57 protein-coding genes and 4 tRNA genes (1 of these 61 only partly in view) are annotated in these 54,889 nt (G+C 67.1%); 27 read left to right on the forward strand and 34 right to left on the reverse strand.

The window, feature by feature from the left end:
• The 4 genes from AC07O3_RS21710 to hrcA all read right to left on the reverse strand — a co-directional run bounded on the left by AC07O3_RS21710 (position 1) and on the right by hrcA (position 1,448).
• A tRNA-Arg gene (locus tag AC07O3_RS21710) sits at positions 1–77 on the reverse strand.
• 117 nt (positions 78–194) lie between these two features.
• A tRNA-Arg gene (locus AC07O3_RS21715) sits at positions 195–271 on the reverse strand.
• 61 nt (positions 272–332) lie between these two features.
• A tRNA-Ile gene (locus AC07O3_RS21720) sits at positions 333–409 on the reverse strand.
• 31 nt (positions 410–440) lie between these two features.
• Positions 441–1,448 (reverse strand): heat-inducible transcriptional repressor HrcA, encoded by a 1,008-nt coding sequence (gene hrcA / locus AC07O3_RS21725; protein ID WP_093059694.1) that lies wholly within the window; start codon positions 1,446–1,448, stop codon positions 441–443.
• 31 nt (positions 1,449–1,479) lie between these two features.
• On the opposite strand from hrcA, the gene AC07O3_RS21730 reads away from it, so the two are divergent.
• Genes AC07O3_RS21730 through rapZ form a run of 3 tightly spaced genes read left to right on the forward strand, consistent with a single transcriptional unit; the run spans position 1,480 to position 4,950 of the window.
• The gene (locus tag AC07O3_RS21730; protein ID WP_093059696.1) at positions 1,480–2,391 is read left to right on the forward strand and encodes an NAD kinase; all 912 of its coding nucleotides are present in this window, start codon (positions 1,480–1,482) and stop codon (positions 2,389–2,391) included.
• A 1-nt stretch (position 2,392) separates the two neighbouring features.
• Positions 2,393–4,075, forward strand: a complete 1,683-nt coding sequence (recN, locus tag AC07O3_RS21735) for a DNA repair protein RecN (protein ID WP_495340324.1) — start codon at positions 2,393–2,395, stop codon at positions 4,073–4,075.
• A complete protein-coding gene (gene rapZ, locus AC07O3_RS21740; RefSeq protein WP_093059700.1) occupies positions 4,072–4,950 on the forward strand; it encodes an RNase adapter RapZ in 879 nt (292 codons plus the stop codon). The genes recN and rapZ overlap by 4 nt, the downstream gene beginning before the upstream one ends.
• Positions 4,951–4,982: 32 nt before the next feature.
• Here rapZ and mutY read toward each other — a convergent pair whose 3' ends face one another.
• The 3 genes from mutY to mutM all read right to left on the reverse strand — a co-directional run bounded on the left by mutY (position 4,983) and on the right by mutM (position 8,938).
• Positions 4,983–6,017, reverse strand: coding sequence for an A/G-specific adenine glycosylase (mutY, locus tag AC07O3_RS21745; RefSeq protein WP_093081834.1), 1,035 nt, complete (start codon positions 6,015–6,017; stop codon positions 4,983–4,985).
• Between the two features lie 34 nt (positions 6,018–6,051).
• The gene (locus AC07O3_RS21750) at positions 6,052–8,013 is read right to left on the reverse strand and encodes a dynamin family protein (RefSeq protein ID WP_093059704.1); all 1,962 of its coding nucleotides are present in this window, start codon (positions 8,011–8,013) and stop codon (positions 6,052–6,054) included.
• A gap of 112 nt (positions 8,014–8,125) precedes the next feature.
• Entirely contained in the window at positions 8,126–8,938 is an 813-nt protein-coding gene (gene mutM, locus AC07O3_RS21755) for a bifunctional DNA-formamidopyrimidine glycosylase/DNA-(apurinic or apyrimidinic site) lyase (RefSeq protein WP_093059706.1), read from the reverse strand.
• Positions 8,939–9,018: 80 nt separating this feature from the next.
• Between mutM and AC07O3_RS21760 the strand changes: the two genes are divergently transcribed.
• The 8 genes from AC07O3_RS21760 to AC07O3_RS21795 all read left to right on the forward strand — a co-directional run bounded on the left by AC07O3_RS21760 (position 9,019) and on the right by AC07O3_RS21795 (position 15,580).
• Entirely contained in the window at positions 9,019–10,884 is a 1,866-nt protein-coding gene (locus tag AC07O3_RS21760; protein WP_093059708.1) for a tetratricopeptide repeat protein, read from the forward strand.
• Between the two features lie 88 nt (positions 10,885–10,972).
• Positions 10,973–11,419 (forward strand): lipoprotein insertase outer membrane protein LolB, encoded by a 447-nt coding sequence (locus tag AC07O3_RS21765; RefSeq protein ID WP_256331015.1) that lies wholly within the window; start codon positions 10,973–10,975, stop codon positions 11,417–11,419.
• On the forward strand, positions 11,416–12,297 hold the full coding sequence (gene ispE, locus AC07O3_RS21770; protein ID WP_495340325.1) for a 4-(cytidine 5'-diphospho)-2-C-methyl-D-erythritol kinase: 882 nt from the start codon (positions 11,416–11,418) through the stop codon (positions 12,295–12,297). Before AC07O3_RS21765 ends, ispE begins: the two co-directional genes overlap by 4 nt.
• Before the next feature lie 70 nt (positions 12,298–12,367).
• Positions 12,368–12,444 (forward strand) — tRNA-Gln (locus tag AC07O3_RS21775).
• 140 nt (positions 12,445–12,584) lie between these two features.
• The gene (locus AC07O3_RS21780; protein WP_081269883.1) at positions 12,585–13,559 is read left to right on the forward strand and encodes a ribose-phosphate pyrophosphokinase; all 975 of its coding nucleotides are present in this window, start codon (positions 12,585–12,587) and stop codon (positions 13,557–13,559) included.
• Between the two features lie 85 nt (positions 13,560–13,644).
• A complete protein-coding gene (locus tag AC07O3_RS21785; RefSeq protein ID WP_093059712.1) occupies positions 13,645–14,331 on the forward strand; it encodes a 50S ribosomal protein L25/general stress protein Ctc in 687 nt (228 codons plus the stop codon).
• An 82-nt stretch (positions 14,332–14,413) separates the two neighbouring features.
• Positions 14,414–15,046 (forward strand): aminoacyl-tRNA hydrolase, encoded by a 633-nt coding sequence (gene pth, locus AC07O3_RS21790; protein ID WP_093059713.1) that lies wholly within the window; start codon positions 14,414–14,416, stop codon positions 15,044–15,046.
• Positions 15,047–15,082: 36 nt separating this feature from the next.
• Positions 15,083–15,580 (forward strand): hypothetical protein, encoded by a 498-nt coding sequence (locus tag AC07O3_RS21795; RefSeq protein ID WP_495340326.1) that lies wholly within the window; start codon positions 15,083–15,085, stop codon positions 15,578–15,580.
• Here AC07O3_RS21795 and AC07O3_RS21800 read toward each other — a convergent pair.
• Complete coding sequence (locus AC07O3_RS21800; RefSeq protein WP_093059717.1) at positions 15,577–15,852, reverse strand: YfhL family 4Fe-4S dicluster ferredoxin; 276 nt, start codon at positions 15,850–15,852, stop codon at positions 15,577–15,579. The genes AC07O3_RS21795 and AC07O3_RS21800 overlap by 4 nt on opposite strands.
• A gap of 103 nt (positions 15,853–15,955) precedes the next feature.
• On the opposite strand from AC07O3_RS21800, the gene AC07O3_RS21805 reads away from it, so the two are divergent.
• The 7 genes from AC07O3_RS21805 (at position 15,956) to AC07O3_RS21835 (ending at position 24,291) form a co-directional block, all read left to right on the forward strand.
• Positions 15,956–16,906: an ABC transporter permease gene (locus tag AC07O3_RS21805; RefSeq protein ID WP_495340327.1), complete on the forward strand. Its 951-nt coding sequence runs from the start codon at positions 15,956–15,958 to the stop codon at positions 16,904–16,906.
• On the forward strand, positions 16,903–17,778 hold the full coding sequence (locus AC07O3_RS21810; RefSeq protein WP_093079464.1) for an ABC transporter permease: 876 nt from the start codon (positions 16,903–16,905) through the stop codon (positions 17,776–17,778). Before AC07O3_RS21805 ends, AC07O3_RS21810 begins: the two co-directional genes overlap by 4 nt.
• A 5-nt stretch (positions 17,779–17,783) precedes the next feature.
• On the forward strand, positions 17,784–18,773 hold the full coding sequence (locus AC07O3_RS21815; protein ID WP_495340328.1) for an ABC transporter ATP-binding protein: 990 nt from the start codon (positions 17,784–17,786) through the stop codon (positions 18,771–18,773).
• The gene (locus AC07O3_RS21820) at positions 18,770–19,597 is read left to right on the forward strand and encodes an ATP-binding cassette domain-containing protein (protein WP_093059882.1); all 828 of its coding nucleotides are present in this window, start codon (positions 18,770–18,772) and stop codon (positions 19,595–19,597) included. Before AC07O3_RS21815 ends, AC07O3_RS21820 begins: the two co-directional genes overlap by 4 nt.
• A gap of 111 nt (positions 19,598–19,708) precedes the next feature.
• Positions 19,709–21,202: an ABC transporter substrate-binding protein gene (locus AC07O3_RS21825; RefSeq protein WP_093059884.1), complete on the forward strand. Its 1,494-nt coding sequence runs from the start codon at positions 19,709–19,711 to the stop codon at positions 21,200–21,202.
• Positions 21,203–21,418: 216 nt separating this feature from the next.
• Positions 21,419–22,906 carry an ABC transporter substrate-binding protein gene (locus AC07O3_RS21830; RefSeq protein ID WP_354338065.1) on the forward strand — a complete coding sequence of 496 codons (1,488 nt, stop codon included), beginning with the start codon at positions 21,419–21,421 and terminating at the stop codon, positions 22,904–22,906.
• Positions 22,897–24,291: an amidase gene (locus tag AC07O3_RS21835; protein WP_495340329.1), complete on the forward strand. Its 1,395-nt coding sequence runs from the start codon at positions 22,897–22,899 to the stop codon at positions 24,289–24,291. Before AC07O3_RS21830 ends, AC07O3_RS21835 begins: the two co-directional genes overlap by 10 nt.
• A 100-nt stretch (positions 24,292–24,391) precedes the next feature.
• Here the strand turns inward: AC07O3_RS21835 and AC07O3_RS21840 are convergent, their stop codons facing one another.
• Together AC07O3_RS21840 and AC07O3_RS21845 are read right to left on the reverse strand one after the other, a co-directional pair.
• Positions 24,392–25,018: a YitT family protein gene (locus AC07O3_RS21840; protein ID WP_495340461.1), complete on the reverse strand. Its 627-nt coding sequence runs from the start codon at positions 25,016–25,018 to the stop codon at positions 24,392–24,394.
• A 41-nt stretch (positions 25,019–25,059) separates the two neighbouring features.
• Entirely contained in the window at positions 25,060–25,920 is an 861-nt protein-coding gene (locus AC07O3_RS21845) for a LysR family transcriptional regulator (RefSeq protein ID WP_354338062.1), read from the reverse strand.
• A gap of 111 nt (positions 25,921–26,031) precedes the next feature.
• On the opposite strand from AC07O3_RS21845, the gene AC07O3_RS21850 reads away from it, so the two are divergent.
• The 3 genes from AC07O3_RS21850 (at position 26,032) to AC07O3_RS21860 (ending at position 29,562) form a co-directional block, all read left to right on the forward strand.
• Positions 26,032–26,430, forward strand: a complete 399-nt coding sequence (locus AC07O3_RS21850; RefSeq protein ID WP_093059894.1) for a tautomerase family protein — start codon at positions 26,032–26,034, stop codon at positions 26,428–26,430.
• A gap of 39 nt (positions 26,431–26,469) precedes the next feature.
• A complete protein-coding gene (locus tag AC07O3_RS21855) occupies positions 26,470–27,828 on the forward strand; it encodes a tetratricopeptide repeat protein (RefSeq protein WP_495340330.1) in 1,359 nt (452 codons plus the stop codon).
• 138 nt (positions 27,829–27,966) lie between these two features.
• Positions 27,967–29,562: an N-acyl-D-amino-acid deacylase family protein gene (locus AC07O3_RS21860; RefSeq protein WP_093079476.1), complete on the forward strand. Its 1,596-nt coding sequence runs from the start codon at positions 27,967–27,969 to the stop codon at positions 29,560–29,562.
• A gap of 16 nt (positions 29,563–29,578) precedes the next feature.
• On the opposite strand, the gene AC07O3_RS21865 is transcribed toward AC07O3_RS21860, so the two are convergent.
• The gene (locus AC07O3_RS21865; RefSeq protein ID WP_093059900.1) at positions 29,579–30,277 is read right to left on the reverse strand and encodes a histidine phosphatase family protein; all 699 of its coding nucleotides are present in this window, start codon (positions 30,275–30,277) and stop codon (positions 29,579–29,581) included.
• A gap of 76 nt (positions 30,278–30,353) precedes the next feature.
• Positions 30,354–30,935 (reverse strand): Yip1 family protein, encoded by a 582-nt coding sequence (locus tag AC07O3_RS21870; protein WP_495340331.1) that lies wholly within the window; start codon positions 30,933–30,935, stop codon positions 30,354–30,356.
• Between the two features lie 125 nt (positions 30,936–31,060).
• Between AC07O3_RS21870 and AC07O3_RS21875 the strand changes: the two genes are divergently transcribed.
• Entirely contained in the window at positions 31,061–31,774 is a 714-nt protein-coding gene (locus AC07O3_RS21875) for an alpha/beta fold hydrolase (protein WP_426390295.1), read from the forward strand.
• An 18-nt stretch (positions 31,775–31,792) separates the two neighbouring features.
• Here AC07O3_RS21875 and pcp read toward each other — a convergent pair whose 3' ends face one another.
• The 7 genes from pcp to AC07O3_RS21910 are packed head-to-tail and all read right to left on the reverse strand — an operon-like array spanning position 31,793 to position 36,802.
• Complete coding sequence (gene pcp / locus AC07O3_RS21880; RefSeq protein ID WP_495340332.1) at positions 31,793–32,455, reverse strand: pyroglutamyl-peptidase I; 663 nt, start codon at positions 32,453–32,455, stop codon at positions 31,793–31,795.
• Positions 32,456–32,486: 31 nt separating this feature from the next.
• Positions 32,487–33,227: a 5-oxoprolinase subunit PxpA gene (gene pxpA / locus AC07O3_RS21885; protein WP_093059908.1), complete on the reverse strand. Its 741-nt coding sequence runs from the start codon at positions 33,225–33,227 to the stop codon at positions 32,487–32,489.
• 34 nt (positions 33,228–33,261) lie between these two features.
• Positions 33,262–34,260 carry a 5-oxoprolinase subunit C family protein gene (locus tag AC07O3_RS21890; RefSeq protein WP_495340333.1) on the reverse strand — a complete coding sequence of 333 codons (999 nt, stop codon included), beginning with the start codon at positions 34,258–34,260 and terminating at the stop codon, positions 33,262–33,264.
• Positions 34,257–34,919, reverse strand: a complete 663-nt coding sequence (gene pxpB / locus AC07O3_RS21895) for a 5-oxoprolinase subunit PxpB (protein ID WP_495340334.1) — start codon at positions 34,917–34,919, stop codon at positions 34,257–34,259. The genes AC07O3_RS21890 and pxpB overlap by 4 nt, the downstream gene beginning before the upstream one ends.
• Positions 34,920–34,925: 6 nt before the next feature.
• Positions 34,926–35,429, reverse strand: coding sequence for a pantetheine-phosphate adenylyltransferase (gene coaD, locus AC07O3_RS21900; protein WP_081269908.1), 504 nt, complete (start codon positions 35,427–35,429; stop codon positions 34,926–34,928).
• A gap of 43 nt (positions 35,430–35,472) precedes the next feature.
• Positions 35,473–36,123, reverse strand: coding sequence for an RsmD family RNA methyltransferase (locus AC07O3_RS21905; protein WP_495340335.1), 651 nt, complete (start codon positions 36,121–36,123; stop codon positions 35,473–35,475).
• Between the two features lie 43 nt (positions 36,124–36,166).
• Positions 36,167–36,802, reverse strand: a complete 636-nt coding sequence (locus AC07O3_RS21910; protein ID WP_093059916.1) for a LysE/ArgO family amino acid transporter — start codon at positions 36,800–36,802, stop codon at positions 36,167–36,169.
• 75 nt (positions 36,803–36,877) lie between these two features.
• Here AC07O3_RS21910 and AC07O3_RS21915 point away from each other — a divergent pair, with 75 nt between their 5' ends.
• The gene (locus tag AC07O3_RS21915; protein ID WP_495340336.1) at positions 36,878–37,795 is read left to right on the forward strand and encodes a LysR family transcriptional regulator ArgP; all 918 of its coding nucleotides are present in this window, start codon (positions 36,878–36,880) and stop codon (positions 37,793–37,795) included.
• Positions 37,796–37,802: 7 nt separating this feature from the next.
• On the opposite strand, the gene AC07O3_RS21920 is transcribed toward AC07O3_RS21915, so the two are convergent.
• Positions 37,803–39,179: a M16 family metallopeptidase gene (locus AC07O3_RS21920; RefSeq protein WP_495340337.1), complete on the reverse strand. Its 1,377-nt coding sequence runs from the start codon at positions 39,177–39,179 to the stop codon at positions 37,803–37,805.
• Positions 39,180–39,196: 17 nt separating this feature from the next.
• Positions 39,197–40,636: a M16 family metallopeptidase gene (locus AC07O3_RS21925; RefSeq protein ID WP_495340338.1), complete on the reverse strand. Its 1,440-nt coding sequence runs from the start codon at positions 40,634–40,636 to the stop codon at positions 39,197–39,199.
• Positions 40,637–40,665: 29 nt separating this feature from the next.
• On the opposite strand from AC07O3_RS21925, the gene ftsY reads away from it, so the two are divergent.
• Positions 40,666–41,889 carry a signal recognition particle-docking protein FtsY gene (ftsY, locus tag AC07O3_RS21930; protein ID WP_495340339.1) on the forward strand — a complete coding sequence of 408 codons (1,224 nt, stop codon included), beginning with the start codon at positions 40,666–40,668 and terminating at the stop codon, positions 41,887–41,889.
• A gap of 133 nt (positions 41,890–42,022) precedes the next feature.
• On the opposite strand, the gene AC07O3_RS21935 is transcribed toward ftsY, so the two are convergent.
• Together AC07O3_RS21935 and AC07O3_RS21940 are read right to left on the reverse strand one after the other, a co-directional pair.
• On the reverse strand, positions 42,023–43,825 hold the full coding sequence (locus tag AC07O3_RS21935; protein ID WP_256216916.1) for an ATP-binding response regulator: 1,803 nt from the start codon (positions 43,823–43,825) through the stop codon (positions 42,023–42,025).
• A gap of 2 nt (positions 43,826–43,827) precedes the next feature.
• Positions 43,828–44,538: a response regulator transcription factor gene (locus AC07O3_RS21940; protein WP_495340340.1), complete on the reverse strand. Its 711-nt coding sequence runs from the start codon at positions 44,536–44,538 to the stop codon at positions 43,828–43,830.
• A gap of 185 nt (positions 44,539–44,723) precedes the next feature.
• Between AC07O3_RS21940 and AC07O3_RS21945 the strand changes: the two genes are divergently transcribed.
• Both AC07O3_RS21945 and rpoH read left to right on the forward strand, forming a co-directional pair.
• On the forward strand, positions 44,724–45,188 hold the full coding sequence (locus AC07O3_RS21945; RefSeq protein WP_426390305.1) for an Mpo1 family 2-hydroxy fatty acid dioxygenase: 465 nt from the start codon (positions 44,724–44,726) through the stop codon (positions 45,186–45,188).
• A 98-nt stretch (positions 45,189–45,286) separates the two neighbouring features.
• Positions 45,287–46,228, forward strand: a complete 942-nt coding sequence (gene rpoH / locus AC07O3_RS21950) for an RNA polymerase sigma factor RpoH (RefSeq protein WP_093079510.1) — start codon at positions 45,287–45,289, stop codon at positions 46,226–46,228.
• Between the two features lie 44 nt (positions 46,229–46,272).
• On the opposite strand, the gene AC07O3_RS21955 is transcribed toward rpoH, so the two are convergent.
• Genes AC07O3_RS21955 through AC07O3_RS21980 form a run of 6 tightly spaced genes read right to left on the reverse strand, consistent with a single transcriptional unit; the run spans position 46,273 to position 51,400 of the window.
• On the reverse strand, positions 46,273–47,094 hold the full coding sequence (locus tag AC07O3_RS21955; protein ID WP_093057637.1) for a DNA alkylation repair protein: 822 nt from the start codon (positions 47,092–47,094) through the stop codon (positions 46,273–46,275).
• Between the two features lie 16 nt (positions 47,095–47,110).
• Positions 47,111–47,728, reverse strand: coding sequence for an SCO family protein (locus AC07O3_RS21960; protein ID WP_093057636.1), 618 nt, complete (start codon positions 47,726–47,728; stop codon positions 47,111–47,113).
• A 10-nt stretch (positions 47,729–47,738) separates the two neighbouring features.
• Positions 47,739–48,644, reverse strand: coding sequence for a heme o synthase (cyoE, locus tag AC07O3_RS21965; protein ID WP_093057635.1), 906 nt, complete (start codon positions 48,642–48,644; stop codon positions 47,739–47,741).
• Positions 48,641–49,873: a COX15/CtaA family protein gene (locus AC07O3_RS21970; protein WP_093057634.1), complete on the reverse strand. Its 1,233-nt coding sequence runs from the start codon at positions 49,871–49,873 to the stop codon at positions 48,641–48,643. The genes cyoE and AC07O3_RS21970 overlap by 4 nt, the downstream gene beginning before the upstream one ends.
• A gap of 8 nt (positions 49,874–49,881) precedes the next feature.
• The gene (locus tag AC07O3_RS21975; protein ID WP_093057633.1) at positions 49,882–50,562 is read right to left on the reverse strand and encodes a redox-active disulfide-containing membrane protein; all 681 of its coding nucleotides are present in this window, start codon (positions 50,560–50,562) and stop codon (positions 49,882–49,884) included.
• Positions 50,549–51,400: an SURF1 family protein gene (locus AC07O3_RS21980; protein WP_093057632.1), complete on the reverse strand. Its 852-nt coding sequence runs from the start codon at positions 51,398–51,400 to the stop codon at positions 50,549–50,551. The genes AC07O3_RS21975 and AC07O3_RS21980 overlap by 14 nt, the downstream gene beginning before the upstream one ends.
• 27 nt (positions 51,401–51,427) lie before the next feature.
• Between AC07O3_RS21980 and AC07O3_RS21985 the strand changes: the two genes are divergently transcribed.
• Positions 51,428–51,658 (forward strand): twin transmembrane helix small protein, encoded by a 231-nt coding sequence (locus AC07O3_RS21985; protein WP_093057631.1) that lies wholly within the window; start codon positions 51,428–51,430, stop codon positions 51,656–51,658.
• 77 nt (positions 51,659–51,735) lie between these two features.
• Here the strand turns inward: AC07O3_RS21985 and AC07O3_RS21990 are convergent, their stop codons facing one another.
• From AC07O3_RS21990 to ctaD, 5 genes are all read right to left on the reverse strand, one after another.
• A complete protein-coding gene (locus AC07O3_RS21990; protein ID WP_093057630.1) occupies positions 51,736–52,617 on the reverse strand; it encodes a cytochrome c oxidase subunit 3 in 882 nt (293 codons plus the stop codon).
• A 73-nt stretch (positions 52,618–52,690) separates the two neighbouring features.
• Positions 52,691–52,921, reverse strand: a complete 231-nt coding sequence (locus AC07O3_RS21995; protein WP_093057629.1) for a DUF2970 domain-containing protein — start codon at positions 52,919–52,921, stop codon at positions 52,691–52,693.
• Complete coding sequence (locus AC07O3_RS22000) at positions 52,918–53,544, reverse strand: cytochrome c oxidase assembly protein (protein WP_093057628.1); 627 nt, start codon at positions 53,542–53,544, stop codon at positions 52,918–52,920. Before AC07O3_RS22000 ends, AC07O3_RS21995 begins: the two co-directional genes overlap by 4 nt.
• A 33-nt stretch (positions 53,545–53,577) precedes the next feature.
• Positions 53,578–53,691 (reverse strand): cytochrome oxidase small assembly protein, encoded by a 114-nt coding sequence (locus AC07O3_RS22005; protein WP_019656111.1) that lies wholly within the window; start codon positions 53,689–53,691, stop codon positions 53,578–53,580.
• A gap of 27 nt (positions 53,692–53,718) precedes the next feature.
• On the reverse strand, positions 53,719–54,889 hold the 3' portion of the coding sequence (gene ctaD / locus AC07O3_RS22010; protein ID WP_093057627.1) for a cytochrome c oxidase subunit I. It continues 470 nt past the right edge of the window; the window shows 1,171 of its 1,641 coding nt (coding positions 471–1,641); its start codon lies off the right edge, out of view — the gene reads right to left on this strand; it ends in the stop codon at positions 53,719–53,721.

Raw genomic sequence — 54,889 nt, forward strand, 5'->3', positions numbered from 1 at the left:
TGGTGCGGCTGGCAGGAATTGAACCCACGACCCCTTGGTTCGTAGCCAAGTACTCTATCCAACTGAGCTACAGCCGCACAGCTTGCAATTATAGCCCGCTTTCTTCGGCCCTTTTTGCATTTGCCCGGCCGAATCCACGCGAAGGCACAAAAGAAAAATGCCCGGAAGATGAATCTTCCGGGCATTTCTGGAGATGGTGCGGCTGGCAGGAATTGAACCCACGACCCCTTGGTTCGTAGCCAAGTACTCTATCCAACTGAGCTACAGCCGCTAAGCCTTCGATTATAGCCTGTTCTGAGGCTCGTTCCGAAAACGGGCAAAACAAGAAGCGGTGGTAGGCCGTGATGGGCTTGAACCATCGACCAACGGATTATGAGTCCGCTGCTCTAACCAACTGAGCTAACGGCCCACGCGGCACGATTCTATTCGCGCCGCAGCGCCTACTTGCGATGGCTCAGCGCATTGCTCACCAGGCGCGACGTGATGTCGACGATCTGGATCATGCGCTCGTAGGGCATGCGCGTCGGCCCGATCACGCCCAGCGTACCCACGACCTGTCCATCGACCTCGTAGTTGGCGCTGACGATGGAGAGTTCTTCGAAGGGCACCACCTGGCTTTCGCCGCCAATGAAGATGCGCACCCCTTCGGCCTTGCTCGACACGTCGAGCAGGCGCATCAACTGGGCCTTCTGCTCGAAGAGTTCGAAGGCACGGCGCAACTGCCCCATGTCGCTGGAAAAATCGCTCACCGCCAGCAGGTTGCGCTCGCCCGAGATCACGACGTCGTCTTCCTGCGCCTCGTTCAGCACTTCGGAGCTGACCTGCACCGCGGCCTGCATCAGCGCAGCGATCTCGCCACGCAGCTTTTCGACCTCGGACTGGAGACGATCGCGCACCTGCTCGATGGTCAGCCCCGCATAGTGCGCGTTGATGTAGTTCGAGGCCTCGACCAGCTGCGACTGCGAATAGTCGGCCTCCGGAAAGATCACCCTGTTTTGCACGTCGCCATCGGGCGAGACGATGATCACCAGCAGGCGCCGGTCAGAGAGCTTCAGGAACTCGATCTGCTTGAACACCGAAGCGCGCCGCGGCGCCATCACCACGCCAACGAACTGCGACAGGTTCGACAGCAGATGCGCCGCATTGGCGATCACTTTCTGCGGCTGGTCGGGCGCGAGGCTCGGCGTGCTCATCTGTTCGCGCTGCGCGGTCAGCATGGTGTCGACGAAGAGGCGGTATCCACGGTGCGTCGGAATGCGGCCGGCCGAGGTGTGCGGGCTGGCGATCAGCCCCAGCGCCTCGAGGTCGGACATGACGTTGCGGATGGTCGCTGGCGACAGATCGAGCCCCGAGGAACGCGACAGCGTGCGCGAGCCGACGGGTTGCCCGTCGGCGATGTAGCGCTCGACGAGCGTCTTGAGCAGCAACTTGGCACGGTCGTCCAGCATTGCAAGATTTTAGTGTTGTAATTTGTGAGATATGACCTCTCGCTTTCGTCACGTCGCCCTGATCGGCAAATACCAGGCTTCCGGCGCCCGGGCGCAGGCGGACTCGCGCGACGGCGTCATGGAAGGCATTGGCGCCTTCCTCGAATCGCAAGGCTGCACGGTGTTCGTCGAGCGCTCGACCTGCGAGGAAGACGATGACGGCGCCCCTGCCCATCCACGCTACGAAGCCCTGAGCGTCGAGGAAATCGGCCAGCGCTGCGACCTCGGCCTGGTGGTCGGCGGCGACGGCACCATGCTCGGCATCGGCCGGCAGCTCGCCAGCTATGGCATCCCGCTGATCGGCATCAACCGCGGCCGGCTCGGCTTCATCACCGACATTCCGCTCGACAACTACCAGGCCACGCTGATCCCGATGCTGGCCGGCGAGTACGAGGAAGACCACCGCAGCCTGATGCATGCGCAGGTCGTGCGCGATGGCGCCTCGGTGTTCGACGCGCTCGCCATGAACGACGTGGTCGTCAATCGCGGCGCCACCTCCGGCATGGTCGAGTTGCGCGTATCGGTGGGCCGCCATTTCGTGGCCAATCAGCGCGCCGACGGCCTGATCATCGCCACGCCCACAGGCTCGACGGCCTACGCTCTGTCGGCCGGTGGGCCGCTGCTGCATCCGGCCGTGCCAGGCTGGGTGCTGGTGCCGATCGCACCGCACACGCTGTCGAACCGCCCCGTGCTGCTGCCCGATGCCGACGAGATCGTGATCGAGCTGGTGGGCGGGCGCGACGCCAGCGCCAATTTCGACATGCAGTCGCTGGCCTCGCTCGCCATCGGCGACCGCGTGGTGGTGCGCCGCTCCGATTTCCGCGTGCGCTTCTTGCACCCGCGCGGCTGGAGCTATTTCGACACCTTGCGCAAGAAACTTCATTGGAACGAAGGGGGCTCCTGAAATGGCGCTGCGACGCATCGCACTGCGCGACTTCGTGATCGTGCGATCACTCGAACTCGACCTGTCCGGCGGCTTCACGGTATTGACCGGCGAAACCGGCGCGGGCAAATCCATCCTGATCGACGCGCTGCAACTGGCGCTAGGCAACCGCGCTGACGCTGGCGCGGTGCGCGAAGGCGCCGAGCGGCTCGACGTGAGCGCCGAATTCGACGCCGACCCCGCCCTGGACACCTGGCTCGACGAAGGCGGCTTCGAAGCCGGCGACGCGCTGCTGCTGCGCCGCACCGTCGACCTGCAGGGTCGCAGCCGCGGCTGGATCAACGGCAGCCCAGCCACGGCCACGCAGTTGCGCGAGCTCGGCGACTGCCTGCTCGACATCCACGGCCAGCACGCCTGGCAAAGCCTGACGCGGCCTGAGGCAGTGCGCGGCCTGCTCGACGCCTACGCAGGCGTGCGCACCGATGCGCTCGACGCCGCGTGGCAAAGCTGGCGGCAGGCACTTTCCGCACTCGAACACGCGCGCTCGGCGCAAGACTCGCTGCAGCGCGAGCGCGAGCGGCTGCAGTGGCAGATCTCCGAAGTCGCCAAGCTCGCACCGGGCGTCGACGAGTGGGAAGAGCTGTCGACCAACCACTCGCGCATCTCCAACGCGCAGGCCCTGATCGACGCGGCCCAGGGTGCCAGCCAGGCACTGGAAGACGACGACAACGGCGCCCTCCCCGCGCTTACGCGCGCGCTCACGCTGCTGCAGAACTGCGAGCACATCGAGCCCGAGTTCCGCGCGCTGGGCGAAGTGCTCGCCTCATGCGTAGCCCAGGCCTCCGACGCTGCCCACACGCTGCACGGCTACCTGCGCGATGCCGACACCGATCCGCAAACCCTGGCCGAGCTGGACGAGCGCATGGGCCTGTGGATGTCGCTCGCGCGCCGCTACAAGCGCCCGCCCGCCGAACTGCCGGCGCTGCTCGCCGGCTGGCAGGCCGAACTGCAGGCGCTGGATGCGCAAAGCGATCTCGAAGGGCTTGAGCGCGCAGAACAGAACGCACAGCAGGCCTACATGAAGGAAGCCAAGGCGCTCGGCAAGGTCCGCAAGCAAGCTGCGCCGCGCCTCGCTCAAGCCGTCACCGATGCGATGCAGGGTCTCGGCATGCAGGGCGGACGCTTCGACGTCGAACTGCAGCCGCTGGCGCAGCCCAGCCGTGCCGGCCTCGAAGACGTGGCCTTTCTCGTGGCCGGCCACACCGGCAGCACGCCGCGCGCCATCGGCAAGGTGGCCTCGGGCGGCGAACTGTCGCGCATTGCGCTGGCCATCGCCGTCACCACCAGCCAGCTCGGCGCGGCGCAGACGCTGATCTTCGACGAGGTCGATGCCGGCGTCGGCGGTGCGGTCGCCGAGACCGTCGGCCGCCTCATGAAGCAGCTTGGCCGCGACCGCCAGGTTCTCGCCGTGACCCACCTGCCCCAGGTGGCCGCCTGTGCCGACCATCACCTCGTTGTGGCCAAGCGCCAGACGGCAGCAGCCGGCAAGGACAGCCCGCGCACCGAGAGCGGCGTGTCGCGCCTCGACGATGACAACCGCGCCAAGGAAATCGCCCGCATGCTGGGCGGTGAGAAGGTCTCGCAAACCTCGCTCGCGCACGCACGCGAAATGCTCGGCCACAAGACCTCGGTGACCGCGCCATGAACCTCGACCTCGTGCTCATCACGGGCATGTCGGGCTCCGGCAAGTCGGTGGCCCTGCATGCGCTGGAAGACGCTGGCTACTACTGCGTCGACAACCTGCCGCCCGAACTGCTGACATCCTTCATCGCCTTGCAGCACGAACAGCAGACGCCGCGCGTGGCCATTGCCATGGACGTGCGCAGCGGCGTCTCGCTGCCGATCGTTCCGCAGCAGCTCGAAGCGCTGCGGCGCGACGGCGAGATCTCGCTGCGTTCGCTGTTCCTCGACGCGACCACCGACGCCCTGCTGCGCCGCTATTCGGAAACCCGCCGCCGCCACCCGCTCTCGCGCCAGGAGGGCCGCACCGACGTGCCCGAACAGCACCGCGTGCTGATGCAGGCCATCGAGCTCGAACGCGAATTGCTGGCCGACCTGCGCGACGGCGCCGACGTGATCGACACGAGCCTGATCCGGCCGGCGCAGCTGCAGAGCTACATCAAGTCGCTGATCTCGGCACCGCAAAGCGCGCTGACGCTGGTGTTCGAATCGTTCGCCTTCAAGCGCGGCGTGCCGCTCGATGCGGACTACGTGTTCGACGTGCGCATGCTGCCCAACCCGCACTATGTGCCCGCGCTGCGCCCGCTCACGGGCCGCGACGAGCCGGTGATCGAATGGCTGCGCGAGCACGACGACGTAGCGCGCATGTACAACGACATCGAACAGTTCCTCACGCATTGGCTCGATGCACTGGCGCGCGACCATCGCAGCTATGTGACGGTGGCCATCGGGTGCACGGGCGGGCAGCACCGTTCGGTGTTCCTGGTCGAGCAGCTGGCGCGCTCGTTCGGTGCGCGCTGGGGTGCGCTCAAGCGGCACCGCGAACTCGACGCGGCCTGACTGGACTGATCCGCCGACTAAAGATCGGCTGATTAAGCCTCGCTACCTTCCAGCAGCTTGCGCATCGGCGCCGGCAGGCCCAACCGGCCCCACTCCTCGGCCTCGACCCATCGCGCGCCATCGCCTTGCGGCTGGCCGCCCTGAAGCTGCACAGGATGCAGATGCAGGTCCTTGTGGGTCAGCACATGCACGAAGGCCGGCAGGTCCTGCACGCCGCGTCGCGCGGCCGTCGGCAGTGCAGCCAGAAGATCTTCGCGGCTGTCGAACACGGGCAGGCAATAGAGCCCGGCCCAGATGCCCTTCGACGGCCGCTTCTCCAGCCACACGCGGCCTTGCGCATCGCGCGCCAGCAGCACCCAGAGCGACTGTGCACTGCGCTTGAGCTTGCGGGTCTTGACGGGGTAGCGCTCCGGCGCGCCTTCCCGCAGGGCCGCGCAGGTCTTGTTGACCGGGCAAATCATGCAGCTCGGCTTGCGCGGCAGGCACACCGTGGCGCCCAGGTCCATCACGCCTTGCGTGTAGCTCGCGATGGCTTCCTTCTGCTCTGCCGGCGGCAGCAATTGCGTTGCCAGGTCCCACAGCGCACGCTCCTGCGCCGCCGAAGACATGTCGCCCGCAAAGCCAAGCACGCGCGTCAGCACGCGCTTCACGTTGCCGTCGAGGATCGCCACGCGCTCGCCGAAGCAGAAGGCGGCAATGGCCGCGGAGGTCGAGCGGCCGATGCCGGGCAAGGTGACGAGCTCGGCGGCGGTGCGAGGAAACTCGCCGCCGAAGCGCGCGACCACCTCTTGCGCGCAGCGATGCATGTTGCGTGCGCGGCTGTAGTAGCCCAGCCCGCTCCAGAGCCCGAATACCTCGTCCTCGGTGCCGGCGGCCAGCGCCTTCACGTCGGGAAAGCGTTCGAGAAAGCGCGCGAAGTAGCCGAGCACCGTCGTCACCTGTGTCTGCTGGAGCATCACCTCCGACAGCCACACGCGGTACGGGTCGCGGGTGTTCTGCCACGGCAACTGGCTGCGCCCGTGGCTGCGCTGCCAGCTCACGATCTGCGCTGCGAAATCCGGGGGCAATTGCAAGCCAGCAACCGCCGTGGAGGCGGAAGCTTCAGGCCGCACGCAGCTCGCCGACAGTCGCCGCGACCTGCGGCTTTCCGTGCTGCGCGATCAGCGAAGTGAACTCGCGCAGCTGCACATGAAGCTCGGCGAGATTGCTTTCCTGCGCGGCCAGTTCGATCAGCCGTTCGTCGAGATTGCCCGCCGCGCTCTGGATGCGCTCGATCGCCTCGATGCGCTTGCTGAAGTTGCGGCGGCGCTCCTTGAGCTGCGCGTCGATCTGCGCGCTCGCGCCCTTGCTCCAGCGCTCGACCTCGGTCATGGCTGCTTCGTTGACGAGCCGCAGCCGGCTGGCCAGCGCGCGAACCAGCTTGTCGCAGAAATCGGCCTGCGCGAGCTTCAGCAGGTTGCCCACGCCCAGGTAGTGGATGTGGCTGCGTTCGATCTGTCCCAGCTCCTGCTCGAAGCCCGTCAGGTCGGGCTCGGCCGGCGCCTGCAGGGTGAAGCCCTGCTCGGCATTCAGCTGGCGGAAGGTGGCATGCAGCATCGACTGGATCTCGGCCGTGGTCGCCTGCACCTCGCGCAGGTTGTTGCGCAGCGAATCGAAAGTCTCGCCGTACACCTTGCGGACGTTGAACTTGACGCCCGGGCGCTTGAGCGCGGCCGACAGCCGCACCATGTCGGCCTTGAGTGCAGTGCGGCCGAGCACGGCATACACCTCGCGCAGCAGCTTGCCCTGCACCGAGCGCAGCGCCAGGATGCGCGTGTTGCTGCCTTCGAACTCGGCATGTTCCTGGTCGATGCGCGCACGCATGTGGCGGATCACCGATACGTTCTTGCCGCGCAGCCCCTGCAGTTCGAGAGCCTGCTCGGCCAGGTCGCGCTGGCGCACTTTCAAGATGCGCTCGGCCTCGGCGCGCAGCGCGGTCATGCCCGCGTCGACCGCGAGCCGCAGCATGGTTTCGCGCTTGCCGAGCACGCCTTCGGCCAGCAACGATTCAAGCGCCGGCAGGCGGCTGGCCTGCAGCAACTGGCCGTCGTGCTGGATCTTGGCCTGCAGCCCCTTTTGCGCGGACACCGGCAGCACCTGCGCCAGCGGCACTTCGAGCAAACGGGCCGCGCCTTCGCGCTGGCGTTCGATCTGCTGCTCGATGTGCGAGGGCGTGCTCAGCGTGTCCCACATCGTGTCGATCTTGTTGAGCACCACGAAGCGCGTGTCGTTGCCTTCGTCCTCGGTGATCAGGTGCTCGCGCCAGATCGAGAGATCGGAGCGCGTCACGCCGGTTTCGGCGCCCAGGATGAAGACCACGGCGTGCGCCTGCGGAATCAGGCTCACCGTGAGTTCGGGCTCGGCGCCGATCGCGTTCAGGCCCGGGGTGTCGAGAATCACCAGCCCCTGTTCCAGCAGCGGGTGCGGCATGTTCAGCACCGCGTGGCGCCAGCGCGGAATTTCGACGCGGCCTTCGGCGTCCTGCACCGGGTTGTCGTCGGGGGTGTCGTCGTTCCAGAAGCCCAGCGTGCGCGCTTCATCCTTGGCGACCCAGCGCACCTCGGCCACTTTGCTCATGGCCTGCGCCAGATGCTCGGCGTTGCCGACGTCGATAGCTATCTCGGTCCAGCGCGTTGGCTTTTCGCGCCAATGGGCCAACGAATGCGGCTCCAGCCGGGTCTCGATGGGCAGCAGGCGCAGCTTGGGCGCGAGCGCGGCGTCGTAGCCCAGCTCGGTCGGGCACATCGTGGTGCGGCCGGCGCTCGCAGGCATGATGCGCCGCCCGTAGCCGGCAAAGAAGATCGCGTTGATCAGCTCCGACTTGCCGCGCGAGAACTCGGCCACGAAGGCGACCATGACCTTGCTGGTACGGATCTGCGTTTCGAGCCCGCGCAGGCGCTCCGCCACTGCCTGGTCGAGCAGCTCGTTCTCGGTCAGCCAGCGGGACAGCCACTGCAGCCGGTGAGCGAAATTGCTCCGCCACGCACCGTGCTGATCGAGTTGTTGGTTGAAGGAGCGGCTCAAGGGAAATATGTAAGAAACAATTTACAAATATAGCATCGGGAGGCGAACAACCAACGTCTCCAAATTGTTTCTCCTGAGATCCACGTCTGAATCCGACATCCGGACCAGGCGCCTACTTCTGGCAATTGGGGCAATAGTAGGTGGAGCGCTGCCCCTGGCGCAGCTGCCGGATCGGCGTTGCACAAACCCGACAGGGCTCGCCGGCACGGCCATAAACGGTCGCTTCGAGCTGGAAATAGCCATTCTGCCCATCCACATTGGAGAAATCTCGTAGCGTGCTGCCGCCCTTCTCCACCGCCCGGGCCAGGATTTCGCGCACGGCCGCATGAAGCTTGGCCGCCCGCGGACGGCTGATACGTGCCGCCGACAGCGTCGGCCGGATGCCCGCCTGAAACAGCGCCTCCGACGCGTAGATGTTGCCCACGCCCACCACCACGTCGCCCGCCAGCAGCACCTGCTTGACGGCGCTCTTGCGCTTCTTCAGGCCAGCGTGGAAGGCGTCGAGGTCGAAGGCATCGCCCAGCGGCTCCATGCCAAGGCCGCCGAGCAGCTTGATCGCCCATGGGGCGGCCTCGTCTTCCACGTAGACCACGGCGCCGAAGCGGCGCGGATCGTTGAGCCGCAGCGTGCCTCGGTCCGTGACCAGGTCGAAATGGTCGTGCGACCCGGGCGACGGCAATGCCGCGTCGAAACGCAGGCTGCCCGACATGCCCAGGTGCAACAGCAGGATGCCGCGATCGAGATCGATCAGCAGGTACTTGCCGCGCCGCCGCACCTCGCGCACCTGCCGCCCGACCAGCGCCTCGGGCAGCACCATCAGGGCCCAGCGCAGGGGCTTGCCGATGCGCACCGCGTCGATGCGTGCGCCCGCGATGCGGTCGGCAAAGCCGCGACGGGTGACTTCGACTTCGGGAAGCTCAGGCATGAAAAGTAAATCTCCGGCAAATGCGGCGTTGACTAAGCCCCACGCAAGGTTCGTTCAAAAGCCTGGATTATTATGGTCGGATGAATCTTTCGCCCCGCCGACACCGCCTTGCGGCGGCCGCGTCTCTCGCCTTGCTGGCTTGTGCGGTTCACGCACAATCTTCCGCCCCTGCAACCCCCAACGGCCCTGCGCTGACCATCGAACAATCGGCACAGCCGAAGCCCTCGACAAGGCCCAAGCCCATCACGGCCAAGGCCGCCAGCGAACCCGCGCCGCAGCCCTCCGCGCTGACGGCCGACCTGTTCTACGAGATCCTGATGGGCGAGATGACCGCCCGCTCCGGAGATCCCGGCTCCGGCTACGCGCTGGTGCTCGATGCCGCCCGCCGGCTGCGCGACGGCAAGCTGTTCCAGCGCGCGGTCGAGATCGCCCTGCAATCGCGCTCCGGCGATGCGGCCCTCGCCGCCGCACGCGCATGGCAGGAAGCATTGCCGACTTCGCGCGATGCACGCCGCATCGAGCTGCAGATCCTGATCGCGCTGAATCGCATCAGCGAAACCGTCGAACCGCTGCGTGCCGAAGTGGCGGCCACGTCGCAGATCGAACGCCCGCTGCTGATGGCTGTGATCGTGCGCAATTACTCGCGCGCCGCCGACAAGAAGCTGGCCGCCTCGGTGGTCGAGCAGGCCCTGGTCGACGAGCTGAAGAACCCGACCACCGGCGGACTGGCCTGGGCCACCGTCGGCCGGCTGCGCCTGAATGCAGGCGATGCTTCCGGCGCACTGGAAGCCGCGCGCAAGGGCCAGGAGATCGACCCGAGCTCCGATGCACCCGCTGCATTGGCGCTCGAAATGATCGACCCCGGCCAGCCGCTCGCCGAGCCAATCGTCACCCGCTACCTGAACAACAACCCGAAGGCCACGCCCGACCTGCGCATTGCCTACGCCCGCGCGCTCGTCGAGGACCGGCGCTTCAACGATGCCACCACGCAACTCCAGGCAGTGACCACCTCGCGGCCTGAGCTGGCTGAGCCATGGCTGCTGCTCGGCAGCCTCCAGATGCAGGCCAAACAGGACGCCGCAGCCGAGACTTCGATCAAACGCTTCATCGAACTGTCGGGCAGCCGCAGCGCCAACAAGGACGCCGATGGCGATGCCAATGACGCCGCCGACCGCAAGCGCGGTGTGTCGCAGGCGTACTTCGCGCTGTCGCAACTGGCGGAACGGCGCAAGGACTTCACGGCGGCCGAGCGCTGGCTCGCGCGCGTCGACGGCCCGGACGAACTGGTGGCCGCGCAAACCCGCCGCGCAGCGCTGCTGGCCCGTCAGGGCAAGCTGCCCCAGGCGCGCGAAATCATTCGCGGCCTGCCCGAGCGCACGCCCGACGACAAGAAGCAGAAATTCCTTGCCGAAGTGCAACTGCTGCGCGATGCGAAGCAATACCAGGCGGCCTACGACATGCTCGCCCAGGCCTCGGCGGCGGCGCCGGACGACGGCGACCTCGTCTATGACCAGGCCATGGTCGCCGAGAAGCTCAACCGCCTCGACGACATGGAGCGCCTGCTGCGCCGGCTCATCCAGCTCAAGCCCGAGAGCCAGAACGCATACAACGCGCTGGGCTATTCGTTCGCCGATCGCAAGATCCGGCTCGACGAGGCGCGCACGCTGATCCAGAAGGCTGTGCAGCTGGCGCCGGAAGATCCGTTCATTGCCGACAGCCTGGGCTGGGTCGAGTTCCGGCTCGGCAACACGGCCGAGGCGATCCGCATCCTCGAAGCGGCCTACAAGACGCGGCCCGATCCCGAGATCGGCGCGCATTTCGGCGAAGTCCTGTGGAGCACCGGCCAGAAAGACCGCGCGGTCACGATCTGGAAGGAAGCCCTGCTGAGCGATGCCGAAAACGAGACGCTGCAGGAAACGCTGAAACGCCTGCGAGTGAAGCCGTAGCATGGCTCACGCAGGGGCATTCGTGCCAACGCAGGCCGGCCACGGTCGCCGTACCCTTTTGGCGGCAGGCGGGGCTGCCTTTCTCCTGATGGCAGGCTGCGCGCAGCTGTCGGGCGGCTCTTCCGCACCGAAGACTTCGGACAGCTGGAGCGGCCGGATGTCGCTGCGCATCGAGAGCGAGCCGGTGCAGACCTTCGCTGCGCTGTTCGAGCTGCGCGGCTCCGCCGACTCGGGCGACCTCACACTCACGACACCCATCGGCAGCACGCTGGCGCAACTGCACTGGGCACCGGGCGAGGCCCTGCTGAAAGACGGCAGCAAGACACGTCGCTTCGACTCCGTCGACGAACTGATCGAGGCCGCTACCGGCGCTGCAATTCCGGTCGGCGCCTTGTTCGGCTGGCTCGCGGGCCGCAACGACCCCGTTCCCGGCTGGAAGCCCGATCTTGCGCAGCTCGGCAACGGACGGCTGCAGGCCGTGCGCGAATCGCCGAGCCCCCGGGCCGACCTGCGCATCGTGTTCGAGCGGTCATGAAGGCGATCTACGACCTTCCCGCGCCGGCCAAGCTCAATCTCTTCCTCCACATCACCGGCCAGCGCGACGACGGCTACCACCTGCTGCAGTCGGTCTTCATGCTGATCGACTGGTGCGACACGCTGCATGTCGAACTGCGGCGCGATGGGCAACTGAGCCGCGAAGACCTGACGACCGAGCTGCCCGCGGACGACCTGATCCTGCGCGCGGCACGCGCCCTGCAGGCTTTCGCCGCGCCCGGCCAGGGCGCGCATATCAGCGTGGCCAAGCACGTGCCGGCACAGGCGGGCATGGGCGGCGGCTCTTCGGATGCCGCCACCTGCCTGCTCGCACTGAACCGCCTGTGGGGACTGAATCTGCCTCTGTCGCGGCTGGCCCACATCGGCCTGAAGCTGGGCGCGGACGTGCCCTTCTTCCTTGGCGGCCGCAATGCGTGGGTCGAGGGCATCGGCGAGGAAATCACACCGGTTACACTGCCGTCGGCGCGTTTCGCGGTGGTCAAACCATCCGAGGGACTCGATACCCGATTAATTTTTTCGGCTTCCGATCTTCAACGCGCCACACCTGTTGCTATAATCTCGGGCTTTGCTGCAGATAGCGAATCGCTGGAAGCGACGAACCTGGGAAACCCGGTTTTCGACTTCGGCCACAACGACCTGCAGCCGGTTGCCCAGCGACTTTGCCCCGCCGTCACCGACGCCATCGAATGGCTCGGTGCCCAAGGGTTGAAGGCCCGGATGACCGGCTCCGGAAGTTCGGTGTTCGCGAAGATGCCGCAAGCGCCGCAGGAAGCGGAACTGCTCGAAGCCCCCGAAGGCTGGCAGGTTCGTCAATGCAGCAACCTGGAAGTCCATCCGCTCTTGGGATGGGCAACCTGAAGATAATCGGACCGTTCATTCGGTTCGATGCGACATATATCGGTTGATGGTGAAAACCATCGACCCGTGTAGGGGAGTCGCCAAGCTGGTTAAGGCACTGGATTTTGATTCCAGCATGCAAAGGTTCGAATCCTTTCTCCCCTGCCAAATCTTCAACGACTGCGGCCCAACGGCCGCAGTCTTCTTTTGCAGCCCACCCGCTGCAATAATCGGCGGCTCACCGGCCGCCACGCATCACAAACCTTTTGGCGGCTTCCTAAGCCAATTTGCACTGCCGGGACGCGCTCATGCAGGCTAATCACCCTGATTTCATGGTTTTCACCGGCAACGCCAATCCGGGCCTTGCTGCAGAAATCGCGCACAACCTCGGCACCTCGCTGGGCGCCGCTCGTGTCGGTCGCTTCTCCGACGGTGAAGTCACCGTCGAGATCAACCAGAACGTCCGGGCGCGCGATGTGTTCGTGGTGCAGTCGACCTGCGCACCGACCAACGAAAACCTGATGGAACTGCTGATCATGGTCGACGCGCTCAAGCGCGCTTCGGCCGAACGCATCAGCGCCGTGATTCCCTATTTCGGCTATGCCCGCCAGGACCGCCGCCCGCGTTCGAGCCGCGTGCCGATCTCGGCCAAGGTCGTGGCCAACCTGCTGGAAACCGTCGGTGTCGAGCGCGTGCTCACGATGGACCTGCACGCCGACCAGATTCAAGGCTTCTTCGACATTCCCGTCGACAACATCTACGCCTCGCCGGTGCTGCTCGGCGACCTGCGCGCCAAGAACTACGAAGACCTGATCGTGGTCTCGCCCGACGTCGGCGGCGTGGTTCGCGCCCGTGCGCTGGCCAAGCAATTGAACTGCGACCTCGCCATCATCGACAAGCGCCGCCCGAAGGCCAACGTCAGCGAAGTCATGAACGTGATCGGCGAGATCGACGGCCGCAACTGCGTGATCATGGACGACATGATCGACACGGCCGGCACGCTGGTCAAAGCAGCCGAAGTGCTGAAAGAGCGCGGCGCCAAGAGCGTCTACGCCTACTGCACGCACCCGATCTTCTCGGGCCCGGCCATCGAGCGCATCACGCAGGGCTCGGCCCTGGACGAAGTGGTCGTGACCAACACCATTCCCCTTTCCGACGGCGCCAATGCCTGCGGAAAGATCCGCCAGCTCTCCGTGGCACCGCTGATCGCCGAAACGATCCAGCGCATTGCCAAGGGCGAGTCGGTGATGAGTTTGTTCTCGGACCAGGACAACCTGTTCTGACCCGAGCCAAAGAGCGGGCTTCTTTTCTGAAGCCTTTTTGAACCGGAGTCGCACTGGTCGCGGTGGACTCTCACAGGAGCTAGTTATGAAATTCGTCGCTTTTGAGCGCGCAAAGCAGGGCACGGGTGCGAGCCGCCGTCTCCGCATCTCGGGCAAGACCCCCGGCATCGTCTACGGTGGTGACACCCAGCCGCAACTGATCGAAATCGATCACAACGCGCTGTGGCACGCCCTGAAGAAGGAAGCCTTCCATTCGAGCGTGCTCGAAATGGAACTGGGCGGCAACGTCAGCAAGGTTCTGCTGCGCGACGTGCAATACCACCCGTTCCGCCAGCTGGTGCAACACATCGACTTCCAGCGCGTCGATGCCAAGACCCGCATGACCCTGAAGGTGCCGCTGCACTTCAAGGGTGAAGAAGAATCCGAAGCCGTCAAGATCGACCTGAACCTGGTCAATCACGTGACGACCGAACTCGAACTGAACTGCCTGCCGACCGACCTGCCGGAGTTCATCGAAGTCGACCTGTCGGGCCTGAAGAAGAACGGCACCGTCACGCTGAAGGACATCAAGCTGCCCAAGGGCGTGAAGTGGGTCAGCCACGGCAAGGTCAACCCGGTGCTGGCTTCGGCCGTGTCGCCGGCGGCTGAAGAAGTCGACGCACCCGCTGAAGGCGCTGCCGATGCAGCCGCCGCAGCAGCGCCGGCCGGCAAGGGTGGCAAGGCCGCTCCAGCAGCCAAGACCCCCGCTGCCAAGACGCCTGCCAAGAAGTAATTCGCTTTTTCGCATTCGTTGCTGCAGAAGGCCCGCCCCGTGCGGGCCTTCTGCTTTTCCGGCGACGGGATAATCCACGACCATGATCAAGCTGTTTGTCGGCCTCGGAAATCCGGGCCCCGAGTACGAAGCCACGCGGCACAACGCCGGCTTCTGGTGGATCGACGCCCTCGCGCGCGAGTGGAAACTCAATCTCGTGCCCGAGCGCAGCTACCACGGCCTTGCGGCACGCGCCAACATCGGCGGCCAGAGCATCTGGCTGCTGGAGCCGCAGACCTTCATGAACCTGTCTGGCAAGTCGGTGGCCGCCCTCGCCCGTTTCTTCAAGATCGCGCCCGAGGAAATCCTCGTGGCGCACGACGAGCTCGACGTGGTCCCGGGCCAGGTCAAGCTCAAGTTCGGCGGCAGCCATGCCGGCCACAACGGACTGCGCGACATCCACGCGCAGTTGGGCACCGGCGACTACTGGCGGCTGCGCCTGGGCATCGGACACCCCGGCGTGAAGTCGGAGGTCGTCAACTGGGTGCTCAAGAAGCCGCTGAAGGAACAACGCGAAGCGATCGAGGACGCCATCACTCGCACCCTGCACGCGATCCCCGCGCTGGTGGCGGGCGAGATGGAGAAGGCGACCCTGGTCATTCACACGAGCAAACCGCCCCGGCCCAAACCGCCGCGGCGGGAGCCCGGCGACGGGGGCACGCCTGCCGCCACCTAGCCGGCCATCGCAGTGCAGGAGGGAGAGAAATAAAAAATGAGTGAAGAGAAGAAAAGAAGAAAAAGAATAGGAGCGACGGTGATTGCTATCTTTTCAATAGCAATTTGCACTGCATCCATGGGAGCCTCAGCCCAGAACGCCGCTCAAACCTGGCGTTGCGGCAGCACCTATTCCGACCAGCCCTGTGAAGGCGGCAAGACGGTGAAGGTGAACGACCACCGCAGTGACGAGGACCGCCGGGCCGCCGACACCGGCACACGCAGCGCGCAAACCCACGCCGACCGCCTGGAACGCACCCGCCTGTCGCAGGAAAAAGCAGCCCATGACCGCGACCAGCGGGCTGCGCGGGAGGCCAGGAGCGCAGCCCTTGCGGAAAGACGGCTCGCCATGTCCGAGCAAAAGGAGCACGACCGCGCACGCAAGGCGGCCAACGAGCCGCGCAAATCCAGCATGAGCTTCAGCGGCGGCCAGAGCGCGAAGGCAGCCGGCGACGCGCCTGAGCGCAAGAAAAAGAAGCGGAAGTCGGCTGACTAAGCGCCGGTCGAAGCAGCCGTCACCTTGATCGCCGTGAGGCGCTGGTACTTCTGCATCAGCGTCTCGCGGCTTTCCACGTGCTCTGGATTCAGGGGAATGCAGGCCACCGGGCAGATCTGCACGCACTGCGGCTCATCGAAATGGCCGACGCACTCGGTGCACTTGTGCGGATCGATCTCGTAGAACTCCGCGCCCATGTAAATCGCATCGTTCGGGCACTCGGGCTCGCAGACATCGCAGTTGATGCATTCGTCGGTGATCATGAGGGCCATCCCCCGATTATCGCGGGCTCGGCCAAGCGGGCCGCCTGTGAATGACAAAGGCCACATTCACGGCACACTTGTTGCAGGAGTCAGTTATGCTGCGCCCCGCCCCATGAGTCTGTTTCTATTCAAGCGCCTCGCCACGCTGATCGGCACGTTGATCGGCGCCTCGGTCATCGTTTTCCTCGTCCTCGAGATCCTGCCCGGCAACGCCGCGCAGATGTTGATGGGGCCGGACGCATCGCCCGAAGCAGTGGCCGCCCTTGCCACCAAGCTCGGCCTAGGCCAGCCCGCATGGACACGCTACTGGCACTGGATCGGCGGCCTGCTCACCGGCAACCTCGGCGACAGCTACGCCTACAGCTCGCCGGTGCTCGACCTGATCCTCGAACGCCTCGCGCTCACCGTGCCGCTGGCCATGCTGGCGATGGCACTCACCGTCGTGATTGCGCTGCTCGTCGGCGTTACGGCCGCTGCCCGCCACAACAAGCTCGGCGACGTCGGCCTGATGGGCATGGCCCAGGTCGGCATCGCGATCCCGAATTTCTGGTTCGCCATCCTGCTGATCCTCGTGTTCTCGGTGCAGCTGCAGTGGTTCTCCGCTGGCGGCTTCGAGGGATGGGGCGAAGGCATCTTCTCGGGCATCAAGTCGCTGCTGCTGCCGGCACTGTCTCTTGCCGTCGTTCAAGCCGCGATCCTCGCGCGCATCACGCGCTCGGCCGTGCTTGAAGTGATGCGCGAAGACTTCGTGCGCACCGCCCGCGCCAAGGGCGTCTCGCAGCGCGCGGTGCTGTGGACCCACGTGCTGCGCAACGCCATGATCCCTGTCATTACAGTGATGGGCATGCAGTTCTCCGAGCTGCTGGCCGGCACCATCGTGGTGGAGAACGTGTTCTACCTGCCGGGCCTGGGCCGGCTGATCTTCCAGGCCATCAGCAACCGCGACCTGATCGTGGTGCGCAACTGCGTGATGCTGCTGGCGGCCATGGTGGTCATCGTGAACTTCGTGGTCGACGTGCTGTATGCCGTGATCGACCCGCGCATCAAGGCCAGCGACATATGAACGCGATCACAGCTCCGAGCGCTGCTGCGCTCAAGGTCCCCGGCTTCTGGCGCCGCGCGTTGCACCACCGCAGCTTCGTGCTGGGCGGCGCGCTGACGCTGCTCCTGCTGCTCGCCGCTGCCGTTTCGCTGGTCTGGACACCCTGGTCGCCCTACGACATGGACATGGCCAACAAGCTGAAGCCGCCGACGGGCGCGCACTGGCTGGGCACCGACACCTACGGGCGCGATGTGGCCTCGCTGCTGCTGGTCGGCGCGCGTGCATCAATTCTCGTGGGCGTGATCGCGGTCGGCATCGGCCTCGTGGTCGGCACCGCGCTGGGCCTGCTGGCGGCGGCGAAGCGCGGCTGGGTCGAGGAAGCCATCATGCGGCTCACCGACTTCTCGCTCGCCTTCCCTGCGATCCTCTCCGCCATCATGATGACGGCGGTGTTCGGCGCGGGCATCGTCAACGCGATCATCGCGATCGGCATCTACAACATCCCGACCTTCGCGCGCATCACGCGCGCTTCTGCCAACGCGATCTGGTCGCGCGAGTACGTGGCCGCCGCACGCGCCTGCGGCAAGGGCCCGTTCGCGATCACGATGCAGCACGTGCTGCCCAACATCTCGGCCGTGCTGATCGTGCAGATCACGATCCGCTTCGCCATCGCCATCCTGGCCGAAGCCGCTCTCTCCTACCTGGGCCTGGGCACTCAGCCACCGCAACCCTCGTGGGGCCGCATGCTCAGCGAGGCGCAGACGATGATGTTCCAGTCGCCCCTGCTCGCGGTGTTCCCCGGCATGGCCATCGCACTCGCGGTGCTGGGCCTGAACCTGCTCGGCGACGGCTTGCGCGACCTGCTCGATCCGCGGCTGGCACGCGCAAGGTAAGCAAGATGCCCCTGCTCGAAGTCAAAGACCTGCACATCGAACTGCAGACGCAGCGCGGCCCCGCCGAGGCTGTGCGCGGCATCGGCTTCACGCTGGAGCGCGGCGAAACGCTGGGCATCGTTGGCGAATCGGGCTGCGGCAAGTCGATCACCGTGATGTCGCTGATGGGCCTGCTGCCCTCGACCGCGAAGGTCACGGGCAGCATCCGTTTCGACGACACCGAGCTCATCGGCCGCGACGAGAAAGCCATGTGCCAGATTCGAGGCAATCGCATCGGCATGATCTTCCAGGAGCCGATGACGGCGCTGAACCCGGTGCACACCATCGCGCGCCAGGTTGGTGAACCGCTGCGGCTGCACCGCGGTCTCTCGAAGGCCGACGCTCGCAAGGAAGTGCTCGCGCTGCTCGACCGCGTGGGCATTCCCGATGCAGCCTCGCGCCTCGACGCCTATCCGCACCAGTTCTCCGGCGGCCAGCGCCAGCGCATCGGCATCGCGATGGCGCTCGCCTGCGGGCCCGACCTGCTGATTGCCGACGAGCCGACGACCGCGCTCGACGTCACCATCCAGAAGCAGATCCTCGAACTGATCCAGAGCCTCGTGGCCGAGCGCGGCATGGCGCTGATCCTGATCTCGCACGACCTCGGCGTGATCGCGCAGACGGTCTCGAAGATGCTGGTGATGTACGGCGGCAGCGTGGTCGAGAGTGGCCCGACGGAGGCGGTGTTCGCGCGCCGCGCCCATCCCTACACGCAGGGCCTGTTCGCCGCGCGTCCCGCCATCGGGGCACCGCGCGGCCTGCGGCTGGCCACCATCAAGGGCAGCGTGCCCGAGCTGGTCGACCTGCCGAAGGGCTGCCCCTTCGCGGGCCGGTGCAGCTACACCTTCGAGGCCTGCAAGACCACCCGGCCGCCAGCCACGATGCTGCCGCAGGATCACACGGTGCGTTGCATCCGGCTCGAAGAGATCGCCACGGAAGGGGCCATCGCACCATGAGCACGGCCACCACTCCACCGCTGCTGCAGGTCACCGATCTCGTACGCCACTACGCATTGCCGCGCGAAAAGCTCTTCGGCCCGCCACCCACCGTGAAGGCGCTCAACGGCGTGAGCTTCGAAGTGCAGGCCGGCAAGAGCGTGGGCATCGTCGGCGAATCGGGCTCGGGCAAGTCGACCATCGCTCGCCTCGTGATGGCGCTCGACACGCCCACCTCGGGCAGCGTGCGCCTCGAAGGTCGCGATCTGCATGCGCTGCCCAAGGCCGAACTGCGCACCGCGCGGCGCGATTTCCAGATGGTGTTCCAGGACCCCTACGGCTCGCTCGACCCGCGCCAGACCGTGGCGCGCATCGTCGCCGAACCGCTCGAAGCGCTGGCCGAGACCAGCCGCGCCGTGCAGCGCGAACGCGCTTCCGAAGCATTGGCAGCGGTCGGCCTGCGCACAACAGACATGGACAAGTACCCGCACGAGTTTTCGGGCGGACAGCGCCAGCGCATCGCCATCGCGCGCGCCCTCATCACGCGCCCCAAGCTCATAGTCGCCGACGAACCCGTCAGCGCGCTCGACGTGTCGGTGCAGGCGCAAGTGCTCAACCTCATGCAAGACCTGCAGCAGCAATTCGGCATCAGCTACCTGCTCATCAGTCACGACCTCGCGGTGGTCAACCATCTGTGTGACGAGGTCTGCGTGGTGTGGAAAGGCAAGATCGTCGAGCAGGGTCCGCCCGCCGAGCTCTTCCATCACGCCCAGCACGAGTACACGCGCACGCTGCTCGATGCAGTGCCGCGCACGCCCACGGGCGGCACGCTGCTGCCGGCCTGACACCGAAGCGTCGCCCGCAGTCTCTAGGATGAGTGGGTCATAAGCATCTGGTTGCGCTGGCGCCCTGCTCTCGCGGATGATGCTTGCCCCCTGTTCCGAGGACACCGCTTCATGCTCAAACGACGCACCCTGCTCGCCACCGGCGCCGCAGCCCTGACACCGCTGGCCCTGCCGACCATCGCGCTGGCGCAGAGAAAAAAAGATTCGCTGGTGCTCGGCCTCACGCTGGAGCCCACGGGCCTCGACCCCACGGCCAAGGCAGGTGCCGAGATCGCCGAGGTGGTGCTCTACACCGTCTTCGAAACCCTCACCAAGATCAACTCCGACGGCAGCGTCACGCCGCTGCTGGCCGACAGCTGGGAGGTGTCGCCCGACCTGAAGACCGTCACCTTCAAGCTCAAGCGTGGCGTGAAGTTCCAGAACGGCGAACCCTTCAACGCGCAGAGCGTCAAGTTCTCGTTCGACCGCGCGGCCGCGGCCAACAGCACCAACAAGGACAAGCGCACCTTCACCAACATCGCGACGCAGGCGGTCGACGAACACACGGTGGTGCTCATCACGAAGGAGATCGAGCCCGACCTGCTGTTCCTGCTGGGCCAGGCCTCGGCAATCCAGGTCGAGCCCAAGACCGTAGAGACCAACGCCACCAAGCCGGTCGGCACCGGGCCCTACAGGCTCGACAGCTGGTCCAAGGGCTCGGGCATCGTGCTCGCCAAGTGGGACGGCTGGCGCAATGCCGACACGGTGCAGATCCGCAAGGCCAGCTTCCGCTTCATCTCCGAGCCGGCCGCGCAGACCACCGCGCTGCTCTCGGGCGACATCGACCTGTTTCCGCATGCCTCGGTGTCGCGCAGCCTGCCGCAGTTCCAGAACGACAAGCGCTTCCAGGTGGTGTTCAACGCCTCGCGCGGCAAGACCATCCTGGCCATCAACAACAAGCGCAAGCCGCTGGACGACGTGCGCGTGCGCCGCGCGATTTCCGCGGCCATCGACCGCAAGGCGGTGATCGAAGCCGCCGTCGACGGCCGGGGCGTGCCCATCGGCAGCCACTACGTGCCGGGCGCGCCGGGATACATCGACACCACCGGCATCAACCCCTACAACGTCGAGAAGGCCAGGCAGCTGCTGGCCGAAGCCGGCGTGAAGACGCCGCTCGAACTCGAGCTCGTGCTGCCGCCCCCGCCCTATGCACGCCAGGGCGGCGAGCTGATCGCCGCGCAGCTCGCCAAGGTGGGCATCGTCGCGAAGATCCAGAACGTCGAATGGGCGCAATGGATCAGCGGCACCTACGGCAACAAGAACTACGACCTCTCGCTGATCCTGCACGTCGAGCCCTTCGACTTGGTGAACTACACCAAGCCCGAGTACTACTGGGGCTACCAGTCGGCCAGGTTCAACGAGGTCTTCGACAAGGCGCGCAACGCCGCGCGCACCTCCGACCGCCTGCGCTACCTGGGCGACGCGCAGCGGCTGCTGGCGGAAGACGCGGCCAACGTCTTCCTGTACCAGCCGCAGTTCATTACCGTGGCGGCGCGCAACCTGCGCGGGCTGTGGAAGGACACGCCGATCTTCGTGAACGACATCGCGGCCCTGTCCTGGGGCTGACCCGGCTCTCTCGCCTACGGGAACGTCCCGAGGAAAAACCGCCCCGCGGGCCGCGCACCGGCTCGCCCCCTGCGAGAGAATGACCGGCTGCGCACGTGGCATCTTTCGTGCTGCGTGTCGTGTCTTTCGCGGCGTCGCGCCTCCCTTCGGGGCATGGCGCACGCCGGAGCAGTCGTCATTCGAACCTGGCTTGTTGTCTATCCGGAGATCACACGTATGTTGAACCGTCGCACCCTTCTCACCACCGCTGGCGCCACCGTTGCGCTGGCCACCCCGCTCGCCGGCATGGCGCAGGGCCGGAAGGACGCCATCGTGATCGGCATGGCGCTCGAACCGCCGGGGCTCGACCCGACCACCGGCGCCGCCGCCGCCATCGCCGAGGTGGTGCACTACAACATCCTCGAGACGCTCACCAAGATCAATGCCGACGGCAGCGTCACGCCGCTGCTGGCCGAGAGCTGGGAAATCTCGCCCGACCTGAAGACCTACACCTTCAAGCTGCGGCGCGGCGTGAAGTACCAGAACGGCGAGCCCTTCAACGCGGCCACCGTGAAGTTCTCGTTCGACCGCGCAGGCGGCGAGAAGAGCACCAACAAGGACAAGCGCACCTTCGCCAACCTCGCAACGCAGGTGGTGGACGACTACACCGTCGTCATCATCAACAAGGAGATCGACCCCGACCTGCCCTTTGTGCTGGGCCAGGCCACGGCCGTGATCGTCGAGCCCAAGAGTGCCGAGGGCAACGCCACCAAGCCGGTCGGCACCGGCCCCTACAAGCTCGACAGCTGGGCCAAGGGTTCGTCGATCACGCTGAGCAAGTGGGAAGGCTTTCGCAGCCCCGCCACCGCGAAGATCAACAAGGTCACGTTCCGCTTCATCTCCGATACCGCTGCGCAGGCCGCTGCCATGCTCTCGGGCGACGTCGATGTGTTCGCGCGCATCGGCACGCGCGTGGTGCCGCAGTTCAAGGCGAACCCGCAGTTCCAGGTGATCCTGGCGGGCTCGCGCGCCAAGACGATTCTTTCGATCAACAACAAGAAAAAGCCACTGGACGACGTGCGCGTGCGCCGTGCCATTCTTGCCGCCATCGACCGCAAGGCCGTGATCGAAGGCGCGGCCGACGGCTTCGGCGTGCCCATCGGCAGCCACTACGTGCCGGGCGCTGCGGGCTATGTCGACACCACCGGCATCAACCCCTTCGACATCGAGAAGGCCAAGAAGCTGCTGGCCGAAGCCGGCGTGAAGACGCCGCTCGAACTCACCATGACACTGCCGCCGCCGCCGTATGCCCGCCAGGGCGGCGAAGTGATCGTGGCCCAGCTCGCCAAGATCGGCATCGTCGTGAAGGTGCAGAACGTGGAATGGGCCCAATGGCTCAGCGGCACCTACGGCAACAAGGACTACGACCTGTCGATCGTCTCGCACGTGGAGCCCTTCGACCTCGGCAACTACGCCAAGTCGGACTACTACTGGGGCTACCAGTCGAAGGCCTTCAACACGCTGTTCGACAAGATCAAGTCCACGGCCAGCGCCACCGAGCGCAACAAGCTGCTCGGCGACGCGCAGAAACTGCTGGCCACCGACGCTGCCAACGGCTTCCTGTACCAGCCGCAGTTCCCGACCGTCGCGAAGAAGAACGTCAAGGGCATCTGGAAGGACAACCCGATCTTCGTGAACGACCTGTCGGCGCTGTCGTGGGGTTGAACGACCTGTCCGCACAGGAGCTGGCCGCGGCCTACCGCGACCGCAAGCTCTCGCCGGTAGAGGTCACGCAGGCCGTGATCGCGCAGATCGAGCGCTGGGAGCCGCACCTGCAGGCCACCTGGCTCTTCAGGCCCGAGGCCGCGCTCGAGCAGGCGCGCGCTTCGGAAGCGCGCTGGCAGCGCGGCGATGCGCTCGGCCCACTCGACGGCGTGCCGGCCACCATCAAGGAAAACATCGCGACGCGCGGTGATCCGATGCCAGCCGGCACCGCCGCCGTCGACCTGAAGCCCGCGGCTGCCGATGCGCCACCGGCCGCACGCTTGAAAGAAGCCGGCGCGGTGATCGTGAGCAAGACGACGATGCCGGACTACGGCATGTTGTCTTCGGGCCTGTCGAGCTTTCACACGCTGGCGCGCAATCCGTGGGACCTGCGCCTGACGCCGGGCGGCTCCAGTGCGGGTGCAGGTGCTGCGGCTGCCGCCGGCTATGGCCCGCTGCATCTGGGCACCGACATCGGCGGCTCGCTGCGCTTGCCCGCGAGCTGGTGCGGCATCTTCACGCTCAAGCCGAGCCTGGGGCGCATCCCCATCGATCCGCCGTACATGGGCCGTGCCGCAGGGCCGATGACGCGTACCGTTGGCGACGCGGCTCTGCTGATGCAGGCGCTGTCGAAGCCCGATGCGCGCGACAGCATGAGCCTGCCGCCGCAGGACATGGCCTGGGACAGCTTCGACGTGTCACCCGATCACTTGCGCGGTCTGCGCATCGGCCTGTTGCTCGACGCGGGCTGCGGACTGGCGGTGGAGCCTGAAATCCAGGCAGCGGTCGAACACGCGGCACGCCTGCTGGAGAAGGCCGGTGCCATCATCGAACCGATGCAGCCTTTCATGTCGCAGGCAATGCTCGACGGCATGGACCATCTGTGGCGCATGCGCTCGCTGGTGGACATGAAGGGCCTGCGAGCCGACCAGCGCTCGAAGGTGCTGCCCTACATCCGTGAATGGGCCGAGAGCGCGGCGGAGTTCAGCGGCGAGCACGTGTTCCGCAGCTTCAGCCAGTTCCATGCGACGCGCGTGGCGGCGGTGAGCGCCTGCGCGCGCTTCGACTACGTCATCTCGCCGGTGTCGCCGAACATGCCCGCAGCGGCGGAGGCGCCTTCGCCCACGAACGATCCCTTGAGGCCACTGGAGCACATCGGGTTCACGGTGCCGTTCAACATGTCGGAGCAGCCGGCGGCTTCGGTGAATTGCGGGTACTCGGCGGGTGGATTGCCGATCGGTCTTCAGATTGCCGGGCAGCGTTTCGACGACCTCGGGGTGCTGCGCGTTTCGCGTGCGTTCGAGCAGATTCGGGAGCCTCAGCGGCCCTGGCCTATTGCGCCTTAACGCTTGGCGTGCGTTGCTCGGGGAGCGATCACGCCGACGGGGGACATTCGCGCAGGGGAGTACCCGGTGCCATTCGCACGCACCCCGGAGAACAGCAAGCTCAAGTCGCCGCATACCTCCCAGGCTTGTGGTTGATCCAGAGAAAGAGCCCCATCACCACCGCAGCCAGCACCGACCACCCCACACGCTGCGGTGGAATCACAAACAACGCGAGCAACACCACCGTGCAGTCGATCCCGATCTGCACCTTGCCAGCCGGCCACCCGCGCTTTTCCTGCAGATACAACGTCAACACCGTCGCACCACCCAGGCTCGCGCGGTGGCGGGCGAGGAACAGACAGCCGGTGCCCAGCAGCAAGCCACCGAGCACGGCCGCAAAAGCCGGGTGCAGTGAATCGATCGACAGGTAGCGCGGCGCCCAGTCGGTCATCAGCGAGAGCAACGCAATCGCCGAGAAAGTCTTGATCGTGAACGCCCGCCCCATGTGGCGCCATGCGAACCAGTAGAACGGCAGATTGACCAGGAAGAACAGCTTTCCAAAGCTCACGCCAGTTGCGTAGTGCAACAGAAACGCGACGCCGGCCGTGCCGCCCGTGAGCAGACCCGCCTGGCCGAACAGCATCATGGCAATGGCGACGAACAAGGTGCCCGAAAAGATCGCCTGCGCGTCATCGAAACGGGAATGGCGCAGCCAATCCGGTGGGGTGGTGGGAGGTGGCGCATCCATGGCAGACGTGACGCAAATCCCGCGCCACCCCAGAGCCGGGCTCACACCAGATGCGTGGCCAGCAGCTCCCGGGCCCGGGTCACGAACGCCGTTTCTCCCCTGCGACCGGGCAAGAACTCAAAGGCGACACGCGGCAGCGCCGGCAGCCCGTGGGGGGTGGCCAGCCGTGCCACGCCGTCGCTGATGGCCGATTCGTTGAGGCAGGCCACGCCCAGCCCCGCAGCCAGCGCCGACTGCAGCCCCGCCACGCCCGAAGCCACATGCGCCAGCGCGTAGGGCACCCGCCGGCGCCGCAGCAGCGCCACGGTGAACTGGTGCAGCGAACAGGTGTCCGGCAAGGCCAGCAGCCGCACCGGCTCGCCACGCACGAGCCGCATGCCCGCCGCGCCCAGCCACGCCAGCGATTCGCGCCGGATCACCGACGCCCGGGGCTGCGCGGCGGAAACCCCGGCGATGTTCATCGCCACGCCCACATCGAAATCTCCGCGCGCATATGCAGCGCGCAGATCGTCGCTCTTCAGGATGGTGACGTGCAGCCGCACTTGCGGATAACTCTCGCCGAGCCGCCCCAGCAGGCGCGTCAGGTCCCCGGGCCGGAAGTAGTCGGTGACGGCGAGGCGCAGCTCGCCCTGCAGTGTCTCGCCGTGCAGGTCGCGAAACGCCTCGTCGCTCAGCGACAGGATGCGCCGCGCATAGCCCAGCAGCCGCACGCCCGCCTCGGTGGGTGAAACGCCCGCCTTGCTGCGCGTGAGCAGCGACTGCCCGGCCCGCTCTTCCAGCTTGCGGATCTGCTCGCTGACCGACGACTGCGAAAGAAAGACGCGCGGCGCGGCGGCCGTCAGGCTGCCTGCGTCGACGACCGCCGCCAGCGTGCGCAGTTGCTCCAGATCAAAGCCTTGCATGACTCATCCATCCGTTAATCCGATGAAATCCATCATATCTTCCCGCTTTTCCGATTGATAGGGAGTTCCCACAATCGCCCCATCGACCACTCATTCACCCAGGAGTCCACCATGCCCCACATCGTCGTCCACCTCTCCGGCCAACCCGACGCCGCCCTCACCCGCAAGACCGTCGACACGGTCGCCGAGCTCACCCAGAGCGTGCTCGGCAAGCAATTGCCGGTGATCGCCATCACTGTGCAGTACATCGCCGCCGACGCCTGGTTCATCGGCGGCCAGACGCTTGCCTCGCTCGGCAAGTCGGCGTTCCATCTCGACATCAGCATCACTGACGAGACCAACACCAAGGCCGAGAAGGCGCGCTACCTGCGCGAGGTGCACGCGGCCATGGCGAAGATCCGGCCGGACCTGCACGAGGTGTCGTACATCCACGTGATCGACGCGCGCGGCGCGGCCTACGGCTACGGCGGCAAGACGCAGGAGTACCGCCACCAACAGGCCGGTGTCTGAGTCGTTGAAGCATCTCCGGGGGCATGGCACCATGCCGCCATGCCCTCCGGAAAACCGCTCGCCGACAGCCTCGGCAACCCGCTCACCCTCGACGACCCCACCAGCCTGCCGCTGGTCGACGACTTCGTCATGGGGTTCATCTCGACAGAGGCTCGCGCCGTCAACCTGATCGCGGTGGCCGACACCGATGCGAGCCCCATCGTGCAGGCCTACTGCGCCACGCTGCACCTGTTCGCCGAATCGCGCGAGGCCGTCGCCAACGCCCGGCCCTTTCTCGACAAGGCCCGCGCCGGCGCCGCACGCGCGACGCCGCGCGAGCAGCGCTACATCGCGGCCATCGAGGCCTGGGCCGACGGCGACATCGCCCGCGCCATCTCGCTGCATGCGGAGCAGGCCCGCGAGCATCCGCGCGACCTGGTGTCGGTCAAGCTCGGCCAGTACCACTGCTTCAACACCGGCGACTGCCCGGGCATGCTTAAGCTCGCGCTGGCAGTGCTGCCGCACGCGGCCGACGTGCCCTACGTGCACGGCATGGCGGCCTTCGGCTACGAGCAGTGCCACCTGATGCGCGAGGCCGAGGCGAGCGCACGCCGCGCCATCGCCATGTGCCGCAAGGAGCCGTGGGCGCACCATGCGCTGGCGCACGTGATGCTCACCGAGGGCCGGCTCGCCGAAGGGCTGGCGTTCATGCAGAGCGTGAGCGACACCTGGACCGGCCTCAACTCGTTCATGGTCACGCACAACTGGTGGCACATGGCGCTGTTCCTCATCGACCTGGGTCGCGATGCCGAAGCGCTCGCGGTGTACGACGAGCATGCCTGGGGCGTGGTGAAGGACTACTCGCAGGACCAGATCGGCGCCGTCTCGCTGCTCGCACGGCTGGAGCTCGCGGGCATCGACGTGGGCAGGCGCTGGGAGGACGTGGCCGGCTACCTGCGGCAGCGCCAGGCCGACCACGTGCTGCCCTTTCTCGACCTGCAGTACCTCTACGGCCTGGCGCGCGCCGGGCGCCCCGAGGCGGAGGTTCTGCTGTGCAACATAGTGGCCTTCGCGCCGAACGCGCCGGCATCGACGCGCGCGGCATGGCAGCGCGTGTGCGTGCCGGCCGCGCACGGACTGGTGGCGCATGCGCGCAGCGATCTCGCGGCAGCCATCGAAGGGCTCGGCACTGCCCTGCCGCGCATGATCGAGATCGGCGGCAGCCACGCGCAGCGCGACCTGTTCGAGCAGGTGTATCTCGATGCGCTGGTGCGCAGCGGTACGGAGGCTTCGCTGTCCGCTGCCCAGGGCATCCTCCAGCAACAGCTCAATGGCCAGCCCGAGTCGCTGCGCCTGCGCCGGCAGACGGCGGCGGTGTACGAGCGCCTCGGCCTCGGGCAGCTTGCGACGCACGCCTGAGCGCATCTGCGAGCACCGCCCGGCAGCCCATGCCTTCAGGTCATGGGGCATGGTGCAAAAGGAATTGGCGATGACCCGGAGGCGGCTCCTAAACTGGCCGCTCCCTATCGACAAGAAGCCTTCAAGGCCCCATCGCCCATGCGCAAGTCTCTCGTCACGCTGGCCGTTCTCTCGGCCCTCGCACCCTTCGCACCCACCCTGCATGCCGCCGAGGGAACGCCCGTCGCGCTCGACCTGCTGCTGCGCGGCGGCACCGTCTACACGGGCGACTCCGACACGCCGGTGGTGGGCGATGTCGGCATCGCGGGCGACCGCATCGTGTTCGCGGGCAAGGCGGCGCCAGCGCAGTTCACGGCAAGGCGCGTCATCGACGCCACGGGCATGGTGGTGGCGCCGGGCTTCATCGACGCCCACACGCATGCGGATGCCGACCTGCACTCGAACGATCCGAAGAAGCGGCTGAACATCCCGTTCATCACGCAGGGCGTGACCACCGCGGTAATCGGCAACGACGGCTTCGGCGGCTTCGACATCGCGGCGCAGGCGCAGAAGCTGCGTGCCGCGCCGGTGGGCACCAACGTGGCCATGTACGTGGGCTTCGGCCCGGTGCGCATGAGCGAGCTGGGCGAAGCCAACCGGGCACCGACGCCCGAGCAGCTCGAGGCGATGAAGAAGCGCGTGAGCCAGGGCATGTGCGAAGGCGCGCTTGGCCTTTCGACCGGGCTCTTCTACACGCCGCAGAACTTCTCGAAAACCGAGGAGGTCATCGAGCTCGCGAAGGTGGCGGCGCGGCACGGCGGCCTGTACGACAGCCACATCCGCGACGAGTCCATGTACAACATCGGCCTCAAGGGCTCCATCGACGAGGCGATCCGCATCGGCCACGAGGCGAAGCTGCCAGTGCATGTGGCGCACATCAAGGCGCTGGGCGTCGACGTGCAGGGCCAGAGCGGCGACATCATCAAGCGCATCGAGAAGGAACGCGCGGGCGGGCTGGACATCACGGCCGACCACTATCCGTGGACCGCGTCGAGCACGCGCTTCTCGGCCGCGCTGCTGCCGCCCTGGGCCAACGAGGGCGGCCGTGCGGCGACGCTGCAGCGCTTCGACGACGCCTCGCAGCAGGAGCGCCTGCGCAAGGACATGCGCGAGAACCTGCGGCTGCGCGGCGGCCCCGAGGCCATCCTGTTCTCGGCGGGCAGCACGAAGTACGTGGGCAAGACGCTGGCCGACGTGGCCAAGGCGTCGAACGCCGATCCGGTGGAAGCCGCCATCGCGGTGCTGCGCGACGGCGACCTGATGATCGCCTCGTTCAACCAGAGCGACGACGACGTGCGCGCCTTCATGAAGCGGCCGTGGGTCATGACCTCGTCCGACTCGTCGCTGGGCCATCCGCGCGCCTACGGCACCTTCGCGCGCAAGTACGACCAGTACGTGGTGAAGGAGCACACGATCTCGCTGGCGCAGTTCATCCGCAGCAGCTCGTCGCTCACGGCCGACACGCTGGGGCTGAAGCAGCGCGGGCACCTGCGCCCGGGCTACTACGCCGACGTGGTGGTGTTCGATCCGGCGCGCTATGCGGCGAAAGCCACCTACACGCAGCCGACGCTGCTGTCGGAAGGCGTGAGCACGGTGCTGGTGAACGGGCAGCTCGCCGTCGACGGCGGCAAGCCCACGGGCGTTGGCGCCGGCCAGCCGCTGCTGCGCACGCCGAAGGCGGGCAGCTGCGGCTGAGGCCGAGGGCCCTTCCTCAATCCTTGTTCTTCAGGTGCCGCGTCTGGTCGTAGGTCGGCTGCGGCGGCAGGTCGGCCAGGTGTCGCGTGTCGGCCCACTCGACGATCTCGATGTCGTCGGGCCGGGCCGCGTCGGCGATGCGGATGCGGTTGAAGCCCGCATTGGGAATGTCGCTCTGGCGCGGCCCGCTCAGGCTCAGGCCCCTTGCAGTGCGCCACACCATGTCGAGCACGCCGCCATGGGTGACGACGATCAGGTGCTGCCCCTTGTGCGCGGCGGCGATGCTGCCCAGCGCCGCGATGATGCGCGTGTGGAACTCGCGCGCCGTCTCGCCTTCGGGCATGGCGTGGTCTTCGCGAAACTCCAGCCACTCTTCCCAGGCGCGCGGATGCAGGCTCTGGATTTCGTCGGAGCGCATGCCCTCGACCACGCCGAAGAACTGCTCGCGCAGCCCCGCAGAAGTGACCACCGGCAGCGACAGCTGCGACGCCGCGGGCGCTGCGGTCTGCTGCGCCCGCATGAGGTCGCTGCTGAGAATGTGTTGCACCACCGTCTCGCCGGCCAGCCGCAGGCCGAGGCGGCGGGCTTGCTCATGGCCGATGTCATTGAGCGGAACATCGGCGTGCCCCTGAAAGCGCAGTTCGCGGTTCCAGGCGGTTTCGCCGTGGCGGATGAGGATCAGGTCGGTGGTGGTGTCGGGCTTGGGCGTTGGCATTGACGCCCATTTTCCACCGTGCGCGTGACGCTCGGGCTTTTGTGGCCCGCAAGCTGTTGCTCGACCGCCACCGCGCCTAGAGCCGTACCGGCGACGGCGTGAGCAGCGCCAGCACCCACGCGATGATGAAGCCGCCGACGATGGCGCAGACCACCACAACCGCGGTGTACGCAATGGCCTTGTCGAGCGGGCACTTCATGAGCACCGGCAGGCCGGTGTAGAGCAGGTACACGCCGTACAGCGCCGCCAGCGCACCGAGAACCGACAGCGAAGGCAGCAGGCTGAAGATGCCTCCAACGAAGGCCGCGGTGCTGGCATAGGCCGACAGCTTGAGCGCGCCGATCTGGCTCCTGGTGCCCTCGAAGGTCGGCGCCATTGCGTCGATGATGAGTGCGAGCACGAACACCATCACCAGCGACAGCACGTAGCCCACGACCATGTTCGCGAGCCCCGAGACGATCGGCACGCGAAAGCTCACACCGAAGGCGCCGATGCCGATCAGCGACAGGCCGATGAAGCTCGCCACCGCCGGGATCAGCGCGAGGATCATCACGTAGTTCCTGTAGAGCGAAGCAGCGTCGGCCGGCTCCGCGTCGATCTCGGGCCATGTGGCCTTGGGCTTGAGCAGGATGGATTGCGCGCGTTCAACCAGGTTCATTGAGAGTCCTCGGCATGAGTCTCAAAAGTATGCCGAGGTCGCTTCCGGATGACTGCTGGCCAGGAAGCCTATGCCATGCGCCATGCCGCGACGCTGGCTGCCGCATTCGCGCAAAATCCGTCTCCATGCCCAATCTCATCCTGCTGCCCGGCCTCGCTTGCGACGAGCGCATCTGGGAAGCCCAATTGCCCGCCCTTCCCTCCGCCTTCGGCGCCCGCGTGAGCGACGTCCAGCGGCACAACGACACCATCGAGGGCATGGCCGCAGCCGTGCTGCGCGACAACGAGGGGCCGCTGATTCTGTGCGGCGCCTCGATGGGCGGCATGGTCGCCATGGAGGCGGCCCGCCAGGCGCCCGGGCGCATTGCCGGGCTCGCGCTGCTCGGCACCAGCGCACGGCCCGAGACGCCCGACATGTTCACGCTGCGCGAGGGCGCCATCGAATACTTCGAGCGCGGCGAAGTGCGCGACGTGATCGAGCCGAATGTCTACTTCGCCTTTCACCCCACACAGGCGGCCGACCCGGTGATGGTGCAGCGCTACCTCGACATCGTGCTGGGCGCGGGCGCGGAGCAGCTCATCCGCCAGAACCGCGCGGTGATGCGGCGGCCCGATGCGCGGCTGCACCTCGCGTCGCTGCGCGCGCCGGTGCTGCTGGTGTGCGGCGACGAAGACCGGCTCGCGCCGCCCGAGTGCACGAGCGAGATGGCGGCGCTGCTGCCGCAGGCGCAAGTCGTGTGGGTGCCCGAATGCGGCCACATGCTGACGATGGAAAAGCCCGAGCTCGTCAACGCCGCGCTCAACGGCTGGCTGGCGAAGCACTTCCCGGCTGCCGCCTGAACGCGCTGGCCGGCCGCCTCAGTGCAGCTGGCCGCCGGTTTCGGCAACGTCGCGCTTCACCGCGAGCGCGGTCGTCACGGCGATACGCAAGGCCTTGACCATCGTTTCAAGCGACATGCTCGGCGCACCCGGAAAGCGCGCTGCCTGCTCCGGCAGGCAGGGAATATGGATGAAGCCGCCGCGCTGCCCCAGCACCGGATGCGTCGCGATGCGGTGCATCAGGCCATAGAAGATATGGTTGCAGACGAAGGTGCCCGCGCTGTTCGACACCGAGGCCGGCACACCGGCCGCGCGCAGGTCACGCACCATGGCCTTGATCGGCAGCGTCGAGAAATACGCAGCGGGAGCCCCCGGCACCACGGGCACGTCGATGGGCTCGCGGCCCTTGTTGTCGGCCGTGCGGGCATCGTCGATGTTGATGGCGATGCGCTCCGGCGTGAACTCCGCACGCCCGCCGGCCTGGCCGATGCACAGCACCAGCTGCGGCTGGAGCTCGTCCATCGCGCGGACGAGCGCATCGATGGCATCGCCGAAGACGCAGGGCACCTGGCGTGCATGCACTGTCGCGCGACCGCTCTTCCAGCCGTCGAGCGCATGCACCGCTTCCCATGACGGATTGATCGCTTCCTGCTCGAAAGGATCGAATCCGGTCAGCAGGACGTTGATGGGCTTTGCTGCCACGGCACGGCCCGTTGCGTGTTCAGGTTGTCCGTCAGGCCATCGCCTGGACGGCAATGCCTTCCTGCTGCAGCCGCTCGCGGATGCGGCGCGCAAAGGCCAGTGCGTGGGCGCCGTCGCCATGCAGGCACACGGTCTGCGCATTGACGGGCACGACGCTGCCGTCGATGGCGGTCACTCGGTGGTCGCGCACCAGCGAGAGCGTTTGCGCGATCGACTGCTCTTCGCTCTCGATCAGCGCGCCAGGCTGGCTGCGCGGCACGAGGCTGCCGTCGGGCATGTAGCCGCGGTCGGCGAACACCTCTTCGACCGGCGCGAGGCCGGCGCGACGGGCCGCGTCGATCATGTTGCTGCCCGCTAGGCCGAAGAACTTGAGCGAAGGGTCGAAGCGGCGCACCGCCTCGCACAGCGCGTCCGCCAGCTCGGGCTCCTTCACGGCCTGGTTGTAGAGCTGGCCATGCGCCTTCACGTGCGAGAGCTTGCCGCCCTCGGCCTTCACGATGGCCGCCAGCGCGCCCACCTGGTAGAGCACGTTGGCCACGATCTCGTCGGGCGGCAGGTGCATGGTGCTGCGGCCGAAGTTCTCGCGGTCCGGAAAGCTGGGGTGCGCGCCGATGGCTACGCCGTTCTGTATCGCCCAGCGCACGCACTGCTGCATGGTCTTGGCGTCGCCCGCGTGCCAGCCGCAGGCGATGTTGGCGGAGCTGACAAGTGCGAGCAGGGCTTCGTCGCTGCCGGCGCCTTCGCCGAGGTCGGCATTGAGGTCGATTTGCATGGTGGGGCTTCCTTTTCCGCGAGTTCCGCGGAGTCTATGCCGGGCTCGGCCAGCCTGCAGCGGCCAGCCCTTGTGCCACCTGCGACAGGTAGCGCTGCTGGTCGGCCCATGCGGCCAGCGCCTGCGGCTGATCGACCTGCACGAGGCGCAGCCTGCCGTTGAGCGGCGCCTGCGCGAGCTTCCAGAGATCGGCGCGAATGACCACGCCGATGCGCGGATAGCCGCCGGTGGTCTGCGCGTCGCCCATCAGGATGATCGGCTGGCCCGAGGGCGGCACCTGGATCGTGCCGGGGATCACGCCCGACGAGAGCATGTCGCCGCCGCGCTTGCGCTTGAGCTCGGCGCCCGCGAGCCGGCTGCCCATGCGGTTGCTCTGCGGCGTGATGCGCCAGCGCTCGCCCCACAGTTGCTCGCGCGCGCCCAGCGTGAACAGTTCGAACTCGGGGCCGGGCAGCACGCGCAGGGCGATGGCGCCGTCGTCTTCGTTGGGGCCCCAATCGGGACCGCGCAGGCCGAAGGCTCGGCGTTCGCGCTGCGCTGCGTTCAGCGGCGAAGTACCCGTCGGCAGCCGGTCGCCCTTGCGCAGCGCACGGCCTTCGTGCCCACCGAAGCCGGCCTTGAGGTCGGTGCTGCGCGAGCCGAGGATCTGCGGCACGTCGATGCCGCCCGCCACCGCCAGCCAGCTGCGCAGGCCGACCTTCTTCACGCCGGGTGCATTGGCGCCCGCGAGCCTGAGCGTCTGGCCGGCCACGACCGGCACGCTCCAGCAGGGCCACAGCGGCACGCCATCGAGGCTGGCGCTGAAGTCGTCGCCGGTGAGGGCGATGCGCGTGTCGGCTTCGAACTGCAGCTCGCAGCCGCCCATCGTGAGTTCGAGGCCCGCCGCGCCATCGGCGTTGCCCACGAGCCGGTTGGCCAACGTGAGCGCCAGCACGTCGAGCGCGCCGCCCGGGCAGATGCCGAGCTGCCGATGGCCGTGCCGGCCCAGGTCCTGCACCGACGCGAGCACGCCGGGTTTGCGGATGACGATCATGTCTGCATGCTCTCTGCGACGAAGCGCACGCGGTCCCCGGGGCGCAAGAGCGTGGGCGATTCGGCCGTGGGGTCGAACAGCTCGAGCGAGGTGCGGCCGATCAGCTGCCAGCCGCCCGGCGACACCAGCGGGTAGATGCCGGTCTGCTCGCCTCCGATGCCGACCGAGCGCGCGGGCACCGCTGTGCGCGGCTCGGCGCGGCGGGGCGTGGCGAGTTCGGGCGGCAGGCCGCCCATGAAGGCGAAGCCCGGCAGGAAGCCCAGCAGGTAGACGATGTATTCACCGCCGCTGTGGCGCCGCACCACCTCGGCCGGCGTGAGGCCGGTGTGGGCGGCGACATCGGCCAGGTCCGGCCCGTGCTCGCCGCCGTAGGCCACCGGAATCTCGACCAACCGGCCCGTCACGCCACCAGTCGGCAGCTTCGGCCATGCTTCGAGAACGTACGCAGTGAGCGTGTCGAGGTCGATCGCGGTCGGGTCGAAGGTCAGCGTGAGGTTGTTCATGCCCGGCAGCGTTTCGCCAACGCCGGGCCATTGCCGGGCGCGCTCCGCAAGGGCCCAGATGCGCTGCTGCTGCGCCAGCGTGGCCGGCGCGGGCAACTCGCAGAGCAGCGCTGCATCGCCCAGAAGATGCAGTCGGGGCGGCGGGGTGCCGCTCATCGCGGCTTATTCACGGCCGAGGCTGCGGACTTTGGCCGCCAGCTGCTGCTCCACGTTGGGAGAGACGAACTTGTGGACTTCGCCGCCGAGCATGGCGATCTCGCGCACGAAGGTGCTGGAGATGAACTGGTACTTGTCGCTGGGGGTCAGGAACACGGTCTCGACATCGGGCATCAGCGAGCGGTTCATGCCCGCGAGCTGGAACTCGTAGTCGAAGTCGGTCACGGCGCGCAGGCCGCGCACCATGGCCTTGCCGCCGCGCGCGACGACAAAGTCGCGCAGCAGGCCCGAGAAGCTCTCGACGGTGACCTGGTCGCTGTAGGGCTTGACGGCCTCGCGGGCCATGTCCATGCGCTCTGACAGCGTGAACAGCGCCTTCTTGTGGTGGCCCGCCGCGACGGCGACGATCACCTTGGAGAAGAGCTGGGTGGCACGGCGCACCACGTCCTCGTGGCCGAGGGTGATGGGGTCGAATGTGCCGGGGTAAACCGCGATGACGTTGCTGGCCATGGTTGCTTCTTCCTCATGCTGCCGGTGCGGCTTGTTCGGCGGATTATGCAGTCCCCTCGGCAGCCAGCCGCAACAGATGGGCGTGCACTGCGCCGGCCTTCAGGTAACGGAAACCGACAAGGCCGAAGGCGGCCAGTTCTTCATCGCTCCAGCGGCGCGGTGCTTCGAGGTACACCGAGCCGCCGGCACGCAGCGCACGCGCGGCGGCGCGCAGGGCCGGTTCGTAGAGGGCTGTGCTGTCGAAGGGCGGGTCGAGGAACACGGCATCGAGGCTGCCGGAGGGCGCGCGTTCGAGGGCTGTGACGCCGTTGCCGCGCTCGATGCGCACAGCCTCGGCGCTCAGCTTGGTCTTGGCGGCCTGGAGCTGCGCGACCAGCGCGGCGTCCTGCTCGCACAGCAGCACATTCGCCGCGCCGCGCGAGGCGGCCTCGAAGCCGAGCGCTCCGGTGCCCGCGAAGGCGTCGACGCAGTGCCATCCCGGCAGTTCGCCGCCACCAGCGCCTGCGAGGCTTGCGAGCCAGTTGAACAGGGTTTCGCGTACGCGGTCGGGTGTGGGGCGCAGGCCGGGCTTGTCGGCCACGGCGAGGCGGGTGCGCTTCCATTCGCCGCCGATGATGCGCACCTCGCTGGGCTTCGACGGGCGCTTGGGCTTGGGTGCTGCGGGACGGGAGGCGGGGGCGGCTTTCTGGGGCATGCGGCGAGCTTAACGCCGCCGCATGCGCGCCCTCATAGGACCTTCAGAGCCCTGCGAGCGCTCGCTGTGCCAGCATGGCGGCCAGCAGAAGCATGGTGCCGCCAATGAGCGCATCGAGCATCTGCCAGGCACGCGGCCGCGCGAACACCGGTGCGAGCAGCCGCGCGCCGAAGCCCAGCGAGGTGAACCACAGCGCGCTCGCCGTGGCGGCGCCCGCCACGAACCAGACTTTGAGCAGCCCCGCGTACTGCGCGCCCGCGCTGCCCACGAGCAGCACCGTGTCGAGGTAGACGTGCGGATTCAGCAGCGTGAAGCCGGCCGCCTGCGCCACCACGGCCACGCGCGACAGTGAGACGCCCTGCGCCGTGGTCTGCAGCGCGGCGGGCTGCCGCGAGCGCCACAGCGCCTTGAGCCCGTAACCGCAGAGAAAGGCCGCACCGAGCCCGGCGAGCACGGTGGCCAGCATCGGCCGCCCCTGCAGCGCCTGTGCCATGCCGGCGACACCGGCGCCGATCAGCACCGCGTCGCTGGCCGCGCAGAACAGCACCACCGCGCCCACGTGTTCCCGGCGCAATCCCTGGCGCAGCACATAGGCGTTCTGCGCGCCGATGGCGACGATGAGGACCAGGCTCATGAAGAGCCCGTTGGCGAAGGCAGTGGTGACGTGTACGGCTTGCATGCTTCGAGGATGCCGCCCGCTCAGGATTAATTCAAACTAAACTTTCTTAATCCGATTCAGTTTTACTTCATCACCATGCTCGACTACGCCGCGCTGAACGCCCTTGCCGCCGTCGTACGCGAGGGCAGCTTCGAACGCGCCGCCCGCACGCTGCACGTCACGCCCTCTGCGGTGTCGCAGCGCATCAGGCAGCTCGAAGAGCGCACCGGCGGCGCGCTGCTGGTGCGCGGCCAGCCCTGCGTCGCAACGGAGGCTGGGCTGCAACTGTGCCGGCACGTCGAGCGCGTGGGCATGCTGGAACACGAGCTGCGCGAGGCCCTGCCTGCCCTCGGCATGGGCGGCGACGAAGCGGGCGACGAGCGCGTCACGGTGCGGGTGGCCGTCAACGCAGACAGCCTTGCGACCTGGTTCGTGGCTGCCGCCGCTGCCTTCGCCACGCAGGAACAGGCTGCGCTGCTCGACCTCACGGTGGACGACCAGGACCATACGGCCGAGCGGCTGCGCAGCGGCGCGGTGTTCGCGGCGGTCACCGCGCTGGCGCAACCGGTGGCGGGGTGCAACAGCGAGGCGCTGGGCACGATGCACTACGTGGCGGCCGCGAGCCCCGCGTTCGTGCGTGAACACTTCTCCAAGGGCGTGGGCGCCCGCACGCTGGCGGACGCCCCGAGCCTGGTGTTCGACCGCAAGGACCGGCTGCAGACGCGCTGGGTGCGGCGCATCTGCCACCGCAATGTCGAGACGCCGCGGCACTGGATCCCTTCGCCCAACGCATTCGTCGAGGCGGCGTGCGCGGGCATGGGCTGGGGTATGCATCCGGCCAGCATGGTGGCCGGTGCAATCAAAGACGGCAGGCTGGTTGAACTGGTGCCCGGCTCGACGCTGCCGGTGCCGCTCTACTGGCAGCAGGCGCGGGCGGCGCCGCGGCTGCTCGAACGACTTGGGGTGGCGGTGCGGGCTGCCGCCAGCAGTGGCCCGCACGCCCTGGTGGTGTGACCGCCGCTCAGGGCTGCGCCTTGGCGGTCGTCTTGGCTTCCTTGCCGCCCACCACCACCGTCACCATGCGCTCGGGCTGCAGCTTGCGCTGGAAGGCCGCCTTGACGTCGGCCGCCGTAACCGCGTTCATACGCGCGGTCCAGGTGTCGAGGTAATCCAGCGGCAGGTCGTGCCAGGCGATGTTGGCAACGTTGCCGATCAGCTTGCGGTTGCTGTCCAGCAGCAGAGGAAAGCCACCGATCAGGTTGTCCTTCGCGGCCTTCAGTTCGCTGGCGGTCGGGCCTTCGGCCACGAACTTTGCGAGCACTTCGCGCGACATCCTCACCGCCTCTTCGGCCTGGTCGGGCCGGGTCTGGAAGCCGACGCGGAAGGCGCCCGCCTCGAGCCCCGGCGCGAAGCCGCTGTAGATGCTGTAGGTCAGGCCGCGCTTCTCGCGCACCTCGTTCATTAGGCGCGAGACGAAGCCGCCGCCGCCGAGCACGTAGTTGCCGAGCGTGAGCGCGAAGTGGTCCGGGTCCTTGCGCGGATAGCCGGGCTGGCCGATGAAGACGTGGGCCTGTGCCGAGTCGAAGGAAATGCGCTCGTCCTTCGGCGCGGTGAGCGCGGCCACTGGTCCAACGGCAGGCAGCGGCGTGCAAGCCTCGGGGCCGGGCAGGCGCGACAGCAGCGTGGTCGCGATCGTCTCGGCCTCGGCACGCGTCACGGCGCCCACGATGCTGAGCTTGGCGCGGCACGGCACGATCAGCTGCTGGTAGCGCTGGCGCATGGCGGCGGTGTCGATGCGCGCGAGCGTTTCTTCCGTCACTTCCTGGCCGTAGGGGTGCACGCCGTACACGGCTTGCGCGAAGGCGCGGCCCGCAACGGTCGCGGGCTTGGTGTTGGCTTCCTTGATGGCCGCGTTGATGCGTTCGCGCTCGCGCAGCCACACGTCGTCGGGAAATGCCGGCTCGCCGATCTCACGCGATGCCAGCGCCACCGCCTTGTTCAGCAACGCCGGATCGGACAGGGTGCGCAGCGAATAGCTGGTGCGATCGGTGCCGGCGCTCACGTCGAAGCTGGCGCCCAGATCGGCCCAGGCTTCGCCCAGGGCGTTCTGGTCGAGCGCCGGTTCGCCACCCTTGCCGGCGCGCACGCCCTTCTCGACCATGGTCGCGGTGGTGCTGGCCAGGCCAGCCTGTGGTGCGGGGTCGCGGCGGCTGCCGGCGTCGAAGTCGATCTGCACGTCGACGATCGGCAGCGCGTTGGTCGACACGAGGTAGATTTTTGCGCCGTTGGCCAGCGTCCACTGCTGGATGGGCAGCGCAGCCTGCGCGCTGGTGATGCCCACGATGGCGGTGACGCCCGCGAGCAGGGCGCACTGGGCGATCTTCTTGAGAGTTTTCATGGAACGGGACCTGTCTTTCAGCGCATTTCGCCTGCGGGCGCCGCGAAGCCACGGCCACGGGGCTTGGCTTCGGGCGGCAGGGGGCGCAGCGTGGCGACCGTGAGCTGGTCGTCACCGAAGTATTTGGCGGCCACGGCCTGCACCTGGGCGGCCGTGACGGATTGCAGCCGGGCGACGATGCGCTCGCTGGCGTCGAGCGGCAGGCCCTGGACCCAGTTGCTGCCGAGTTCGCGCGCCTGCGCCATCACCGAGTCGCGCTTGTAGGTTTCGCTCGCCACCCACTGGGTCTTGACGCGGGCCAGTTCGGCTTCGCCCACGCCCTCTTTGGCGACGCGCGCCAGCTGGGCGCGCAGCGCGGCCTCGACCACCTCGGCGCTCTTGCCGGCAGCCGGCACGCCGTCGAGCACGAAGAGCTGCGGGCCGCGGCCCATGAAGCCCGAATAGGCACCAGCCGAATCGGCGACACGGCCGGGGCCCTGGGTGAGCGCGCGGTCGAGCCGCGCGCCGGCGTAGCCGTCGAGCACGGCGGACAGCACCACCAGCGCCCAGGCGTCGCTGTTCGCGTCGTCGATGCTGGCGAGCTGCGGCACGCGGAAGGCCAGCGACACATACGCCTGCTCGGCCGGCGCCTTCAGTTCGATGCGGCGGATGCCGCGCTGCGCCGGCTCGGTGCGCGGCTTGCGCGCAGGCACGGCGCTCGACGGGATGCGGCCATAGTACTTCTCGGCCATGGCGCGCACCTGGGCCACGTCGACATCGCCGGCCACCACGAGCACGGCGTTGGCGGGCACGTACCAGCGCTTGAAGAAGGCGCGTGCGTCCTCGGGCGTCATCGCGTCGAGGTCGCTCATCCAGCCGACCACGGGGCGGTGGTATGGCGAGGCGGTGAAGACTGCGGCGTTCTGCTGTTCGCCGAGCAGCGCGCGCGGCTGGTCTTCGGTGCGCAGGCGGCGTTCTTCCTTGACCACCTCGATCTCGCGCTTGAACTCGTCGTCAGGCCACTGGTTGTTGGCGAAGCGGTCCGATTCGAGCTTCATCACCTGCTCAAGGCTGCCGACCGGAATCTGCTGGTAGTAGCCGGTGTAGTCACGGGTGGTGAAGGCGTTTTCCTGGCCGCCAAGGGCCGCCACGCGGCGCGAGAACTCGCCGGGCTTGATGTCCTTGGTGCCCTTGAACATCATGTGTTCGAGCGCATGTGCCACACCGGAGGTGCCGTCGACTTCGTCGATGGAGCCGACGCGGACCCAGACCATCTGCACCGCCGTGGGCGAGCGCCGGTCGGGCTGGACGATCAGCGTCATGCCGTTGGCAAGCGTGAATTGCTGGGGGCCGGGCGCCGCGGCTGCGGCGGCGGAAGGTTGGGTAGTCTGGGCCTGCGCAGGCATGGCCCATGGCGCCAGAAGCGCCATCGCCAGCACCGCACCAGACGCAGCACGGCGTGGCGGGAGGTGTTTCATAGAATGGGTCGGATTGTAAAAAGCTCCTGATGTTCAGTTTCTTCAAGAAAAAACCGCCTGCCGAAACCCCCGATACGCCGGCGCCCACCCCGCCGGCCGCACCGGCGCCTGCCCCCGAAGCCGCGCCGGCGCGCTCGGTGTTCTCGCCTTCGAGCTGGTTCGGCTCGAAGCCGGCGGCCGAAGAAACGCCGGCTCCTGCTGCGCCGCCAGCACCAGCGCCCTCCCCGGCGCCAGCGCCTGTCGCAACTCCAGTAGCGGCACCCGCGCCAGCCCCCGCATTCGTTCCACCGCCTGTTCCGACCCAAGCTCCCGCGCCGGTTCCCACACCCGCCGCCGAAATCGCCGTCGCCACCGAGCGCAAGGGCTGGCTCGACAAGCTCAAGACCGGCCTGCGCAAGACCGGCACCGGCATCCAGGCCGTGTTCGTCAACGCGCAGATCGACGACGCGCTTTACGAAGAACTCGAATCCGCCCTGCTGATGGCCGACACCGGCGTCAAGGCGACCGAATACCTGCTTGACGACCTTCGCGGCCGCGTCAAGCGCCAGATGGCCACCGACGCAGCGCAGGTCAAGGTTTTGCTGGCCGAGGCCGTGGCCGACCTGCTCAAGCCGCTCGAGAAGCCGCTGGTGATCGGCCAGTTCACGCCCACCGTCATCATGGTGGCCGGCGTCAACGGCGCGGGCAAGACCACCTCCATCGGCAAGCTCACCAAGCACCTGGCCACCGAAGGCGCCTCGGTGCTGCTGGCCGCGGCCGACACCTTCCGCGCCGCGGCACGCGAGCAGTTGCTGGTCTGGGCCGACCGCAACACGGTCGAGATCGTGAGCAACGAGGGCGGCGATCCGTCGGCCGTGAGTTTCGACGCGGTGAACGCCGGCAAGGCGCGCGGCAAGGACGTGGTGCTGGTCGACACTGCCGGCCGCCTGCCGACGCAGCTGCACCTGATGGACGAGCTGAAGAAGATCAAGCGCGTCGTCACCAAGGCCGACGCCACGGCGCCGCACGAGGTGCTGCTGGTGATCGACGGCAACACCGGCCAGAACGCGCTCGCGCAGGTCAAGGCCTTCGACGAAACGCTGGGCCTCACCGGCCTGATCGTGACCAAGCTCGATGGCACGGCCAAGGGCGGCGTGCTGTGCGCCATTGCGCGCGAACGGCCGATTCCGGTCTATTTCATCGGCGTGGGCGAGAAACTCGAAGACCTCGAAACCTTCAACGCCCGCGAATTCGCGCAGGCGCTGCTCGGATAAAAAAAAACGGCCCCGGCTTGCGCCGGGACCGCTTCGCTTTTTCTCCCTCTCCCCTTTTCCTTCTCTTGCGGGAACGCAATGCAGCGAAGGTAGTGCGCGCAGCGAATGCTCGCCAGTGCCGAAAGTCATGGGCTCATCTGGCAACGGCAACTTCGGCCATCGCCTGCAACAGCGAATCGGCCACGACCGGCTTGAACAGCACCGGCACCTGCGACTCGCGAACCCGCTGCAGCCGGTCAGGCGAGGTCTCGCCGGTGATGAGCAGCAGCGGCGTCGTCACGCCCTGGCCCTGGCTGAGCCGCAGGCCCGCATCGAGCCCGTCGGCGCCGTCGGCCAGCCGGTAGTCGCACAGCAACAGATCGAAGGGGCGGCCCTCGCCGCTCGCCTGCCGCAGGGCAGCGGCAGCGCCGGCCTCGTCCGCCACCGCATGGGCGTCGATTGCGTGGGAGCGCAGCAGGCCCATCATGGCTTCGCGGATTTCCAGTTCGTCGTCGAGCAGCAGCACGCGCCCGGGCAACACTGGCGCCGGACCGCGGCGCTGCCCGGTGGCAGCGTCGGCCGTGGCGGCCGGCGCCAGCGCCCCGATCAGCTCGCGCGCCGCCGCACTGACTGCCGGCACCACCACGCGAAAGTGCGTACCCCGCCCCAGCCGCGAATGCATCTGCACCGGATGCCCGAGCAGCCGCGACAGCCGCTGCACGATCGACAGCCCGATGCCGAGCCCCCGCGAGCGGTCGCGGCCCGGATTGTTGATCTGATAGAACTCCTCGAAGATCCGGCCCGACTGCTCCGGCGCAATGCCGATGCCGCTGTCGCGCACCTCGATCCACACCGCGTCGCCGCGCTCGCGCGCCATCACCGTCACGCCGCCGCGGGCCGTGTACTTGAGGGCGTTGTCGATCAGGTTGGACAGCATGCGGTGCAGCAGCTGCGGGTCGCTGTGTACCCACAGGCCGCTGGCGCGCACGCGCAGCTGCAGTTGCTTCTGCTCGGCGCGCGCCGCGAAGGTGTGGTTGAGGGGCAGGAACAGCGCGTCGAGCTGCACCGGCTGCGGCGCGGGTGTGATCACGCCGGCGTCGAGGCGCGACACGTCGAGCATGGTGTCGAGCGAGGCGCCCAGCGCGTTCACCGCGCGCATCAGGCGCTCGGCGTTGCGGCCCTCGGGGCGGTCGCGCAGTTCATTCTCCAGCGCGGCGCCGAACAGCGCGATGGCATGCAGCGGCTGGCGCAGGTCGTGGCTGGCGGTGCCCAGGAAGCGGGTTTTTTCTTCGCTCGCGCGCTCGGTGGCGGCGATCTGCTCGCCGAGCCGCGCGGCCAGCGCCTCGTTCTCGAAGCGCAGCATGAGCGACGCGGTCAGCAGCTTGTGCTGGCCGACGCCCGCGTGCAGCGTCAGCAGCAGGTAGGCCGCGCCGGCTGCCGCCAGGAACAGGTGCAGCCCGTCGCCCTGCCACGCCAGCGCGGTGATCATGCCCAGCGACATCGGCATCGTGTAGCCGAAGAGCGCCGGCTTCAGCGGCCAGAGCGACTGCGCCGCCCGCGCGCAGCTGCCGACGATCACGGCCATCAGCAGCGAAGTCATGGGCAGGTTGTCGTGCGGCACGATGAGCCAGGGCACCACCGCCGTGACCATGCTCACCAGCGTGACCATGCGCGAAATCTTGCGCGCCCAGTACGCGCTTTCACGCACGGGCCGGGACGGATTCCAGCGCGGCGTGAAGAACACGTAGATGTCGGCCATCAGCAGCCCGGCCAGCCAGAACAGCAGGCTCGGGTCTTTCAGCTGCGAATAGATGATGCTGCCGAACACCACCACGAAGGCCATGTGCGTCAGTGTCGAGACGCCGTAGGTGCTGTAGACCGAGGCAACGTGCTCCCGCAGCACCCGCTGGCCGAGTGCGTGGTCGGCGGAGGGGTCGTTCGACGCGTCGGGCTGCACGCTCAATGCAGGGTGCTGATCAACTGGGCGCGCGAGCGCATGCCGAACAGCAGCAGGATGGTCGAGACATGGTTCTTCACCGTGCCTTCGCTCAGGTTCGCGAGCTGCGCGATTTCCTTGTTCGCCTTGCCTTCGAGCACCCATTGCAGCACCTGCATCTGCCGCGGCGTGAGTTCCTGCCAGGCGCTGGCGTGGGCGAACTCGGCATAGCCGGTGAGCGATTTGGGCACGGCCGGTGGCGGCACCTCCGCCGCGCCGGGATCGAGCAGGCCGCAGGCGCGGATGAAGCTCACCACCTCCTTCAGGTCGGCCGACTTCGGCAGGAAGGCTGCGGCGCCCAGCGCGAGCACGCCCTGCGCCAGCGTGCTGTTGCCAGTGCCCGAGAGCACCACGATCCGCGCGGCGGGAAAGCGCAGCCGGAACTCGGCCACGCCGCTCAGGCCGTGCGTGTCGGGCAGGGCCAGGTCGAGCAGCACGAGGCCGATGGAAGCCTGGTGGGTTTCGTACAGCGCGAGTGCGTCCGCAACGTTGCCGGCCTCGAAGACTTCGATGTTCGCGCCGGACGGGGTGGCCTGCGCCTGGACCAGCGCGCAGACACCCAGGCGCAGCAGGTCGTGGTCGTCCACAACCAGGATCGCCCTGGGCGGGCGGGCGGGCGCGCCAGTCTCCGCGGCCGGTGACAGAGGTGCGGGTGGGGAGTCGAAGGATGCCACGCGCCGATCTTAGCGATGTAACCTTCTGGTGACAGTGCATAAAGTCATGGCAGCCGCCGTGGCTGTAGTGCTTTATGCTACTTTTTTGATAGCAATTTCGCATCGCATGTGCGCTTGCCATCGGGCTTCTCTGTGGGCACCATCGAAAGTCTCGCCGCACCGAACGGCGCCCACGGAGACTTGTCATGACGCACACCGCAGCCGCCCCCCTTGAATCGACCGACCGCAAGGTCGACCGCCTGCTCGCTCACTATGAAGAGAGCCACCGCAACCCGACCAACGAGCTGATCCATTTCGTGGCCATCCCGGCCATCATGCTGAGCATCGTCGGGCTGCTGTTCGCGCTCCATCCCTGGGTAGCCTACGGTTTCGTGGCCGCCAGCCTCGTCTACTACGCACTGCTGCGCGCCCCGGCCTTCCTGCTGACCATGCTCGCGCTGACCGCCCTGGCCCTGGCGCTGGTGCATGCGATGGGCGGACTTGTATTGCCGATTTCAGCCGCTATCTTTGTGGTGGCCTGGATCTTTCAGTTCGTGGGCCACAAGATCGAAGGCAAGAAGCCTTCGTTCTTCGAAGACATCCAATATCTGTGGGTCGGCCCTCTGTTCGTGCTGTCCAAGCTTTTCCTAAAGCTGGGCGTGCGCTGGTAGCCATTGGCTATTCCGGCGATAGAAATTCAAGGGAACCCTTGGTTTAGCACTCCCTCTAACCGAGTGCTAATATGGCCCACACAAAGGAGTTTCCCCTGATGACAACGCTGTCTGGAGTCTCTGCCAACCAGCTGGCCGTCGCCAATCCATGGTCGATGGTTCCGCCGCTGGGCAACCTGGATGCCTACATTTCGGCCGCCAACCGCCTGCCGATGCTCACGCTCGAAGAAGAGCAGGGCTTCGCACGCAAGCTGCGCGACCAGAACGATCTCGAATCCGCTGGTGCGCTCGTGCTGTCGCACCTGCGCCTCGTCGTTTCCATTTCCCGCCAATACCTGGGCTACGGGCTGCCGCACGGCGACCTGATCCAGGAAGGCAACGTCGGCCTGATGAAGGCCGTGAAGCGTTTCGACCCCGACCAGGGCGTGCGGCTCGTGAGCTACGCCATGCACTGGATCAAGGCCGAGATCCACGAGTACATCCTGAAGAACTGGCGCATGGTCAAGGTCGCCACGACCAAGGCCCAGCGCAAGCTGTTCTTCAACCTGCGCTCGATGAAGCAGGGCTTCAAGGCCGACTCGGCTGCGGCCGACAACGGCACGCACCGCGAAACGCTGAGCCCCGACGAGGTGTCGCAGATGGCGACCCGGCTCAACGTCAAGCCTGAAGAAGTGCTCGAGATGGAAACCCGCCTGTCGGGCGGCGACGTCATGCTCGATCCGGGCCCGTCCGACGACGGCGACGAAACCTTCGGCCCGATCGCCTATCTGGCCGACGCCACGCAGGAACCGACTGCCCTGCTCGAATCGCAGCAACGCGACCGCCTGTCGAGCGACGGCATCGCCACGGCGCTCGAAGCGCTGGACGACCGCAGCCGCCGCATCGTGGAAGAGCGCTGGCTCAAGGTGAACGACGACGGCTCGGGCGGCATGACGCTGCACGACCTGGCCGCTGTGTACGGCGTGAGCGCCGAGCGCATCCGCCAGATCGAAGTCGCGGCGATGAAGAAGATGAAGAAGGCGCTTGCGGACTACGCGTAAGCCAGTCGCCCTCCAAGGAAAAAGCCCGGTATCCCGGGCTTTTTTCATTTGGAAAGCGTCCGCATCGCCCGCTTGGCGATGTAGCGGGTTTCAGCCGTGTCCGACTCCGCCACCCACCGCGCGCAGAGCTTGTCGACCCACTCGCCCTGGCTCTTGCTCGCGTCGTTGAGCCAGTTCGCCACCGAGTTCTGCACATAGCGGCTGGGGTCGGCGCGCAGTGGTTCGATCAGCGGCAGCGCGCGCCACGGCTCGGTCTTCAGCGCATCGATCTGCGCGCACCACACGCCGCGCGGACGCGTGAGCTCGCTGGCAAAGCGGCGGATGTTGGGGTCGGCGTCAAGCACCCACGGCTGCAGCAGTGCGAACGCTTCGTCGAGCGACTCGATGACCGCGTCGCGCACCGCCATCCATGCGATTTCCCGCACGCCGAAATGCGAGTCGGCGGCGAAGCGGCGCACCGCCTCCAGCTGCGCCGGCAGCGGCAGGCCCGAGAGCGTGACCCACTGCGCGGCCCAGCAGCGGGCCACGTCGCTCGCGTGCGTGGCCAGCCGGTGGGCGACGGCATCGCGCTCGCCATGCAGCGCCGTCAGGTCGTAGAGCGCACGCGCGATGTGCCCGTGCCGCTGCATCGGCTTGAAGGCGCTCAGCATCGCGATCGTGTCTGCCAGCCGTTCGCTCTGCGCATCGAGACCGATGTGCCCCGCCACGCTGCGCGCCAGCCGGGGCAGCTCCAGCGCCATGAATTCGTTGAGGTTGACGGTTTCGAGCAGCCCGTCGTTGAGAGCACCCAGCACCTCGGGTGGGATCAGCGCGATACGGAAGGCCCCCTTGCGCCCTTTCAGGTGCTCGACCGAGCCGGCGTCCATGTGCCCGGAGCCCTTCTCAGGAAGCCAGCAGCGTCTTCAGGTCGGACACCATCGACGGCACGCCCGCGCCGTAGCGCGCGTAGAGCCGCAGCCGGCCCTGCGTGTCGTAGACGTAGCTGGCGGCCGAGTGGTCCATCGAATAGCTGGTCGGCGTCTTGCCGTCGACCTTCTTGTAGTAGACCTTGTAGTCCTTCGCGAGCGCGACCAGCTCGTCGGCCGTCGGGATCAGCGCGACGAAGCTCGGGTCGAACGCGCCCATGTAGGCCTTGAGCACCTCGGCCGTGTCCCGCGCGGGGTCGACCGTGACGAACAGCACCTGCAGCTTGTCGCCGTCCTTCCCGAGTTGCTGCTTGACCTGCGCCATCTCGGTCATCGTGGTCGGGCAGACGTCGGGGCATTGCGCATAGCCGAAGAACAGCACGACCACCTTGCCCTTGAAGTCGGCCATGGTGCGGACCTTGCCGTCCGCGTCCTTCAGCGAGAAGTCCTTGGCGTAGTCGGCACCGGTGATGTCGACCGCAGTGAAGCTTTGCTTGGTCTCGCTGCAGGCCGAGAGGCCCAGGCCGAGGGTGGCGGTCACGCCCACCCAGCCGGCGCCCGCGGCAATCAGTCGAAGAGCGTTGCGCTTGTTCATGGAAACGTGGTCAGTGAATGTAGTGATCGACGAGCAGCGCCAGGAACAGCACGCTCAGGTGGATCAGCGAAAAGCGGAAGGTCTTGCGCGCCAGCGTGTCGGAGTAGTTGCGCCACAGCGCAAACGCATAGCCGGTGAAGCCGATGCTCACGGCGACGGCAACCGCCAGGTACAGCCAGCCGCTCATGCCGTAGATGAAGGGCATCAGACAGGCCGCGAACAAGATGAAGGTATAGAGCAGCACCTGCAGCCGCGTGAACTCGTTGCCGTGCGTGACGGGCAGCATCGGCAGGCCGGCCTTGCGGTAGTCCTCCACGCGGTAGAGCGCCAGCGCCCAGAAGTGCGGCGGCGTCCACAGGAAGATGATGAGGAAAAGAATCAGCGCCTCGGGCCCCACGTCGCCTGTCATCGCGGCCCAGCCCAGCACCGGCGGCATCGCGCCCGACGCACCGCCGATCACGATGTTCTGCGGCGTCAACGGCTTGAGGATCACGGTGTAGATCACCGCGTAGCCGACGAAGGTGGCAAAGGTCAGCCACATGGTGAGCGGATTGACCGTGAACCACAGCAGCACCGAGCCGGCAGCGCACAGCAGCGCCGAGAAAATCAGCGCCTGCAGATCGCTGAGCTGCCCGCGCGCCGTGGGGCGCCAGGCGGTGCGCTTCATCTTGGCGTCGATGCCCTTCTCGACCAGGCAGTTGAACGCCGCCGCTGCACCCGCCACCAGCCAGATGCCGATGCAGGCCAGCACGGCGCGCTGCACATCGGCCCACGAAGGCAGGCCGGGCACGGCCAGCACCATGCCGATCAACGCGCAGAACACGATCAGCTGCACCACGCGCGGCTTGGTCAGCGCGTAGAACTGGCGCAGCACATTCGCGGTACTGGTTTGCTGAACGGGGATCGGGGTGCTCACGCGGCGGCCTTCCTTTGATTGTTGTTGTGACCTGGTGCATTGTCACTGGCGCGCGCAGTCTGCGCCGCCAGGTCGCGCCGGCTCTCGCACAGGGCCCAGGTGAGCACAACGGCCAGCGCTGCGGCGCCGCCGGTATGAAGCACGGCCGCGGCCAACGGCCAGCCGAGCAGCACGTTGCCAAGGCCCGTGGCCAGCTGAAGCAGCGCCAGGCCCGCGAGCCATCGCGCCTGCGGGCGGAGTGTCTCGATGCGGCGCAGGCGCCATGCCAGCACGCCGAGCGCGACGAACACGGCATAGGCCATCAGCCGATGCGCGTAGTGAATCGCGGTGAGCGCGGAAAAATCGAGCGGCTGGCCTTCGCCGGTCACGCCGAGGTGACGCCAGATTTCGAAGCCCTGCGCGAAATTCATGGCTGGCCACCAGCTGTCCTGGCAGGTCGGGAACTGCGTGCAGGCCAGCACCGCGTAGTTGGTGCTGACCCAGCCGCCGAGCGCGATCTGCAGCACGAGCAGGACGGTGGTTGCGATCAGTCCGTTGCGCAGCGCGGGCGACACGGCCGTGGGCAGTCGCTGCGCCGCGCTCTGCTGGTAGCGCACCGCTTGGATGCACAGTAGCGCCAGCAGCACGATGGCGCCCATCAAATGCGTGGTGACGATGGCCGGGAACAGCTTCCAGGTGACGGTGAGCGCGCCGAATGCGCCTTGCAAGCTCACGCCAACGAGCGTCGCCGTCGGCCACCAAGGATTCAGCACAACTTGCGCGATGGCAGGCGGAGGCTGCGGCGCGTTGCCGGCCTTGGGCCCGATGGAAGGCCACCAGCGCACCAGCCAGGTCGCCAGGGCCAGCACGAGGATCAGCACGCCGACACCCGTTGCCAGGTAGCGGTGAACCATCTCGACCCAGGCCTTGCTGTGCGTCACCGGGCCGGTCGGCTGTGCGGCTTGCGCCATCGCGATCTCGTGGCGTGCGCCGGCCGGGCTGGCATTGCCGTAGCAGCCGGGCCAGTCGGGGCAGCCCAGGCCCGAATCGGTGAGCCGCGTGAAGGCGCCGAACAGCGTGAGATCGAAAGTGAGAAACAGCGTGAGCACGGTCAGCGCATGCAGCCGCCGCGCCGGGCCTGCGCCCGCGTTGCGGCGCCACACCCACACCAGCGGGCCGAGCGCGATCAGCACGCCGGCGGCCATGAGCCAGGCGATGGGCTTCAGATCGTAGAGCGAGCTCGTGTCCATGCGAGGTTTCAGCGGCCCGGTTCGTCCCACGACGCCGAGGCGCGCAGCAGGCGATCGAGGTCGCGCTTGGCGCGGCCGGCGCCGGCGGCGTCCATGCGGGCGGGGAAACGCATCATCCAGTTGCCCATCGGGTCGACCACGTACAGGTGTTCGGCCAGCGAGTGGCCCTGCACAGGCGCGAGCCACTTGGCCAGTTGGTCGGCCGGCACGCGCAGCACGGTGGCGCCGTGCAGGCCGTTGTTCAGGCGCTCAGGCACGGGAGCGGCGTCGCTCACGAGCCAGACGCGGTCCATGCGGTCTTTCTCGCGGCCCAGGCTTTCGCGCAACTGCCGCTGCAGGTAGAGCTGCTGCTCGCACAGCGCGTCGCAGGCCGCATCGGCCACGGCCACCAGCAGCCATTGGCCCTTGAGCGTGGCGAAGTCGACCGGTGCGCCGTTGCGGTCGGTGGCGATCAGCTTCGGCAGCTCGTGCTGCGGATCGATCAGCTCGCCATAGACGCTGCGGCCTTCGGGCCGGATCACGTAGTAGGTGAAGTACGAGGCAATGACCGGCGCCGCGCACATCAGCATCACGGCGATCATCTTCCAGCGCCCGACGACCGTGCGCCGGCCCTCTGCACCGTCGAGCGCCTGGTTGGGCGACGGCATCGAATGCACCGTCAGGCCCAGCGGCTCGTCAGAAGCGGCCATCGCGTGCGCGGCGCCGTGAGCGGCGGAAGGGTGTGATGAATTGGAACCAGACATAGAGGATGACGACGAGGGCCGACAGGCCGAACCACTGGAATGCGTAACCGTAGTGCCTCTCCAGGCCCAGCGCCGGGGCCGGCCAGTCGCGCTGCAGGCCCTCGGAAGCCGGTCCGCTCTGCTGCAGCGACACGTCGGTGCGCAGCGGCAGTTTGGTCTCGGCACGGAAGGCCTCCAGGTCGAGATTTTGCCGGATGGGCGAATACCCTTCGGCGGCCTGTGCCGGGGCGGCCGGCGCGGAGGCTGCCGTGGCGGGCGCAGAGGCGGCGGGCACGGGCGTCGGTGCGGACGTGCCCAGCTCCAGCAGATGGCTCGGCGGCGGCTCGATCAGGCCCGTGACCTCGACGATGCCGGCTGGCGTCTCGACCGCACCCAGCTGCGTGCGATCGACGAAATTGCGCTGGATCCAGCCGCGCTGCACCATCACCGCCTGCTCGGTGCCTTCGAGGGCGAAGGGCGTCAGCACGTAGAAGCCGGGCGTGCCGTGCATCTGGCGGTTGTCGAGGTACACGGTCTGCGTTGGCAGCCAGAGCCCGCGCAGGCGCACCGGACGGTGCAGCGAGTCGGAGGCTTTCTCCAGCGCCAGGAATTCGGCCTGGGTCAGCGCCGGCTTGAGCTTCTGGGCGTCGATGTCGGCCTGCAGCGCTTCCTTCTGCGCGGCGCGCGAGAGCTGCCAGCGGCCTAGCGAAACGGTGGCCGCCACGGTCAGCACGGCGGCGATGGTGATCAGCCAGAAACGGCCCGGGCGGCGCCGGTCTTCGGAATACAAGGGTTCAGGGGTCACTGGAGAGAACGGGGCGTGCGGCCGATAATGCGGGTCATGAAATATTTCGTCGCCCTGGTGTTCCTGGGCATCTTCGCGAGCCTCGCGTTCGCCCTGTACTTCATGCTGAAGGACGGGCGCAACGGGCGCGCCAAGAGCGGCGGCATGGCGCGAGCGCTCACCTTTCGGATCGGCCTGTCGGTGTTTTTGTTCCTCTGCATGCTGCTCGCCTGGAAACTCGGCTACATCCAGCCCACCGGACTCCCGCTCGGCAAGTAGATGGTGCTCGTTCCACGAGAACCACGAAAAAGGCGCCTTACGGCGCCTTTTTCGTGGAATGCCGCGAGGTTCTTCGCTCAAAGCCAATAGACCAGCATGTAGAGGCCGAGCCAGACCACGTCCACGAAGTGCCAGTACCAGGCCGCGCCTTCGAAGCCGAAGTGGCGCTCCGGCGTGAAGTGGCCCTTGCGCAGGCGCAGCGTGATGAACAGCAGCATCAGCATGCCGATGAACACGTGCAGGCCGTGGAAGCCCGTCAACATGAAGAAAGTCGAACCGTAGGTGCCCGAGCTGAGCTTGAGGTTCAGTTCGGTGTACAGGTGGTGGTACTCGTAGCCCTGCACGCCCAGGAAGATCATGCCGAGCAGCACGGTGAGCCACATGAAGCGGATCGTTTGGGCACGGTGGCCGGCACGCAGCGCATGGTGGGCAATGGTGAGCGTCACGCCCGAGCTCAGGAGCAGCGCGGTGTTGATCGTGGGCAGCCAGAACGGGCCGACGGTCTGGAAGGGCTCGACGATGCCGGCCGGCGAAGCGGTCGCGCCTGCGGCGACGCTGGGCCACACAGCCTTGAAGTCGGGCCAGAGGATCGCATTGTCCAGGCTGCCGAGCGCGGGCAGCGAATGGGTGCGGGCCCACCACAGCGCGGTGAAGAACGCGCCGAAGAACATCACTTCCGAGAAGATGAACCAGCTCATGCTCCAGCGGAACGAGAGGTCGACCTTGTGACCGTACTGGCCGCTCTCGCTTTCGCCGATGGCGGTGCGGAACCACACGAACAGCGTGCCGAGCCAGATCACCATGCCCGCCAGCAGGGACCACGCGCCCCACTCGTGGCCATTGATCCATTGCGCGGCGCCCAGGATCACGAAGAACAGGCCGATCGCGGCCGAGACCGGATAGGCCGACGGTCCGGGCACGAAGTAGTAGGGCGTGGTGCCGTGGGTGGTTGAACTCATATCAGCTCCTGGCTTTCTTTCTTCTCTCGATTCAATGGATTCTGCTTGCTGTCGCGGAATGCTTTTTCGTCAGTCAGGCTGCGGCCGATGCGACCACATGGCGCACCAGCAGCACCAGCGCGACCACGAAGACGATCACGGCCACGAACGCCACCGCGATGATGTGCAGCGGGTTCAGCTTGCCCAGGTCTTCCTGGTAGGCGCTGTTCTTGCGAACACCGAAGAACGACCAGCCCACCGCCTTCACTGTGTCCCACAGCGAAGCCTTCGGCCGGGGCCTTGGCTGGTTCTGCGGATCGGTCACGAGCGCGGCTCATTGGCAGTGTTCGAAACGGCCGCCACAGGCGCCGCGGGTGTCTTGCCGCCCACTTCGAAGAAGGTGTACGACAGCGTGATGGTCTTCACGTCTTTCGAAATCTTGGGGTCGATCACGAACGCGACCGGCCACTGCTTCTTCTCGCCCGGATCGAGTGTGTACTGGTTGAAGCAGAAGCACTCGAGCTTGTTGAAGTACGGCGCAGCCTGCTGCGGCGCGTAGCTCGGAATGGCCTGCGCAGCCATGCGGCGGTTCTGCACGTTCTGGAACTCGTACATCACCGTGTTGAGCTGGCCCGGGTGCACCTGGATGGTCCGCTCCGCGGGCTTGAAGTCCCAGAGGCCGCCGCGCACGTTGGAGTCGAACTCGACCGTGATGGTGCGAGTCATGTCGACCTGCGTGTTGTCGGGCACGCGCACGTTCTTGCCGCCACTGGCGCCGCCCGGCACCTCGAGCTCGGAGAGCGCGAGGATGTTGATGCCGGTCATCTCGCAGATGGCGCGGTACATCGGCACCAGCGCATAGCCGAACGCGAACATGCCGCAGGCCACGACAGCCAGCTTGCCGACCATGCGGACATTGGCGCGGCGGATGCGTGGACCGAGGCTCATGCGTGTGCTCCCGTTCGTTGCGTGGGTGGCGGTTCAGCGGCCGCTGAACCAGACCATGCGAACGATGAAGCCGATGAAGAACACCACCGCGATGGAAGCCAGCGTGAGCCCCATGCGACGGTTGTTCCTTTTTTGTTCGGGTGTCATCGTGCTTTCGATTCAGTCACTGGGTGATCAGCCGATCACCTTGGTGGCAGTCGCGTCGAGCTTGGGCGGGTTCTCGAAGGTGTGGAACGGTGCCGGCGAAGGCACTTCCCATTCGAGGCCCTCGGCGCCTTCCCACGGCTTTTGCGTGGCCTTCTCGCCCTTTCCGCGCATGGTGGGCAGCACGATGAAGAGGAAGAAGTACACCTGAGCGAAGCCGAAGAAGAACGCACCGACCGACGCCACGGCGTTGAAATCGGCGAACTGCATCGGGTAGTCGGCATAGCGTCGCGGCATGCCGGCCAGGCCCAGGAAGTGCATCGGGAAGAAGGTCACGTTGAACGAGATCAGCGACCACCAGAAGTGCACCTTGCCGCGCGTTTCGTTGTACATCACGCCGGTCCACTTGGGCACCCAGTAGTAGAAGCCCGAGAACATGGCGAACAGCGAACCGGCCACCAGCACGTAATGGAAGTGGGCCACCACGTAGTAGGTGTCCTGCAGCTGCGTGTCGATGGGCGCAACGGCCAGGATCAGGCCGGTGAAGCCGCCCATCGTGAACACGAAGATGAAGCCGACCGCGAACAGCATGGGCGTCTCGAAGGTCATCGAGCCCTGCCACATGGTCGCGATCCAGTTGAAGATCTTCACGGCCGTGGGCACCGCGATCAGCATGGTCGCGTACATGAAGAACAGCTGGCCGGTGAGCGGCATGCCGGTCGTGAACATGTGGTGCGCCCACACGATGAACGACAGGATGGCAATCGACGAGGTGGCGTACACCATCGAGGCATAGCCGAACAGGCGCTTGCGGGCAAAGGCCGGCACCACCTGGCTGATGATGCCGAAGGCCGGCAAGATCATGATGTAGACCTCGGGGTGGCCGAAGAACCAGAAGATGTGCTGGTACATCACCGGGTCGCCGCCGCCTGCGGGGTTGAAGAAGCTGGTGCCGAAGTGGCGGTCGGTCAGCGTCATCGTGATGGCGCCGGCGAGCACGGGCATCACGGCGATCAGCAGGTAGGCGGTGATGAGCCAGGTCCAGCAGAACATCGGCATCTTCATCAGCGTCATGCCGGGGGCGCGCATGTTGAGGATGGTGACGATGATGTTGATCGAACCCATGATCGACGAGGCGCCCATGATGTGCATCGCGAAGATGCCGGCGTCCATCGAGGGGCCCATCTGCAGCGTGAGCGGC

This window comes from Variovorax sp. GW821-FHT09D05, assembly GCF_059416325.1.

Bases quoted from the DNA above. Each gene is read 5' to 3' on its own strand.
- AC07O3_RS21870 (WP_495340331.1), bottom strand. From the start codon at position 30,935: ATGAACCTGGTTGAACGCGCGCAATCCATCCTGCTCAAGCCCAAGGCC.
- AC07O3_RS21955 (WP_093057637.1), bottom strand. From the start codon at position 47,094: ATGGACGCCGGCTCGGTCGAGCACCTGAAAGGGCGCAAGGGGGCCTTC.
- AC07O3_RS21975 (WP_093057633.1), bottom strand. From the start codon at position 50,562: ATGGCCGCTTCTGACGAGCCGCTGGGCCTGACGGTGCATTCGATGCCG.
- AC07O3_RS21890 (WP_495340333.1), bottom strand. From the start codon at position 34,260: ATGATCGTCATCCGCAAACCCGGCGTGCTCGCGTCGGTGCAGGACCTG.
- AC07O3_RS21905 (WP_495340335.1), bottom strand. From the start codon at position 36,123: ATGCCCCAGAAAGCCGCCCCCGCCTCCCGTCCCGCAGCACCCAAGCCC.
- AC07O3_RS21850 (WP_093059894.1), top strand. From the start codon at position 26,032: ATGCCCCACATCGTCGTCCACCTCTCCGGCCAACCCGACGCCGCCCTC.
- rpoH (WP_093079510.1), top strand. From the start codon at position 45,287: ATGACAACGCTGTCTGGAGTCTCTGCCAACCAGCTGGCCGTCGCCAAT.
- AC07O3_RS22000 (WP_093057628.1), bottom strand. From the start codon at position 53,544: ATGAGCCTCGGTCCACGCATCCGCCGCGCCAATGTCCGCATGGTCGGC.
- AC07O3_RS21765 (WP_256331015.1), top strand. From the start codon at position 10,973: ATGGCAGGCTGCGCGCAGCTGTCGGGCGGCTCTTCCGCACCGAAGACT.
- AC07O3_RS21825 (WP_093059884.1), top strand. From the start codon at position 19,709: ATGCTCAAACGACGCACCCTGCTCGCCACCGGCGCCGCAGCCCTGACA.
- ispE (WP_495340325.1), top strand. From the start codon at position 11,416: ATGAAGGCGATCTACGACCTTCCCGCGCCGGCCAAGCTCAATCTCTTC.
- AC07O3_RS21985 (WP_093057631.1), top strand. From the start codon at position 51,428: ATGCGGGTCATGAAATATTTCGTCGCCCTGGTGTTCCTGGGCATCTTC.
- AC07O3_RS21845 (WP_354338062.1), bottom strand. From the start codon at position 25,920: ATGCAAGGCTTTGATCTGGAGCAACTGCGCACGCTGGCGGCGGTCGTC.
- AC07O3_RS21785 (WP_093059712.1), top strand. From the start codon at position 13,645: ATGAAATTCGTCGCTTTTGAGCGCGCAAAGCAGGGCACGGGTGCGAGC.
- AC07O3_RS21730 (WP_093059696.1), top strand. From the start codon at position 1,480: ATGACCTCTCGCTTTCGTCACGTCGCCCTGATCGGCAAATACCAGGCT.
- recN (WP_495340324.1), top strand. From the start codon at position 2,393: ATGGCGCTGCGACGCATCGCACTGCGCGACTTCGTGATCGTGCGATCA.
- ftsY (WP_495340339.1), top strand. From the start codon at position 40,666: ATGTTCAGTTTCTTCAAGAAAAAACCGCCTGCCGAAACCCCCGATACG.
- rapZ (WP_093059700.1), top strand. From the start codon at position 4,072: ATGAACCTCGACCTCGTGCTCATCACGGGCATGTCGGGCTCCGGCAAG.
- AC07O3_RS21920 (WP_495340337.1), bottom strand. From the start codon at position 39,179: ATGAAAACTCTCAAGAAGATCGCCCAGTGCGCCCTGCTCGCGGGCGTC.
- AC07O3_RS21925 (WP_495340338.1), bottom strand. From the start codon at position 40,636: ATGAAACACCTCCCGCCACGCCGTGCTGCGTCTGGTGCGGTGCTGGCG.
- AC07O3_RS21910 (WP_093059916.1), bottom strand. From the start codon at position 36,802: ATGCAAGCCGTACACGTCACCACTGCCTTCGCCAACGGGCTCTTCATG.
- AC07O3_RS21820 (WP_093059882.1), top strand. From the start codon at position 18,770: ATGAGCACGGCCACCACTCCACCGCTGCTGCAGGTCACCGATCTCGTA.
- AC07O3_RS21780 (WP_081269883.1), top strand. From the start codon at position 12,585: ATGCAGGCTAATCACCCTGATTTCATGGTTTTCACCGGCAACGCCAAT.
- AC07O3_RS21760 (WP_093059708.1), top strand. From the start codon at position 9,019: ATGAATCTTTCGCCCCGCCGACACCGCCTTGCGGCGGCCGCGTCTCTC.
- AC07O3_RS21805 (WP_495340327.1), top strand. From the start codon at position 15,956: ATGAGTCTGTTTCTATTCAAGCGCCTCGCCACGCTGATCGGCACGTTG.
- AC07O3_RS21855 (WP_495340330.1), top strand. From the start codon at position 26,470: ATGCCCTCCGGAAAACCGCTCGCCGACAGCCTCGGCAACCCGCTCACC.
- mutM (WP_093059706.1), bottom strand. From the start codon at position 8,938: ATGCCTGAGCTTCCCGAAGTCGAAGTCACCCGTCGCGGCTTTGCCGAC.
- AC07O3_RS21800 (WP_093059717.1), bottom strand. From the start codon at position 15,852: ATGGCCCTCATGATCACCGACGAATGCATCAACTGCGATGTCTGCGAG.
- pxpA (WP_093059908.1), bottom strand. From the start codon at position 33,227: ATGCAAATCGACCTCAATGCCGACCTCGGCGAAGGCGCCGGCAGCGAC.
- AC07O3_RS21830 (WP_354338065.1), top strand. From the start codon at position 21,419: ATGTTGAACCGTCGCACCCTTCTCACCACCGCTGGCGCCACCGTTGCG.
- AC07O3_RS21810 (WP_093079464.1), top strand. From the start codon at position 16,903: ATGAACGCGATCACAGCTCCGAGCGCTGCTGCGCTCAAGGTCCCCGGC.
- AC07O3_RS21860 (WP_093079476.1), top strand. From the start codon at position 27,967: ATGCGCAAGTCTCTCGTCACGCTGGCCGTTCTCTCGGCCCTCGCACCC.
- AC07O3_RS21970 (WP_093057634.1), bottom strand. From the start codon at position 49,873: ATGGACACGAGCTCGCTCTACGATCTGAAGCCCATCGCCTGGCTCATG.
- AC07O3_RS21865 (WP_093059900.1), bottom strand. From the start codon at position 30,277: ATGCCAACGCCCAAGCCCGACACCACCACCGACCTGATCCTCATCCGC.
- pxpB (WP_495340334.1), bottom strand. From the start codon at position 34,919: ATGAGCGGCACCCCGCCGCCCCGACTGCATCTTCTGGGCGATGCAGCG.
- AC07O3_RS21945 (WP_426390305.1), top strand. From the start codon at position 44,724: ATGACGCACACCGCAGCCGCCCCCCTTGAATCGACCGACCGCAAGGTC.
- hrcA (WP_093059694.1), bottom strand. From the start codon at position 1,448: ATGCTGGACGACCGTGCCAAGTTGCTGCTCAAGACGCTCGTCGAGCGC.
- AC07O3_RS22005 (WP_019656111.1), bottom strand. From the start codon at position 53,691: ATGACACCCGAACAAAAAAGGAACAACCGTCGCATGGGGCTCACGCTG.
- AC07O3_RS21990 (WP_093057630.1), bottom strand. From the start codon at position 52,617: ATGAGTTCAACCACCCACGGCACCACGCCCTACTACTTCGTGCCCGGA.
- AC07O3_RS21795 (WP_495340326.1), top strand. From the start codon at position 15,083: ATGAGTGAAGAGAAGAAAAGAAGAAAAAGAATAGGAGCGACGGTGATT.
- AC07O3_RS21960 (WP_093057636.1), bottom strand. From the start codon at position 47,728: ATGAACAAGCGCAACGCTCTTCGACTGATTGCCGCGGGCGCCGGCTGG.
- pth (WP_093059713.1), top strand. From the start codon at position 14,414: ATGATCAAGCTGTTTGTCGGCCTCGGAAATCCGGGCCCCGAGTACGAA.
- coaD (WP_081269908.1), bottom strand. From the start codon at position 35,429: ATGGCCAGCAACGTCATCGCGGTTTACCCCGGCACATTCGACCCCATC.
- AC07O3_RS21815 (WP_495340328.1), top strand. From the start codon at position 17,784: ATGCCCCTGCTCGAAGTCAAAGACCTGCACATCGAACTGCAGACGCAG.
- AC07O3_RS21840 (WP_495340461.1), bottom strand. From the start codon at position 25,018: ATGGATGCGCCACCTCCCACCACCCCACCGGATTGGCTGCGCCATTCC.
- AC07O3_RS21915 (WP_495340336.1), top strand. From the start codon at position 36,878: ATGCTCGACTACGCCGCGCTGAACGCCCTTGCCGCCGTCGTACGCGAG.
- AC07O3_RS21875 (WP_426390295.1), top strand. From the start codon at position 31,061: ATGCCCAATCTCATCCTGCTGCCCGGCCTCGCTTGCGACGAGCGCATC.